The following is a 55,214-nucleotide window of genomic DNA, read 5'->3' as shown; positions in this document are numbered from 1 at the left end:
TGAGCAGCGGAATCATCCGCGCCAGCACGTTGCGGATCGCCTGCGTATAGCTGCCGGTGTAGCGTTCGCGGATGCCCAGCTCGGCCAGCAGCATGCCCAGCGCCTCGGCCTTGCGGTATACGGCGATCAGCATCGGCAACGACAGGAACAGCGCACAGGCCCAGATCAGCGTGTGGCGCAGATCACGATGGATGCCGAACCGCGTGAACCAGCCCCAGCTGTGCGCATTCACATAGGCGCCGATCACGAACAGCGTGACGACCAGCAGCACATTGATCGCGATGTGCCACAGCAGGCGACGCAGCATCGCCGCCAGCACCGCGTTCTCGTCGACTGGCCGGAGGTTTTCCAGCCAGCCGCTGTAGCTGTCGGCCAGCACGTGCAACGACCTCGGCGTGATGCGCGACAAGCCATCGGCAAGGCGGTCGGCCGAACGCCCCAGGTAAGGCGACGCCGCCATGCACAGCACCGACACCGCTACCGCGATCGGATAGATGAAATCGCTGATCGCGCCCAGCGACAGGCCCAGCGTGGCGATCACGAAGGAGAACTCGCCGATCTGCGCCATGCTCAGTCCGGAACGCAAGGCGGTGCGCGCATCGTGGCCCACGGCAAAAATGCCCAGGCCACAGGCCAGCGTCTTGCCCACGATCACCACCGCGGCGATCAGCACAGCCGGCAGCGCGTACTGCCACAGCATGGCCGGGTCGATCTTCAGGCCGATCGCCACGAAGAACAGCGCCGCGAACATGTCGCGCAGCGGCTCGACCAGGTGCAGCACGCGCCCCACGCTGCGTGCCTCCGCCACAACCGCGCCCGCGAGGAAGGCGCCCAGAGCCACGCTGAAGCCCATCCACGCCGCCAGCAAGCTGGCGCCGAAGCAGACGCCGAGCACGCTCACCAGCAACGTCTCGTCGCGGTCGAAGCCGGCCACGTAATCCACCAGTCGCGGCAGCAGCAGCAGGCCCAGGATCATGCCCACCACCACGAACAAGCCGAGGTGGCCGATCAGAGCGAGCGCGGTGCCCGCATGCACGGTGCCACCAATCGCCACCGCGGTGAGCAGGGTCAGCATCACGATGGTGAGCACGTCCTCCGCCACCAGCAGGCCCACCACCAGTTTCGCGAACGGCTGCGCCTGCGCGCCTCCTTCCTTCAGCGTGCGCGTGGCGACCATGGTCGAGGACAGCGCGATGATCGCGCCGAGGAACAACGCGTCGACGCCCTTCCAGCCGAACAGGTTGCCTAGGCCAACGCCGATCCACAGCATCACGCCCACTTCCAGCACCGCCACCGCAAGCACGCCGATGCCGACCTCGCGCAACTTGCGCACGCTGAACTCCAGGCCCAGCGTGAACATCAGCAGGACCACGCCGAGGTTGGAGATGTCGTCGATCGCGCGCGGATCGGCGACCAGAGTGCCCGGCGTATGCGGGCCGATCAGCACGCCGGCCAGGATGTAACCCAGCAACACCGGCTGGCGCAGGCGCTGGAACAGGATCGTGGCGGCGCCGGCCACGAGCATCACGATCGCGAGGTCGCGGATGAAGCCGATCTCGTGCATGTCTTCCTCTCGTTGCGTCCGGGAAGGAAGCTTAAACGATGCCCCGCACCGGTCATGGTCCTCGCCGGCCACGCGCACCGATCCGACGCCAGCGAACGAGTGAAAATTTCTTGAAAAAAAGCTTGACGGAAATCCGACCCCCACCTATTCTTTGCGGCTTCCAGCGGCGGGGCCATAGCTCAGCTGGGAGAGCGCCTGCATGGCATGCAGGAGGTCGGCGGTTCGATCCCGCCTGGCTCCACCAACCTGACACACGTCCCCATCGTCTAGAGGCCTAGGACATCACCCTTTCACGGTGGCGACCGGGGTTCGAATCCCCGTGGGGACGCCAAGGTTGGTCCGCGTAGCACGTTTGCTGGAAACACATGTGGAGCGGTAGTTCAGTCGGTTAGAATGCTGGCCTGTCACGCCGGAGGTCGCGGGTTCGAGTCCCGTCCGCTCCGCCACGATCCGCAAGAAAGCCGCCTCCGGGCGGCTTTCTTGTTGTGGCGGATCGGTGCGCCTGTCTCGCGGCGAGCAGCCATCCACGGTCGCGCCGGCGCACCCCAAGCGCTCGCCCGCTGGCTGCCGGAAGGTGTCGAAGGGGGCCATTTCCTGGCGACGCTCTCAGACAGGGCCGCCGCCTTCGGGCCGTCCGGAGTGCGGCTCCAGCGTGCCGACCGAATGCCCCTGCTCCGCCAGGTATTCAAGCCAGCGTGCGAGAAAGCCGTTCATCTGCAGGCGATGCTGGAAGACCGTGTGCGCCGGCGCGAAGGGCCCCAGCACCTGCCACAGATGCCGCCCGGGATGGCAATGCAGCGCCTCGGCCACATGGGCGTCGGTATACATGCGCAACTGGGCGGAGGGCGCGCGGTGGCCGGTGTGCGCGTCGACGAAGTCGTAGGTGAGTTCCAGCTCCAGCGTATAGGGGTGGCGTTCCTGCACCGCCAGGTGCACGTTGAGACCGTCGTCCACGTCCGACACGTACTGGCCCGGCACCAGCTGCTGTGGCGCGAATAGCCGCGTCAGCCGATGGTAATTCTCAGCATAGAGGCCCATCAGGAACTCGAAGCGTCCCGGCAGCAGGCTGTGGCGGTCGTCGAGTACGGCATTCATGGCAGGCGCTGGTTACTCCGGTGCGGTGTCAGAACATGGTGCGCTCGATGCCGAAGCTCGCGAAGATCTTGCTCGCGATCTCCTCGATCGACACGTGCGTGGTGTTGAGGAACGGAATGCCGGCCTGGCGCATCAGCCGGTCGGCCTGCTCCAGTTCCCAGCGGCACTGCTTGATCGTGGCGTAACGGCTGCCTGCGCGACGCTGCTCGCGGATCTGCGCCAGCCGCTCCGGCTCGATGGTGAGCCCGAACAGACGGTCGCGATACGGTCGCAGGCGCGCCGGCAGTTCCAGCTTTTCCAGATCCTCGTCGGTCAGCGGGTAGTTGGCGGCGCTGACGCCGTAATGCAAGGCCATGTACAGGCAGGTCGGCGTCTTGCCAGAACGGGACACGCCAACCAGGATCAGGTCGGCCTGCGCATAGTCCACGTCGATGCCGTCGTCGTGCGACAGCGCGTAGTTGGTGGCGTTGATGCGCGCCTCGTACTTGTCGAAATCCACGAGGCCGTGCGAGCGGTTCACCGCGCCGGAACGCTTTGCACCGAGCTCCTCCTCCAGCGGGCCGATGAACGGCGCAAACACATCCAGCATCAGCGCACCGCTTGCGGCCACGATGTCGCACAGGGCGCGGTCGGCCATGGTGTTGACCACGATCGGCCGTTCGCCGCTCTTCGCGTAATGAGTCTTGATGCGCAGCGCTGCCGCCTCGGCCTTGTGCGCATCGTCGATGAACGGCAGGCGGTGTTTGTCGAAACGCAGTCCCTCGAACTGGGCGAGGATGCTGTTGCCGATCGTCTCCGCGGTGATGCCCGTGGAGTCGGAGATGAAGAAAATCGTGCGCTGCATGGAAAGCCCGGGAATGGTGGCGCCTGTCTGCTGCGCACCATATCGCAAGGTCCGGGGGCTGTCGCCGCTTGACCGGCGCCTGACTGGTATGCAGTTGGCGCGGCGCCGGACGGCATTGGTCTTCTTGTGCTTCGCACCATCGAAAGCGGACAATACCAATCCTTTGCGACCCGCTTCCTGCCTGCGCTTCGTGACCATTCCACTGTCTGCAGCACTTCCCCCTGAGGAGATTCCCTTGAACCACCTGGTGCTTTGGCTGGACCAACTGCGCATGACCGACCTGGGCAAGGTCGGCGGCAAGAACGCGTCGCTCGGCGAAATGATCGGCAACCTCGCCAAGCTTGGCGTCTCCGTGCCGGGCGGCTTCGCCACCACCGCCGACGCGTTCCAGCAGTATCTGGAAAAGAGCGGTGTGGCCAAGCGAATCCAGGCCCGCCTGGACGGCCTGAACGTCGACGACGTGGATGCCCTGGTCAAGGCCGGCAAGGAAATCCGCGAATGGGTCACCGAGACCCCGCTGCCGGCCGAGCTCGACCAGGCCATCCGCGATGCCTATGCCAAATTGTGCAAGGACGCCGGTGCCGACGACATCGCGGTGGCCGTGCGCTCCTCCGCCACTGCCGAAGACCTGCCCGACGCCAGCTTCGCCGGCCAGCAGGAAACCTTCCTCAACGTGGTCGGCATCGAGGACGTGCTGCACAAGGTCAAGGAGGTCTTCGCCTCGTTGTACAACGACCGTGCCATCGCCTATCGCGTGCACCAGGGCTTCGCGCACGAGAACGTGTTCCTCTCCGCCGGCGTGCAGCTGATGGTGCGCTCGGACGTGGGAGCCTCCGGCGTGCTGTTTACGCTGGACACCGAGTCGGGCTTCCGCGACGTGGTGTTCGTCACCGGCAGCTATGGCCTCGGCGAGATGGTCGTGCAGGGCGCGGTGAATCCCGACGAGTTCTACGTGTTCAAACCGACCCTGAAGGCCGGCAAGCCCGCAGTGCTCCGCCGCAATCTCGGCGCCAAGCAGCTGCGCATGGTGTACTCGAGCCAGCCCGGCGAACGGGTGAAGACCGAGAACACGCCGGACGAGCTGCGCAACAGGTTCTGCATCACCGATGCCGACGTGGAATCCCTGGCGAAGCAGGCGCTGATCATTGAGCAGCACTACGGCCGTCCGATGGACATCGAATGGGCGAAGGACGGCAACACCGGCAAGCTCTACATCGTGCAGGCGCGCCCGGAAACGGTGAAATCGCGCGCCCACGCCACCCAGCTTGAACGCTTTCATCTCGGCGAGAAAGGCAAGGTGCTTGCAGAGGGCCGCGCCATCGGCCAGAAGATCGGCGCCGGCAAGGCGCGCGTGGTGCGCTCGCTGGCCGACATGAGCAAGGTGCAGCCCGGCGACGTACTGGTGGCCGACATGACCGACCCCGACTGGGAGCCGGTGATGAAGCGCGCCAGCGCCATCGTCACCAACCGCGGCGGCCGCACCTGCCATGCGGCGATCATCGCGCGCGAACTGGGCGTGCCGGCCGTGGTCGGCACGCACAACGCGCTGGACACCATCCCCGACGGCACGGAGGTCACCGTGTCCTGCGCCGAAGGCGACACGGGCACGATCTACGCGGGCCTGCTGAAGTTCGATCGCATCACCGCCGACCTCGGTGCGATGCCCGAGGCGCCGCTGAAGATCATGATGAACGTGGCCAACCCCGAGCGTGCGTTCGACTTCGGCATGCTGCCGAACGCCGGCATCGGCCTGGCCCGCCTGGAGATGATCATCGCCAGCCATATCGGCGTGCACCCCAAGGCGCTGCTGGAATACAGCAAGCAGGACGCCGAGACGCGCGCCAAGATCGACGGGCGCATCGCCGGCTACGCCGGCCCGGTCGAGTTCTACGTGGACCGCCTCGCCGAAGGGATCGCCACCATTGCCGCCTCGGTATACCCGAAGCCGGTGATCGTGCGCATGAGCGACTTCAAGTCCAACGAATACGCCAACCTGCTCGGCGGTGCGCGCTACGAGCCGCACGAGGAAAACCCGATGATCGGCTTCCGCGGCGCCAGTCGCTACGTCGACCCCGGCTTCGCCGAGGCGTTCGGCCTGGAGTGCAAGGCGGTCAAGCGCGTGCGCGAGACGATGGGGCTGGACAATGCGTGGGTGATGATCCCGTTCGTGCGCACGCTGGACGAAGGCCGCAAGGTGGTCGAGGTTCTCGCAAAGAACGGCCTCAGGCAGGGCGAGCACGGCCTCAAGGTCATCATGATGTGCGAGGTGCCCTCCAACGCCCTGCTCGCCGAGGAGTTCCTGGATATCTTCGACGGCTTCTCGATCGGCTCCAACGACCTCACCCAGCTCACCCTGGGGCTGGATCGCGATTCCTCCATCGTGGCCGGCCTGTTCGATGAGCGGAATCCCGCCGTGAAGAAGCTGCTGTCGATGGCGATCAAGACTGCGCGCGCCAAGGGCAAGTACGTGGGCATCTGCGGCCAGGGTCCCAGCGACCATCCCGACCTGGCCGAGTGGCTGATGGACCAGGGCATCGAATCCGTGTCACTGAACCCCGACACCGTGGTCGACACCTGGTTGCGGCTGGCGAAGAGGAAGGCCGGCTGACCCTCGCCGTGGCCGCGGCAGGCTAGTCCGCCGCGCTTGCCACGGCCACCGCCACCACGTAAAATTGCCGGCTCGCGCAGACCACGCGACCCCCTTTGGAGAGGTGGCAGAGTGGTCGAATGTACCTGACTCGAAATCAGGCGTACGTGTAAGCGTACCGTGGGTTCGAATCCCACCCTCTCCGCCAGACACAAAAACGCCCCCTCGCGGGGCGTTTTTGTGTCTGGCGGAGAGGGCGGTGTGGAGGAACCCACCCCGAAATCACACGCGGCCTTGTGCTTTTGCACCCTCCCCCAACATCCGCCATGCTTCCCCCATGATCGAATTCGGACACGCCACCCACGTCGGCCTGCGCCGCACGCGCAACGAGGACACCTACTACGCCGACGCCGCCCTGGGCCTGTTCCTGGTGGCCGACGGCATGGGGGGGCACCTGCACGGCGAGGTGGCCTCGGCCTTGGTGCGCGACAGCGTAGTCGAGCTGGTGAGCCGCGGACACAGCCTCGCCGAGGCGATCCGCGGCGCCGACGAACACCTGCTGGCGCAGCTGCACGACTACGCCGACGTGATGCCGATGGGCAGCACGATCGCGGCATTGCGCCTGAACGAGGATGGCTACGAGGCGGCCTGGGTAGGCGACAGCCGCATCTACACCGCCGGGCGCGAACTGCATCAGATCAGCCACGACCATTCGCTGGTGCAGGCGCTGGTCGAGGCGGGGCAACTGGATCCGGCCCATACCGCCAAGCATCCGCAACGCAACGTGCTGACCCAGGCGCTGGGCGTGACCGCCGCCTCGCAGTTGCACATCGGCATGGCGCACGGCCGCGTCACCCCGGGCATGGGCTTCCTGCTCTGCAGCGATGGACTGACCGAGGATCTCGATGCAGCCTCGATCGCGCGCACAGTGGCGCGCACCGATCTGGCCGCACAGGAGTGCGTGGATCAGCTGCTGCTGGGCGCGCTGGATCGGGGCGGCAAGGACAACATCACCGCAATCCTGGTACGTTCAAGCTGAGCCGGCTTCCACCGGCGCCTCGACCGTCTCCAGCCTGCGCCAGATGCTGATGCCGCCGGCACTCTTGTCCAGCGCGTCGAGGCGTTGCTCGTGCAGCGCGGATTCACCGGCGGATGCGCGCAGCACACGGGGCCGTCCACGCAACACCAGCGGCGCGGCTGCCGCCACCGCCGTCGATTCCTGCGGCTGTTCGAAGGCCAGGTCCAGCGCCACCTGGCCCGAAGTCATCGCGAGGTAAACATCGGCCAGCAACTGCGCGTCGATCAGGCCCCCGTGCAGATCGCGGCGCGAGTTGTCCACGCCGAGTCGCTTGCAAAGCGCGTCGAGGCTGTTCCGCTGGCCGGGATAGCGCTCGCGCGCCATCGCCAGTGTGTCGAGCACGCTGCAACGCTCTCCGATGCGGCCATACCCTCCTGCCAACCGCGCCAGTTCGGCGTCGATGAACCCCACGTCGAAGCTGGCGTTGTGGATGATCAGCTCGGCGCCGTCGACGAAGGCCAGAAACTCATCCACCTTGCTGGCGAACAGGGGTTTGTCGACCAGGTCGCCGTCGCGGATGCCGGTAACCTGGCTGGCGCCCTCGTCCATCGCCCGCTCGGGGTTGAGGTAGGTTTGCCAGTAGCGTCCGGTGAGGCGCCGCCCCACCATTTCCACACAGGCGATCTCCACCAGCCGGTGGCCCTGGCGCACCTCCAGACCGGTGGTTTCCGTGTCCAGCACCACCTGCCTCATGCCCGGCTCCCGTGCTGCTCGGCCTGCTCGCGCGCCGCCCGGTCCACGCGCTCGTTTTCCGCGTGGCCGTTGTGGCCCTTCACCCACTTCCAGCGTACGCGGTGATGGTCACTCGCCGCGGAGAGCCGCTCCCACAGATCCTGGTTCTTCACCGGTTTCCTGTCGGCAGTCCGCCAGCCGTTTGCGCGCCATTTCGGCAGCCACTGCTCGATGCCCTGCATCACGTAGCGCGAATCGGTGGTGAGCAGCACGGTGCAGGGGCGCGTCAACGCCTCCAGTGCGCCGATCGCCGCCATCAGTTCCATGCGGTTGTTGGTGGTGTCGGCCTCGCCGCCGGCCAGCAGGCGTTCGCGGCCCTTGACCCGCAGCAAGGCTGCCCAGCCGCCAGGCCCCGGATTGCCGAGGCAGGCGCCGTCGGTGAATGCTTCCACTTCTTCAGTCGTCACGCAGTTTCCCAGTCAAGACACCATCAGGACACGGAATGCCGCCGCGTACCCGGCGACAGGTGCGCATTCACCGGCACGCGCGCCGGCAACGGCCGCAATTTCAGGGGAATGGCCTGGCGCCGCTGCTTGCGCGCCAGCAACAGATAACCGCCGCCCCAGCGACTGTCGTTGCCGGCAGGCCGCGCATCGCCGGGCCAGGCAGCGCCGAGCCGACGCATGCTCTCGATTTCCAGCCCTTGCTGTCGCAACTGCTGACGCAGACGCCATGGCCATTGCAGCGATTGCCGCTGCCCCCGCGCGCGCCAGCAGAACCAGGGCGCCCAGCCACCCAGCGGATGTACCGCGGTTACCGCCAGCAGGCCGCCGGCCGCCAGCACGCGGCAGGTCTCGGCCAACAATGCGGCAGCCTGCGGCGCCGGCTCCAGCGCGTGCTGCAGCCAGACGAGATCGAAGGCTTCATCGATGAAGGGCAGCGGCCTGTCAGCACGGCCCCGGAGGTCGCCGCGGTAGCCGTCACGCGCCAGCCGTAGCCGCGTCCATGCCACGCCGGGCAAGGGTGGCACCGCGTCGTCGTCGGCCACGCCGATGTGCAGCGCGCGCCGTCCCGTCTCGCGCTGCAGCAAGGGCGCCATGCTGCGCCATTGTCCGCTGCGCAACCGCCGCAAGGGGACGCTGGCATGTATGTCCTGATCGCGTTGAAGCGGCATGCATTCGATCCGGTTCCGACCGTGCCGGGCCCCGGTCATCGTCTAAACCCAGCCCGCAGTGTAGCGTTTGGCGACGCCGACTGTGTCGCAAACCGTTGCGGACACACCGCACATCGCTGAATCGCCACCCTTGGCATTAACGACATGCTAACGAGTCGCCGGGACAGGCTGTTTATAGTCGCCCGGTTCGCGCATGCCGGGATGGCTGCGTCTGCACGTTAGTAAACCAACGCAGCGGAGCATGCCATGCACCTCGTACCGCTGTCGGCACTGACCGACAATTACATCTGGTTGATGCATGACGATGCGGGCCACGCGCTCGTCGTCGATCCCGGCGACGACGCTCCGGTGGAGCAGGCCCTCGCCGCCCGCAAGCTGCAGCTGAAGGCTATCCTGCTGACCCACCACCACCACGACCATGTCGGCGGTGCGCTGACGCTGCGCCGGCGGCACGAGGTGCCCGTGTACGCACCCGAGGATACGCGCATCGAGGCAGCCACCGTGCGCGTACGCGATGGCGAGCGCATCAGCCTGTCCCAGCCACGAGCCCGCTTCGAGGTGATCGCGGTACCGGGTCACACGCTGAGCCACGTGGCCTACTACGGCGAAGGCGTGCTGCTGGCCGGCGATACCTTGTTCAGCCTCGGCTGCGGTCGCCTGTTCGAGGGCACGCCTGCGCAGATGCTGGCCTCGCTGGATCGCCTCGCGGCGCTGCCGGCCGACACCCTGCTCTGCTGCGGCCACGAATACACCGCTGCCAACGGCCGTTTCGCGCGTGAGGTCGAGCCGGACAATGCCGATCTGTCGACGCGCCTGCGAGAGGTGGATGCGCTGCGCGCGCGTCAGCGTCCCACGCTGCCGGTATCCATAGCCAGCGAACTGGCGACCAATCCCTTCCTGCGCACCGACGTGCCGAGCGTGGCCGGCTGGTGCCTGCGGCAGCCCGGCCATCCCGCGGATCGCACCGCCCGCTTCGCCGCCATACGCGCGGCCAAGGACGCATTCCGCGCATGAGCAGACGCCCTCATCCGAAACGGCTGTTGCCGCTGGCGCTCTCGGCCCTGCTCGCCGCCTGCGCCACCACGCCACCGCCACGCTCCGGGTCGGGACCAGGTCCTGTTCCATCCGCACCCGCCACCATCGAAACGTCACCACCCGCCATCATGGCGGCGCCGGCGCCCAAGGCAAGCGACATCTGGGATCGGTTGCGCGGCAGTTTCGCGATGGCCGATTGCGATACCGATCCCGCGGTGATGACCTGGGCGCATCGCTACACGCGCAACCCGCAGCTCTTCGAGGAGGAAGCGCGCAAGGCGTTACCCAAGCTCACCTATGTGCAGCAGGTTGCGGCCGAGCATGACGTGGCCGGCGAGTTCGTGCTGCTGCCCTGGATCGAGAGCGGCTTCCGCCCGATTCCCGGCAGGCGCGGGCGCCCTGCCGGCATGTGGCAGATCATGCCGGCTACGGCGGCCGCAATGGGGCTGCGCGTGGATCGCCACTACGATGGCCGCCTCGATGTGCAGGCTGCCGCCGATGCGGTGATGAAGCTCCTGCGCCGCTACTACGAGCAGTTTCACGACTGGCGCGTTACCGACTATGCCTACAACGCCGGCGAATTCCGCGCCCGCAAGCTCCTTGAGCAGCACGGCCTGCCGCCGGAGAGCCCGGTGATCCCGCGCTGGCCGGTGCATGACATCACCCGCGAGCATCTCACCAAGCTGCTGGCGATGGCCTGCGTGGTGCGCGAGCCGGATCGCTTCCACGTCAGCCTCCCCACGCTGACGCCCAGCCAGCACCTCGTTTCGGTACCGTTGCCGCACTCGATGCCGCTGTCGCGCGCCGCCGACCGCGCCGGCATGCCGCTGCACCAGCTGAAGGACCTCAACGCCGCCTTCCGCAACGATGTCGCCGACACCAGTGTCGCGTCCTACCTGATGATGCCGGTCGGCCACGCGCAGCAGTTCCGCGATGCGCTGCTGGAGCAGGTGGCCAGCGCCAGCGCCGACCGCCTGCCCGACGCCGGCTTCGCGACCGGCATCGGCGCCGCCGATGCGAGCGAGGGCGGCACGAAATCCGCGCAGCAGGTCGCGGCACGCGTACAGACACACCGCGTGAAGTCCGGCGAAAACCTGTGGCAGCTGGCCCGTCAATACTCGGTCAACGTGGGCGACCTGCAACGCTGGAACCACCTGCACGGACAGGCGATCAAGCCAGGCCAGGTCCTCAAGGTCTCTGCCTCGCGCTGAACTAGCCGGTGCCTCGCCACCGGTCACCGCGACACGCATGCGAACAAGGCGGCCTTGGCCGCCTTGTTCGCATGCTCCGTATCGACCGGGGACTTTTACATCCGGTCCTTGGCAATCTTGATCTCGGTGCTGTTGCGCAGCGACTTGATCAACTCCTGGGTAGCTACGGCGCCATACGCCTGGACCATCTGCTGGCGCAGCATGTCGCGCTGCTCGGGCGTGACTTTGGACAAGTCCGCGCCCTGCACCTTGTCCACCGCCAGCAGCGCATAGCTGCCGTCGTGCATGTCCACCGCGGCGTACTGCGGCTTGCCGTCGACGGGGTGCGGCAACAGGAAGGCCTCGTCGCGCAGAGCCGCCGGCACGTCCGTCTGGATGCGCACAACGTCCTTCGCGCTCTTGATGCCGGCGTTGGCGGAGGCCGCCACGGCGGCCAGCGTCTCGCCCTTCTGCAGGCGCGCCAGCAGGGAATCGGCCTGCTGCTTCGCGGCTGCCTCGATGCGCTGGTCCAGGATGGTCTTGCCGATCTCGTCATGCACCTGGGCCAACGGCTTGGCGGCGGCGGGTACATGTTTCGCCACGCGGACCACTACCGCGTCGTCGTTGCCGAGCTCGATGAGGTTCGAGTTGTTGCCCTGCGCCAGCACGTCGTTGGCGAACGCCGCCTTGATCACCTTGGGGTTGGCCGCGATGCCCTCGCCGCCCTGGCGCGAGAACAGCGCCGTGGTCTTGATCGAGAGACCCAGCGCCTGCGCGGCCGGTTCGAGAGAGGACGGGTTCTGGTAGGCGTTGTCCGACAACTTGCCGGCCACTTCGTTGTACTTGCGGTCCTTGTCGCCCGCCGTGGCCTCGGCCAGCAACTGGTCGCGCACCTCCGCGAACGATTTGGCCTCGCCGCTGCGGATGTCGCGCAGCCAGATGATGTCGTAGCCGTCCGGGGTCAGCACCGGCTTGGAGATCTCGCCCTTCTTCAGCGCGAACATCGCGGTATCAAAGGCGGCATTGGTCACGCCCTTCTGCAGCCAGCCCAGGTCGCCGCCCTGGCGCTTCGAACCCAGATCGTCCGAGTCCTGCGTGGCCAGCTTGGCGAAGTTGTCCGGCGTGGCTTCGGCGGCGATCTTGTCGGCCTTGGCCAGCGCGGCCTTCTGCTGGTCAGGCGTGGCGTTCGCGGGTACGTTGACCAGGATGTGCGACACCTCGCGCTGTTCGGGCTGCACGAAGCGTTGCTTCTCGCTCTCGTAGCGCTTCATCAGGTCGGCGTCGTTGGGCGCCGCATCCGGCTTCAGGTCGGCGCCATTCACCTCGATATATTGCAGCGACACCTGCTCAGGGGTCATGTAGTCGGCGAGGTGCGCCTTGTAATAGTCCGAGATCTGCGCCTCGGTGACGCTGGGGTCGGCAGGCTGCGGCTTGGGCAGCACGGAGTAGCTGAGGTCGCGGCGCTGCATGCGCAGGTCGAGGTAGCGATCCATCTCGGCGTCGGTGACGATGGTGCTGGCGTCGATCGCGTTCGGCAGCGCCTGCGTGGACAACGAGGCGCGCACTTCGTCCTGGAACATCTCGGGTGTCTTGCGCTGCTCGGCCAGCAGGGTGCGGTACGTGGCGGGATCGAACTGGCCGTTGACCTGGAACGCGGGAATGGCCGCGATGTAGTCCCGCACGGCCTGATCGGGCACGCGAATGCCCCAGTCCTGGTTGGCCTTCAACAACAGCTGCTGGTCGATCATGCCGTCCAGCACCTTCAGCTTCATTTCCGGCTTCTCGAATGCGTCCGGATCGAAGCTGTCGCCCTGTTCGGCACTCAGCTGCTGGCGCAGCTGGTTCATGCGGCCCTGGAAATCCTGCTGGCTGATCTCGTGCTTGCCCACCTTCGCCACATAGGTGTCGGCGCGGGACGCGATATAGCCCTCGATGCCGAAGAACGACATCGCGAAGGTGGCCAGGCCGAGAAGGACCGCGGCGGGCCATCCGTGCATCTTGTTACGCATTGCCTGCAGCATTACCTAACCTTCCTGCCAGTGTTGATCGGCGCCCTCGGCGCACGTTGCATGAACCATTGAGCGCCGGCGTGGCACCAGTTACGGCGGATTCCCCGGGAGCGCCGTCCAAACGACAAGGGCGCCACAGAGGCGCCCTTGCGAACCGTGGCGGAGCGGACGGGACTCGAACCCGCGACCTCCGGCGTGACAGGCCAGCATTCTAACCGACTGAACTACCGCTCCACAGTTTTCTGGTGGGTGCTGTAGGGATCGAACCTACGACCATCGCCTTGTAAGGGCGGCGCTCTACCGCTGAGCTAAGCACCCGAAACCGAGCGTCAGCCGCTCAGTTTAGGGCGTCCTTGAGCGTCTTGCCAGCCTTGAAGGCGGGAACCTTCGAAGCCTTGATCTTGATCGTCTCGTTGGTGCGCGGGTTGCGACCGGTACGGGCGGCACGCTTGCGCACGGTGAAGGTACCGAAACCGACCACCGACACGTCCTCACCCTTCTTCAGCGACTTCTGCACGACCTCGAAGAACGCTTCGAGCGCGCGACCGGCGTCGGCCTTGGTCAGTTCAGCCTTGTCGGCGATGGCATTGATCAGATCGGTTTTATTCATTGAAAGCTCCCTAGTACGTTTTGCGGCAGGCTCGCCCCGTGGCATGGGCGCACGCAGCCGCCGTGGATGGTTGGTACCCGCTTGGCGCCGTAACGCAACCCCGCATCACGGTCACATGCAGCAGGCGCCGGGATTGCGGTCTCGCCTTTATACCAGTGCCTCGCCGAACACCGCAATACAAGCTGCAGCAAGGTTTTCAGGCCACATGCAGCGGTGGTGGCGAATTGCCGGCGACTGCAGCACAAAAGACCCGCAACGCCTGCGGATTCCCCGTAACACACGAAAATGCAAGGCGCCGGGTCCACGTCGGGACCCTGTCGCGCCTTGCCTGCGGACCGCCTCAATGGGGGCGCGCGTGGGACTCCGCCTCGTCGACGTCCGCCTGCTCCTCACGCGCTGCGCGCGATTCCGGCTTCGCCTCGCTCGGCTGCAGCGGACGCTCCAGCGCGATGTCCAGCACTTCGTCGATCCACCGCACCGGGTGGATCTCCAGCGAAGAGGTGATGTTGGCCGGCATATCGGCCAGATCCTTCTTGTTGTCCTCGGGGATGATCACCGTGGTGATGCCGCCGCGGTGCGCGGCCAGCAGCTTTTCCTTCAGGCCGCCGATCGGCAGCACGCGGCCGCGCAGGGTGATCTCGCCGGTCATCGCCACCTCCGAGCGCACCGGCACCTTGGTGAGCGCGGACACCAGCGCGGTGCACATGCCGATGCCGGCGCTGGGGCCATCCTTCGGCGTGGCGCCTTCGGGCACGTGCACGTGGATATCGAATTTCTGGTGGAATTCGGGATCGATGCCCAACCGGTCCACACGCGCGCGCACCACCGACAGCGCGGCCTGGATCGACTCCTTCATCACATCGCCAAGCTGACCGGTATGCACCAGCCGCCCCTTGCCGGGCACCACCGAGGCCTCGATGCTGAGCAGCTCGCCGCCCACCTGGGTCCACGCCAGGCCGGTGACCAGGCCCACCTCGTTCTGCAACTCCTTGCGGCCGAAATCGAAGCGGCGCACCCCGAGATAATGGTCGAGGTTGGCCGATTCCACCATGACGGCTGCCGCGGCTTTCGCCTTGCCTTTCGCCGATCTGGCCACTGGCTTGGCCTTGCCTTTGGCCTTGCGCACCTCACCCAGCGTGAGCTCCTTCACCACCTTGCGGCAGATCTTGGAGATCTCGCGTTCGAGGCTGCGCACGCCGGACTCGCGCGTGTAGTAGCGCACGATGTCGCGCACGGCGTCCCCGGACACGCTCAGCTCCTCGGGCTTCAACCCGTTCGCCTTCAGCTGCTTCGGCAGCAGATACTTCTGCGCGATCGCCAGCTTTTCGTCCTCGGTGTAGCCGGGGATGCGGATGACCTCCATGCGGTCGAGCAGCGGACCCGGGATGTTCAGCGAATTCGCGGTGGCGATCCACATCACCTCGGAAAGGTCGAGGTCGACTTCGAGATAGTGGTCGTTGAACGCATGGTTCTGCTCCGGATCAAGTACTTCCAGCAGCGCCGAGGACGGGTCGCCGCGGAAATCCATCGACATCTTGTCGATCTCGTCCAGCACGAACAGGGGGTTCTTGCTGCCGGCCTTGTTGAGGTTCTGCACGATGCGGCCCGGCATCGAACCGATGTAGGTGCGGCGATGGCCGCGGATCTCGGCCTCGTCGCGCACGCCGCCCAGCGACATGCGGACGAATTTCCGGTTGGTGGCCTTGGCGATCGACTGGCCGAGCGAGGTCTTGCCCACGCCGGGCGGGCCGACCAGGCACAGGATCGGCCCCTTCATCACCGATACGCGGTGCTGCACGGCAAGGTATTCGAGGATGCGGTCCTTGACCTTCTCCAGGCCGAAGTGGTCGGCGTCCAGCACCTGCTGCGCCATCGCCAGGTCCTTGCGCACCTTGCTGCGCTTCTTCCACGGCACGCCTACCAGCCAATCCAGGTAGTTGCGCACCACCGTGGCCTCGGCCGACATCGGCGACATCTGGCGCAGCTTGCCGAATTCCTGCCGCGCCTTGGCCAGTACCGCCTTCGGCATGCCGGCGTTCTCGATTTTTTTCTGCAGCTCCTCGACTTCGTTCGGGCCGTCCTCGCCCTCGCCCAGCTCCTTCTGGATTGCCTTCATCTGTTCGTTGAGGTAGTACTCGCGCTGGCTCTTCTCCATCTGCGACTTCACGCGGCCGCGGATGCGCTTCTCCACCTGCTGCAGGTCCATCTCGCCGTCGACAAGGCCGATCAGCAACTCCAGCCGCTCGCCCACGTCGGCGGTTTCCAGCACCTTCTGCTTGTCGGCCATGCGCACCGACAGATGCGCGGCGATGGAATCGGCCACGCGCGAGGGATCCTCGATGCCGGACAGACTGGCGAGCACCTCCGGCGGCAGCTTGCGGCTCTGCTTCACGAGTTGCTCGAACAACGAGATCAGCGTGCGCGAGACTACGTCAAGCTCGCGCTCTTTCGCGCTGTAGATCGGCGCGATCACGCGCGAGCGCGCCACCAGCATGCCGCCGTCCTCGTGACAGTCCTCGATGGACACGCGCGACTGGCCCTCGACCAGCACCTTCACCGTGCCGTCGGGCAGCTTCAGCAGTTGCAGCACACCGGCCAGCGTGCCGATCTGCTGCAGATCCTCCACCGCGGGATCGTCGATGTCCGGGCTTTTCTGCGCCACCAGCAGGATCTGCCGCTCGCTCTCCATCGCGCGCTCGAGCGCGCGCATGGACTTGTCGCGGCCAACGAACAGCGGGATGACCATGTGCGGATAGACCACCACGTCGCGCAGCGGCAGCACGGGCAGCGTGTCGAGTACGGCAGGCGGGGGGGAATTCTTGGCCATCGAGGAGGTTCTCACGGGAATCCGGCGGGACAAGCCCGACACTGCGCCGGGCACCATGACACGTCAAGTGGAGGCGAACCGGCCGGTACGCAAGCCATGCTGGGGGGCGCCCCCCGTGTCCGGCGGGCGGCACGGGACAAGCGCGCAAAACAAAACGGCCCCGGCGCGGGCGCCGGAGCCGTTCGGCTGGAACCTGCGGCGATCAGGCGGCGTCGCCACCATCGCCCGCCGCGCGCTGCTGCAGGTTGCCACGGTAGATCAGGTAGGGTTCGGCCTGGCCTTCGATCACCGCGTCATCCACCACCACCTTGCTGACATGCTCCAGCGAGGGAAGCTCGTACATGGTGTCCAGCAGTACCTGTTCGAGGATGGTGCGCAGGCCACGGGCACCCGTCTTGCGCTTGAGCGCCTTTTTGGCGATCGCCTGGAGCGCCTCGGGGCGGAACTCCAGCTCCACCTCCTCCATCTCGAACAACTTCCTGAACTGCTTGGTGACCGCGTTCCTGGGCTCGGTGAGGATCTTCACCAGCGCCGCCTCATCCAGCTCGTCCAGCGTCGCGACCACTGGCAGGCGACCGACGAATTCCGGGATCAGCCCGAACTTCACCAGGTCCGCCGGCTCCACGTCAGCCAGCGTCTTGCCCAGGTTCTGGGTGCGCTCCTTGCTGCGCACCTCGGCGCCAAAGCCAATGCCGGTGCTCTCGGAGCGCTGCTGGATCACCTTCTCCAGCCCGGCGAACGCGCCGCCGCAGATGAACAGGATGTTCTTGGTATCCACCTGCAGGAATTCCTGCTGTGGGTGCTTGCGCCCGCCCTGCGGCGGCACCGACGCCAGCGTGCCCTCGATCAGCTTCAGGAGCGCCTGCTGCACGCCCTCTCCCGACACGTCGCGGGTGATCGAGGGGTTCTCGCTCTTGCGCGAGATCTTGTCGATCTCGTCGATGTAGACGATGCCCGACTGCGCCTTCTCGACGTCGTAGTCGCACTTCTGCAGCAGCTTCTGGATGATGTTCTCGACGTCCTCGCCCACGTAACCGGCCTCGGTCAGCGTGGTGGCGTCGGCGATGGTGAACGGCACGTTGAGCAGGCGCGCCAGCGTTTCGGCGAGCAGCGTCTTGCCCGAGCCGGTGGGACCGATCAACAGGATGTTGGACTTGCCCAGTTCGATGTCATCGTTCTTCTGGCGCGATTCCATGCGCTTGTAGTGGTTGTACACCGCCACCGCCAATGCCTTCTTGGCGCGGGTCTGGCCCACCACGTACTGGTCGAGCGACTCGCGTATTTCCTTGGGCTTGGGCAGCTGGGTGCGACCGGAGGCGGCTTTCTCCTCCAACTCCTCGCGGATGATGTCGTTGCACAACTCCACGCATTCGTCGCAGATAAACACGGACGGGCCCGCGATCAGCTTGCGCACCTCATGCTGGCTCTTGCCGCAGAAAGAGCAGTAGAGAATTTTCCCGCCGTCGCTGGAACGCCCCTGCCGATCGTCGCTCATACTTTGATTCCGCTGGTGAAACCGAGGGTGATTCAGGTTGCGGCCCGAGAATAGCACAGGGCTCCGCGCCTGCTTGCAGACGCGAAGCCCGTCAACTCAGGCCGTGGCCGTGATGAGTGCGGCCATGGATGGCCGCCCGTTTGATCTTCGCGATCAGGGATGATCGCAAAAGTTAAGCCGACTTGACCGTGTCGACGGCTCGGCGATCAAGCACCGCGTCGATCAGGCCGTATTCGCGGGCCGCCTCGGCGCTCATGAAGCGGTCGCGCTCCATGTCGCGCTCGATCCGGTCGAGCGGCTGGCCGGTGTGCTGCACGTAGATGTCGTTGAGGCGACGGCGCAGGTACAGGATTTCCTGCGCCTGGATCTCGATGTCGGTGGCCTGGCCGCGCGCGCCGCCCGAGGGCTGGTGGATCATCACGCGCGAGTTCGGCAGCGAATAACGCTTGCCCTTGGCGCCGGCCATCAGCAGCAGCGAGGCCGCACTGCAGGCCTGGCCGATGCACATGGTGCTGACATCGGGCTTGATGTACTGCATGGTGTCGTAAATCGCCAACCCCGCCGTGACCGCACCACCCGGGCTGTTGATGTACAGGTGGATGTCCTTGTCAGGGTTCTCCGACTCCAGGAACAGCATCTGCGCGACCAGCAGGTTGGCCACCTGGTCGTTGACCTCGCCCACCAGGAAGATCACCCGCTCCTTGAGCAGGCGCGAGTAGATATCGTAGGAGCGCTCGCCGCGGGCAGTCTGCTCGACGACCATCGGCACCAGGTTGAGGTTCTGAATCGGTTCCATGGTCTTTGCGCTCTCCGGTTATGTGCCTTGAGTATGCCATCGGGCCCGGCGAGCGCCGGACCCAGTGGACGGCGCTGGATGATCAGGCGCCCGCGGGACGCATCACCTCGTCGAAGCTCAGGTCCAGGTTGGTGGTATTGGCGTGCTCCGCCACCCACTCCGCCACCTGGTCCTCCATCACGCGGTTCTGCAGCCCTGACATCAACTGGGGGTCGCCGTTGTAGAGTTCAATGACCTTTTCCGGCTCCTCGTAGGTCGAGGCGATCGCGGCAAGCTGCTCGGCTACGCGCTTGCGGTCGATCTTCAAATCCTGCTTGCGGGCGATCTCGCCCATCAGCAGGCCGGCGATCACGCGCTTGCGCGCCATTGGCAGCGCGGCCTCGACCATTTGCGGCGGCGGCTGCTGGCCGCGCGGCACGCTGGCCGCTGCCATCGCCTGCGCTTCGGACTGCACCATCAGCTTCGGCACGTCCAGCCCCCCATGCGCCTCGGCCAGCTTCTCGGCCACCTCGGACTTCAGCCGGCCCATCAGGGCCGCCTTCAGCTCGCGCTCGAGGTTCGCGCGAACCTCTTTGCGGAAATGCTCGAGATCGCCGTCGGCGATGCCAAACAGCTTGGCGAACTCGGCGTCGATCTCCGGCAGCTTCGGCTCCTGCACCTTGACGACCTTGAAGCTCACCTTGGCGTGCTTTCCGGCCAGGCTCTCGTTGCGGAAGTCTGTGGGGAATTCGATGTCGGCATCATAGCTGTCGTCGGCCTTGCGACCGGTCAGCGCCTCGTCCAGTGCCTTGAACAGGTTGCCCGAACCCAGCACACTGCCAGCGCGCTCCAGGCCTTCGGCCGGGAAGCGATAGTCGCCGGCCTGTGCGGCGTACTCGAACATCACGAAGTCGCCCTCGGCCGAGGCGCGCTCGACCAGCTCGAAGCTGCGGCGCTGCTGGCGCAAGGTTTCAAGCATCTTCTCCACGTCGGCGTCGGCCACCTCGGCGCGCGGACGCTTGATCTCCAGTGCGGCAACATCGACCGCCGGGAACTCCGGCATCACCTCGAAGGTGGCGGTGTAGGCGATCTCGCCGTTCTCCGGCTTGCCGGTGGTGTCGATCGCGGGATTCGCGACGGGCTGCAGCTTCTCCTGTGTCACCGCCTCGCGCAGCGTGCTGCCGATCAGGTCGGACAGAACTTCACCGCGCACCTGCTCGCCGAAACGCTGCTTGATGACGGCCACCGGCACCTTGCCCGGACGAAAACCCTTCAGGCGTACCGTGCGCCCCAGCTCCGCGATACGCGCGTTCACCTGCGTCTCGTAACGCTCGGCGGGAAACTTCACCGTGAGCTTGCGCTCAAGCGTGCCGATGCTCTCAACCGAAACCTGCATGTCGTCTCCTGGAACCTGATTGTTGTGGCGCCCGTCGGGCGCCCTGGCGGCAACCGTGCGGCGCCGGAAAATCATCGGGAAGTGGTGCGAAAGGCGGGACTCGAACCCGCACGGGGGTTACCCGCCAGAACCTAAATCTGGTGCGTCTACCAGTTCCGCCACTTTCGCCCTGCCGTGCCCGGCCGCCACGACGGAAGCGGCGCTCGCGCCACGCCCGCCCCACCGCAGCCTAAGTCGATGATTACCCAGCGCTAAAGCGGCTCATTGTACGGTCGCGCGAAGGTGCAGCACAAGCAGGCGACGCGCGACGCCCGGGGCTTGCTTCGCCCCAAAACGAAACGCCGACCGCGAGGGTCGGCGTTTGCGAATTGGTGGGCCGTGTAAGATTCGAACTTACGACCAATTGATTAAGAGTCAACTGCTCTACCAACTGAGCTAACGGCCCTGAAACTTGAATTTTGGGGTGAACGATGGGACTCGAACCCACGACAACCGGAATCACAATCCGGGACTCTACCAGCTGAGCTACGTCCACCATAAGCATTTGTCAGTGGTGCGCCCGACAGGACTCGAACCTGCAACCGTCGGCTTAGAAGGCCGATGCTCTATCCGGTTGAGCTACAGGCGCGGACGCCGAGGCAGAACACGCAACTGGTCGGGGCAGAGGGATTCGAACCCCCGACTTTTGCGTCCCAAACGCAACGCTCTACCAGACTGAGCTATACCCCGAACGAGCCCGCGACAGCCTTCATCAACGGAGCCTTGGAATGCTACGGATGACCATGCCGGCCGTCAATCCGCGAACATCGCTCAGGGCACCTTGCCCACCGTCCCCCGGCATCGGCGATGCCGCCTGCTCCGAGGGGGCAGGACGAGACGCGAACGCCTCGCCATGCAGTACAAAATGGCGCGCCCGGAGAGATTCGAACTCCCGACCACCTAGTTCGTAGCCAGGTACTCTATCCAACTGAGCTACGGGCGCGCACTGAACTTGCCACTCCGCCGACCGGTTTCCCGAACCGCCGAAGCGAGGAGCGGAATTATTCAGGGTCGTGCCACGAAGGTCAACACCTTTCGTGAATTTTTTTCACGTGCGTTGCCGACGACCTGCCCTTTCCACACCCCGGCATGCGGAGATTCCGCCGGACGGCAAGCGACGGAACAACGCCGGCATCGCGCAAAGGACGAAGGGAGCGGACGTCGCCGCTCCCTTCGCAAGATCCGCCCACTCCGGGTGTATGGACGTCCAGACGTCCGTATCAGGTATCCAGGCCGGAGCGGTTCTGCGTCGCCGGGTCGCCCACCTTGCCCACCGTGGAGTCCCCGCCCTTGGGGGGCGGCGGTGGTGGCGTCGAACCGCCGCTGGTGTTGCGATTCCAGTCGGCGGGCGGACCCGGCTGGCGACCGGCCATGATGTCGTCGATCTGGTGCGCGTCGATCGTCTCGTACTGCAGCAGTGCTTCGGCCATCGTGTGCAGCTTGTCGATGTTGTCGTTCAACAACTGCGTGCTGCGCGCATAGGCACGATCCAGGATGCCACGCACCACCTCGTCGATCTTGCTGGCGGTCTCGTTGGAGATGCTCTTGTGTTGCGTCACCGAGCGGCCGAGGAACACCTCGTCCTCGTCCTCACCGTAGGTGATCGGGCCAAGTTCGTCGGACAGGCCCCACTTGGTCGCCATGTTGCGCGCCATCTTGGTGGCGCGCTCGATGTCGTTGGAGGCACCGGTCGTGACCTTGTCGGCGCCGAAGATCAGCTCCTCGGCCACGCGGCCACCGTACAGCGAGCAAAGCTGCGACTCGATCGCCACCTTGTTCATGCTGTACTTGTCGCCTTCCGGCAGGTACATGGTGACGCCGAGCGCGCGGCCACGCGGGATGATGGTGACCTTGTACACCGGGTCGTGCTCGGGGACCAGGCGGCCGACGATGGCGTGGCCGGCTTCGTGGTAGGCGGTGAGCTTCTTCTCGTCTTCGCTCATCGCCATCGAGCGGCGCTCGGTGCCCATCAGGATCTTGTCGCGCGCCTTGTCCAGATGAATCATGCGCACTTCGCGCGCATTCTCGCGCGCGGCGAACAGCGCCGCCTCGTTGACGAGATTGGCGAGATCGGCACCAGAGAAGCCCGGGGTGCCGCGCGCGATGGTCATCGCGTCGACGTCGCTGGCGAGCGGCACCTTGCGCAGGTGCACCTTGAGGATCTGTTCGCGCCCCTTGACGTCGGGCAGGCCCACCACCACCTGGCGGTCGAAGCGGCCGGGACGCAGCAGCGCCGGGTCGAGCACGTCGGGGCGGTTGGTGGCAGCGATCACGATGATGCCCTCGCTGCCCTCGAAGCCGTCCATCTCCACCAGCAATTGATTGAGGGTCTGCTCGCGCTCGTCATGGCCGCCGCCCAGGCCGGCGCCGCGATGGCGACCGACCGCGTCGATTTCGTCGATGAAGATGATGCACGGCGCATGCTTCTTGGCCTGCTCGAACATGTCGCGCACGCGGCTGGCGCCCACGCCCACGAACATCTCCACGAAGTCGGAACCGGAGATCGAGAAGAACGGCACCTTGGCCTCGCCCGCGATGGCCTTGGCCAGCAGGGTCTTGCCGGTGCCCGGCGGCCCCACCATCAGCACGCCGCGCGGGATCTTGCCGCCCAGCTTCTGGAACTTGGACGGGTCGCGCAGGAACTCGACCAGTTCGCCGACCTCCTCCTTGGCTTCGTCGCAACCCGCCACGTCACTGAAATTCACCTTGATCTGGTCTTCGCCCTGCAGCTTGGCGCGCGAACGGCCGAAGCTCATCGCGCCGCGGCCGCCGCCGCCGGATTGCATCTGGCGCATGAACCAGATGAACACGCCCACGATCAGCAGCACCGGCAGCCAGCTCACCAGCAGCCCCAGCAGCGAGAACCCTTCGGCCGGGTCCTGGCGCACTTCCACGCCCTTGTCCTGCATCTGCTTCACCACCTGGTTGGTGGAGAAGCCCAGCATGGGCGCCACCGTGCGGTAGCTGGAGCCATCCTTCAGCTTGCCGCTGATGGCGGGAGGCGAATCGGCGCTGATCACGGCACTGGAGACATTGCCGTTGGCCACGCTCTGCACGAAGCTCGAATAGGCCATGTTCGACGATGAACCGCCGTGCGGGTTGAAGCTCTGGAACACGGTGAACAACACCACCGCGATGATGACCCAGAGCAACACGTTTTTCGCTGTTTCATTCATGCGCGGTTCCCGCCCGGTTGCGCCGCGACGGCCTTGCGGCCGGTCGCCAGTGCGTACACCTCGCGCGAACGTGCGCGTGAGGCCTTTGGTTTACGCATCGTCACGCGCGAGAAGTCCGCGCGCAAGCTGCGAATGTAATCGTCGAAGCCGGCGCCCTGGAACAGCTTGATCAGGAACGCGCCGCCCGGTTTCAGCCATTGCCGGGAGAAATCCAGCGCCAAATCGGCCAAGTCCATCGCCCGGATCTGGTCGGCCAAGGCCACTCCGCTCATATTGGGGGCCATGTCGGACAGTACAAGATCCACCCTCTGCCCCTCCAGCCGTGCCTCCAGCGCCCGCAGCACGCCTTCCTCGCGGAAGTCGCCCTCAAGGAAATCCACCCCGGCGATGCCCTGCATCGGCAGGATGTCCAGGGCGAACACCTTGCCATTCTCGCCCAGCCGCTGGCGCACCAGCTGCGACCAGCCACCCGGTGCGGCGCCCAGGTCCACCACGGTCATGCCCGGCTTGAGCAGGCGGTCGCGGTCGATCAGCTCCTCCAGCTTGTAGACGGCCCGCGAGCGCACGCCTTCGGCCTGCGCCTTCTTCACGTAGACGTCGCTGAAATGTTCGCGCAGCCAGCCGGCGCTGCTCTTGCTGCGGCTCATGGGACAGCATCACTGCAGGGGAATCGAGGCGCATGATACCCTTTGCTGCTCACTCCCCGCGAATCGAAGCCGCCGCATGGCCCTCTCCCCCTCGCAGATCCGTTACCTGCGCAGCCTATCCCATGGCCTGAACCCCGTCGTCCTGCTCGGCAACAAGGGCGCCAGCGAGGCCGTGGTCAGGGAGCTCGGCCAGGCGCTGGAGATCCACGAGCTGGTCAAGGTAAAGCTTTCCGGCGGCGACAAGGAAGAACGGCAGGCCCAGCTCGACACCTTGCTGGCCGGCACCGGAGCCGAGGCAGTGCAGCAGATCGGCCATGTCGCCGTGCTGTTCCGCCGCAACGCGGATGAACCGAAGATCGCGCTGCCACGCTGATGGATCTTTCGCTCGAGCGTCCGGAGGGTTACCTGTTCGTGCGTCGGGTCGGCGAGCATGGCATCACCCTGATCGACCGCGAACTCACTGACAGCTTCTTGCTGGCGCCTGACCGCGTGGTGGAGCACTGGCCGGTGCACGCGGCCGGCGCGCTCGATGCCGGGCATGTCGAGACACTGCTCTCGCTGCAGCCGGAACTGGTGTTGCTGGGCACCGGCGCGCGCCAGACGTTCCCCGCCGCCGCCTTCATGGCCGGCTTCTTGGGCAGGGGCATCGGCATCGAGGTGATGGACAACGCCGCCACGGCCCGCACCTACAACCTGCTGGCTGGCGAAGGGCGGCACGTGGTCGCCGCGTTCATGCTACCGGCCTGAACCCTCATCGCCCCGGCAGATAGTTCAGCGGGTCGACCGGGTTGCCGTCCTTGCGGATCTGGAAGCCCAGCTCGACGCGCGAAGCGCCGCTGGACCCCATCTCGGCTATCTCCTGGCCGGCGCTGACGCGCTGCCCTTCCTTTACCAGCCGCTTGCTGTTGTGCCCGTAGGCCGACAGCAGGCTGTCGTTGTGCTTGATGATGACCAGCTCGCCGTAGCCGACCAGGCCGTTGCCGCTGTATACCACCACCCCATCGGCCGCGGCACGCACCGGATCGCCCGCCTTGCCGGCAATCTCGATACCCGGCACCGCGTCTCCGGCCGTGAAGCGCTTGATGACCTGGCCGTCCGCCGGCCAGCGCCAACTCACCCCGCCCTCCGCGCGCGAGCCGCCGCCCGCCGCCGCCGGAGCCGGCGGCGGCACGGCTGCCTTCGGCTCCCCCGCCACCGGCACCTCGGTGCTCACCGCCGCGGCCGGCACGGCTGCGACGGCCGGCGCATGCACGGCATGGGTGGCGGCCGACCCGGTCGCCATCGACACGCGAGGGGCGCCCGGCGGCGCCGAAGCCGTTGCCGGCACGTTTTCAAACGTGGGAGCCGCCGGAGCCGCGGCTGCGGACGCCGGCCTCGTTCTTTCGGTCCTGGCCACGGCGGGATGCGAGGCCGGCGCGCCGCCCGTCGGCGGCGACAGGCGCAAATGCTGGCCGGGCCAGATTGTGTAGGGGGCGGCGATGCCGTTCCATTTCGCCAGGTCGCGGAAATCCACGCCCTTGCGAAAGGCGATCGAGTACAGGGTGTCGCCCCGCACCACCGCGTAGCTGCCACCGGGAACCGGGGTGCGCGCCGCCGCCGGAACGGCATGGCGGCCGCCCTGCCCGGTGGCTGGCTCCACCACAACGGTGCTGCAGGCGGATAACGCCAGCAGGGCGAAGGCAGGCAGCCACGGGGCGAGGTATCGATTCATGCGCGCCAGCATAGCGAGGCCTCCCTGTTTTTTCATGCGCGGCGCGGCGCGGACGCGCGGCTCAATGCCGCCAGGCCCACCACGCAAGCAGCAGGCCCAGCAGTACCAGCACGATCCAGCCGATCCACTCGATGTACTTGTGCAACAAGTGTTCGGCGCGCTCGCCGAACAGCCAGATCAGCAGCGCCAGCAGCCACACGCGCTTGCCGCGCCCCAGCGCCACGCAGCCGAGGAACGGCAGCACCGGCACGCCGACGATGCCCGACGCCCATGTCACGAACTTCATGGGCACCACCGGCTGCAGCGCGGCGAGAATCAGCACGCCGTAGAGTCCCCAGCGATGTTCCGCCATCTGTGTGCGCAGGCTTGCTACGCCCTGGTCGATCGGCGCCAGCAGGTGCAGCGTACCCAGCAGAGGCTTCAGCGCCTCGAACGCCCAGTGCCCCAGCGCGTAGCCGACCAGCGAGCCCAGCAGCGAGAACGCAAGGCTGACGTTGGCGTAGAAGAATGCCCGGTGCCGCTTGCCCAGCATCATCGGCGCCAGCATCACTTCCGGCATGATCGGGAAGATGAAAGCCTCGAAAAAACTGAGCGCGCACAGGTAGCGGATCGCGCGCGGATGACGCGCCCACACCAAGGCGCGGGCGTACAGCATGCCGAACAGGCGCATCTAGCCGGTTTTCCTTACGACGTACATCAGCCGATGCCACCCAAGAGCGGCACGAAGCTCACCGCGCCGAGTTCTTCCTGGGCGAAGTCGCCCTCTCCATCGCCACGCAGGCGGATCAGTACCTGGCTGCTGGGCGAACCCACCGGGGCCACCAGCACGCCGGTGGGGCTGAGCTGCTCGAGGATGCGGCTGGGGATGGTGTCGCCCGCGGCAGTGAGGATGATCGCGTCGAACGGCGCCTCGTCGGCCCAGCCCAGCTTGCCGTCGTCGTGGCGCGAGCGGATGTTGGCAAGGCCCAGCTGGCGGAAGCGCCGGCGCGCCTGGCGCAGCAGTTCCTCGATGCGCTCCACGGTGTAGACCTGTTCCACCAGCGCGGCCAGCACGACTGCCTGGTAGCCGGAGCCGGTGCCGATCTCCAGCACCCGGCCGGGCTTTTCCTTGCGCGCGTCGAAGTGTTCCAGCAGTGCCTCGGTCATCCGCGCCACGACCCAGGGCTGGGAGATGGTCTGGCCATGGCCGATCGGCAGCGCGGTGTTCTCGTAGGCGCGCGAGTGCAGCGCCTGGTCGATGAAATGGTGGCGCGGCACGTTGCGGATCACGTCGATCACCCGCGGGTCGCGGATGCCACCCTCGCGCAGCTGGGTGGCGAGACGGTCGCGCGCGCGCTGCGAGGTCATGCCCTCGCCCTTCAGTGCCGCGGGAGGCAGCGTATGCATGTTCATCCCTCAGGCCGCCTTGGGGCCGGGAGCGGCCATGTCGTCGCTGAGCGTCTGCATCCAGCTGCTGACCTTTTCGAGCGCCTGGAAGCGGGTGAGGTCGACGTGGATCGGCGTCACCGATACGTAGCCGCGCCGCACCGCGTCGAAATCCGTGCCGGGACCGGCATCATCCACCTCGCCGGCGGGGCCGATCCACCACACCGGGCGACCGCGGGGGTCGGTCTGCGCGATGCACGGCGCCGCGCGATGGCGGCGGCCCAGCCGGGTGACCTCGAAACCGCGGATCTCCTCCCAGGGGCGGTCCGGCACGTTGACATTGAGGATGGTGTCGGCAGGCAGCGGATCGACCAGCAACCGGCGCATCAGCAGCAGCACCGCATTCGCCGCCGCATCGTAGTGGATGCCGCGGTGGTCGTCGCTGACCAGCGACACGGCGATCGCCGGCAGCCCGAGGAAACGCCCTTCCATCGCCGCCGACACCGTGCCCGAATAGATGACGTCGTCGCCGAGGTTGGCTGAGTTGTTGATACCCGAAACCACTATGTCTGGCTCGTTCTCGAGCAGGCCGGAGAGCGCCAGGTGCACGCAATCGGTCGGCGTGCCGGCGACGCGGTAGCGGCCGTCCTCCATGTGCAGCACGCGCAATGGCGCGTCCAGGGTCAGCGAATTGCTGGCACCGGAGCGGTCGCGATCGGGCGCCACCACCGTCACCTCGCCCACTTCACCGAGGCGCTCGGCAAGTACGTGAATGCCTTTCGCATCCACGCCATCGTCGTTGCTGACAAGAACTCGCATGCTGATCCGTGTTGAGTCGACCGCAGCGCATCGCCATTCGTGGCCTGCGCACCCTGCAACTGCCCGAGTTTACCGGAGCGCCCTCACCGTTTCACGGCCAAGCACGCCACTTGCTAGCATCACCGCATGAAGCGCCGCCCGCCCGACGTGATCAGCGAAGACGACGCCCGCCTGTTTCGCGAGGCGATCGGCGAAGTGCACCGGATCGAACCGGTGGCCGCGCCGCCGGCAGCGCCCAAGCCCTTGCCGCGGCCACGCATGTTCGAAGCCGACGAGGCCGCAGTGCCGGGCGAGCTGCTGGATATGGCCTTCGATCCGGCCTGGCTGGAGGTAGGCGAGGAGCTGGGCTTCCTGCGCGAGGGCTATCCGCCAAAGCTGCTGCGCCAGCTGAAGCGCGGCCAGTTCAGCGTGCAGGACGAGCTTGACCTGCACCAGATGAACGCCGCTGCCGCGCAAGCCTCCATCGCGACCTTCCTGGCCGAGGCACGCCGGCGCGGGCTGCGCTGCGTACGCATCATCCATGGAAAAGGGTTGCGCTCGAAGGCCGCCGGTCCGGTGCTGAAGGCGCTTACCGACCGCTTGCTGCGCCGGCGCGATGACGTGGTGGCCTTCGCGTCGGCGCGACCGGCGCAGGGCGGCACGGGTGCGGTGGTCGTTCTCCTGAAGTAGGAGCGCACCCTGTGCGCGAACGCTTTTGGCACGATCGGCGCCAGAGCATTCGCGCACAGGGTATGCTCCTACAAGGTGGCCGCCACTTCCCGCGCCACCACCGTCGCATACGCCCCCGCCGGCAGCTCGAACGACAGTTCCAGCACATCGTTGGCCAGCCAGCGCCAGCGCAGATCCTTCGGCAGCAGGCGCAAGGGGCGGCGCTCCTGGTCCATGCGCGCGGCGGCAATTCCCTCGGCGAGATCGGCATGGGCGGCAGCGACGTCGCGCTCCAGCGCACCGGCCTCGCCCGCGGTCGGCGGTTCGCCCTGCCCCCACAACGGCCCGGAAGGGTGGATGTCGCCGCTGGCCAGGCGCTGCGCCAGGATGTCCGTATAAGGCTCCGGCCCGAACCATGACCGCGAACCGGCCAGCGACCAGATCTCGCCGTCCAGCGGCGCATCCCATGTGCCGCGTTCGACGCGGGCGGCGAGCACGCTGTTGAATATCTGCGAGCGGGCGGCGGAGAGCAGGAAACCGCGCTTGTCGCGATCCACCCGACGTCCCTCGAACATCGCCCGCGCCTGCGCCAGATTGCCTCCTTCGCGGCCGAAGCGCTGCTCGCCGAAATAGTTCGGCACGCCGCGGGCGGCGATCGCGGCCAGCACTTGTTCGGCGCGGTCGCGCTCGCCCCGCACCTCGCGCAGCACCAGCACGAAGCGGTTTCCGCGCAGGGCACCGCGCTTGAGCTTGCGGCCGTGGCGGGTGGCGGCCAGCACCTTCACTTCCGCGTGCGGAAACGCAGACCAGTCCGGGCCAGGCTTGCCCGCCAGTTGCACGGAGAAGGCCTGCCGGGTCACCGCATGGCGATCCTTGAGACCTGCGTAACCAACCGCCAGCGGCGGCACGCCGGCGAACCTTGCCAGTTCGCGCGCCACCCAGTCGGTATTCGCGCCGCGCTTTTCCACCCACAGCAGCGCGTGCTCGCCGTTGCCGTCGGCGTCGTAGCCCAAGATTTCCTCAACGAGGAAATCTTCATAAGTAAAGCGAAGACGTGCAGCCAACGGCGGAGCAACGCCATGGGCGAACGGCAGTTCAATGGACATGGTTCAGATTTTTTCCAGCAACACGCAGGCCTGTGCGGCGATACCTTCGCCACGGCCGGTGAAACCCAGCTTCTCGGTGGTGGTGGCCTTGACACTGACGCGGCCGGGATCGCATCCGAGATCGGCGGCCAGGTTCTCGCGCATCGCCTGCGCATGCGGCCCCACCGTGGGCGATTCGCCGATCACGGTGACGTCGGCATTGCCCAGCGCGTAGCCGTGCTGCGCCATCAGCAGCGCTGCGTGGCGCAGGAACCGGCGGCTGTCGGCGTTGCGCCAGCGTTCGTCCGACGGCGGAAAGTGCCTGCCGATGTCGCCCAGCGCCAGCGCGCCGAAGATCGCGTCACACAGCGCGTGGATCACCACGTCGCCGTCCGAGTGCGCGACCAGCCCGTGGCTGTGGGCGATGCGTACGCCGCCCAGGACAATGTGGTCGCCCTCGCCGAACGCGTGCACGTCGAAGCCGTTGCCGATGCGGAAGCTCATGCCGTCCTCGCCAGCAGAAATTCGGCCAGCGCGATATCCGCCGCCGTGGTGACCTTGATGTTGTCCTCGGCGCCCTCGACTAGCAATGGCCGGAAGCCGGCCAGTTCCATCGCCATCGCTTCGTCGCTGACTGGCCGGCCCTCGAGCGCCGCCGCGCGCAATGCCGCGGTGAGCTCGCCGCGGCGGAACATCTGCGGGGTGAAAGCGCGCCAGCGCTGCTCGCGCGGTTCGGTGGCGAGGCTGCGTCCGCCTTCCCCCGCGCGCTTCAGCGTGTCCCGCAGTGGCGCGCCGAGCAGGCCGCCATCCGCCTGCGCCGCCCTTTCGATCAGGTGCGCGATGTCGGCTTCCCGCACGCAGGGGCGCGCGGCGTCGTGCACCAGCACGAAGTCGGCCTCGCCCACCCCGGGCGGCAGCGCATGCAGGCCGGCCAGCACCGAATCGCTGCGCTCGGCGCCGCCGACGGCGGTGCACACCGGCTTGCCGTGCAGGCTGGTGCAGCCGGGCCAGTACCCGTCCTGCGCACCCAGCACCACCATGAGCCCGGCGATGCGCGGGTGCGCAGCCAGCCGCTCCAGCGTGTGCGCGATGAGCGGGCGGCCGGCCAGCGGCAGGTATTGCTTGGGGCAGTCCGCGCCCATCCGCGTGCCGCGACCCGCGGCCGGCACCACGCACCACAAGGCCGTGGTCATTTGACGACGACGCCAGTGGCGCCGCCCGGCCGGGCCGGCGGCGGCAATGGCAGCGTGCTGCTGGCGCCCGCCGGCTGGTTGTCCACCTGGTAGAAGGTCTCGCCTGGCTTGATCAGGCCCAGTTCGGTGCGCGCACGCGCCTCGATCGCCTGGTCGCCATGTTTGAGGTCCGAAACGTCGGCGGCCAGCGCCTGGTTGCGCTGCTGCAGGCGCGTGTTCTCGTCGGTCTGCTTCTTTATGGCCACCCGCAGGGCGTCCACCTCGTGCATGCCGCCATGCGCGGACCACAGCTTCAGCTGCAGCCCGATCAGCAGCAGGAACAGGACCAGGGCGATCCAGCGCAGCATGGGCCGGGACGCGCCGGGTCAACCGGGCAAGTGGTCAAGGCTCACGAACGCCCCGCGCCCGGCGTAGCGCGCCGCCGGGCCCAGCGCTTCCTCGATCCGCAGCAGCTGGTTGTACTTGGCCACGCGATCGGTGCGGCACAACGAGCCGGTCTTGATCTGGGTTGCGGTGGTGGCCACCGCAATGTCGGCGATGGTGGTGTCCTCGGTCTCGCCCGAGCGGTGCGAGACGATCGCCGCGTACTTTGCCGCGTCGGCCATCGCGATGGCCTCCAGCGTCTCGGACAGGGTGCCAATCTGGTTCACCTTGATCAGGATGGCGTTGGCGATGCCCTTGTCGATGCCTTCCTTGAAGATCGCCGGGTTGGTGACGAACAGGTCGTCGCCCACCACCTGGATGTTCTTGCCGATGGTGTCGGTGAGCAGTTTCCAGCCCGCCCAGTCGCCCTCGGCCATGCCGTCCTCGATGGTGACGATCGGGTACTGCCTGGCCCAGCCGGCCAGCACGTCCACCCATTGCTCGGGAGTGTAGGCCTTGCCCTCGCCTGCCAGGTCGTACTTGCCGTCCTTGAAGAATTCCGAGCTGGCCGCGTCGAGACCCAGCAGGATCTCACTGCCGACCTTGTAGCCGGCCTTGTTCACCGCTTCGAGGATGGTGTCCAGCGCCTCGATGTTGGAGCGCAGGTTCGGCGCGAAGCCGCCCTCGTCGCCCACCGCGGTGTTGAGGCCCTTGCCCTTCAGCACGCTCTTCAGCGCGTGGAAGATCTCCGCGCCGGCGCGCAGCGCCTCGGCAAAGCTGGGCACGCCCACCGGCAACACCATGAACTCCTGCACGTCGACGTTGTTGTCGGCATGCGCGCCGCCATTGATGATGTTCATCATCGGCACCGGCAGCGCCCCGGGCTCGCCGGTGGTGCCGTTGATCGTGGCGAGGTACTGCCACAGCGGCAGCTTGCGCTGCGCCGCCACCGCATGCGCGGCGGCCATCGACACGCCGAGCAGCGCGTTGGCACCCAGCTTGCCCTTGTTCGGCGAACCGTCGAGCTGGATCAGCCTGGCGTCGAGTCCGCCCTGGTTGGCCGCATCGAAGCCCTTCAGCGCGCTGGCGATCGCGCCATTGACGTTGCCGACGGCATGCTTCACGCCCTTGCCGAGATAGCGCGCCTTGTCGCCGTCACGCAGCTCCACCGCCTCGCGCGTGCCGGTGCTGGCGCCGCTGGGCACCGCGGCGCGGCCGAAGCCGCCGCCGGCCAGGGTGATCTCGGCTTCCAGCGTCGGATTGCCGCGCGAGTCGAGGATTTCACGGGCGTGGATGCGGGTGATGTCAGTGCTCATGCGGTTCCAGTCCAGAGGTGGCGTGTCGGGTTCGGTCCGGGGCAGGCCCAGGATTACAAGGTGTTTTCGAGGAAGCCGCGGCGCTTGGTCACGGCATCCAGCTCCATCAGGGTCTCCAGCAGGGCTTCCATCTTGTCCAGTGGCCAGGCGTTGGGGCCGTCGGAGAGCGCCTTGCCCGGGTCCGGATGGGTTTCGGCGAACAGGCCTGCCACGCCCGCGGCCACCGCGGCACGCGCCAGCACGGGCACGAACTCGCGCTGGCCGCCGGAGCTGGTGCCCTGGCCGCCCGGCAATTGCACCGAGTGGGTGGCGTCGAACACCACCGGGCAACCGGTCTCGCGCATCGCGCTGAGGCTGCGCATGTCCGACACCAGGTTGTTGTAGCCGAAGCTGGCGCCGCGCTCGCAGACCAGGATGTCGTCGTTGCCCACCGCCTTGGCCTTGTCCACGACGTTCTTCATGTCCCAGGGCGCGAGGAACTGCCCCTTCTTGATGTTCACCGGCTTGCCGGCGCGGGCCACGTTCTGGATGAAGTCGGTCTGCCGGCACAGGAAGGCCGGCGTCTGCAGCACGTCCACCACCGCGGCGACCTCGCCAAACGGGGTGTATTCGTGCACGTCGGTGAGCACCGGCACGCCGATCTGGCGCTTCACCTCGCCCAGGATGCGCAAGCCCTCCTCCATGCCCGGACCGCGGAAGCTGGTGCCGGAAGAGCGGTTGGCCTTGTCGAAGCTGGACTTGAAGATGAAGTTCACGCCGAGCATGGCGGTGATCTCCTTGAGCTTGCCGGCGGTATCCAGTTGCAGCTGCTCGGATTCGACCACGCAGGGGCCGGCAATCAGGAACAACGGCTGCTCAAGGCCGACCTCGAAGCCACAAAGCTTCATGCGACGTGCTCCCTGGCCAGCCTCTCGCCATCACGCACGGCCTTGTACTCGCGCGCGGCACGCACGAAACCGATGAACAGCGGGTGGCCGTCGCGCGGCGTGGAGGTGAATTCCGGATGCGCCTGGCAACCCAGGAACCATGGATGCTCCTGCTGCGGCAGTTCGACGATCTCGACCAGCAGGTCGTCCATCGACTTGCCGGAGATCACCAGGCCGAGATCCTCGAAGCTCTGGCGGTAGCGGTTGTTGAATTCGTAGCGATGTCGATGGCGCTCGCGCACCACGTCCTGGCCGTACATCTCGCGTGCCAGCGTGCCGGCCCTGAGGCGGCACTCCTGCGCACCCAGACGCATGGTGCCGCCCAGGTCCGAGCGATCGCTGCGCTGCTCCACCTCGCCACTGGCGGTGGTCCACTCGGTGATCAGCGCGATCACCGGGTTCGGCGTATTGCGGTCGTTCTCGCTGGAATCGGCGTCGGCGAGCCCGGCCACGTGGCGGGCGAAATCCACCACCGCCGCATGCATGCCGTAGCAGATGCCGAAGTACGGCACGCCGTGCTCGCGGGCGTATTTCGCCGCCAGCACCTTGCCCTCGAAGCCGCGCTTGCCGAAGCCGCCGGGCACCAGGATCGCGTCCGCGCCGCCGAGCACCCTGGCGGCGCCCTCGGCCTCGACCTGCTCGGAGTCGATCCACTGCAGGTTGACGCGCGTCTGCTGCTTGATGCCGCCGTGGCGCAACGCCTCGCCCAGCGACTTGTAGGCGTCCTTGTGCTCCACGTATTTGCCGACGATGGCCACGGTGACCTCGTCCTTCGGGTGCACCACGGCATCCACCGTGCGCTGCCAGCCGGAAAGGTCGGCCGGCTTGGCGTCGAGGCCCAGCTTCCGCACCACGATCTCGTCCAGGCCCTGCTGGTGCAGCCATAGCGGGGTCTTGTAGATCACGTCCACGTCGACCGCGCTGATCACCGCGTTCTCGGCCACGTTGGTGAACAGCGCGATCTTGCGGCGCTCGCCCTCGGGCAGCGGCTGCTCGCTGCGGCACAGCAGGATGTCCGGCTGGATGCCGATCGAGCGCAGCTCCTTCACGGAGTGCTGGGTGGGCTTGGTCTTGATCTCGCCCGCGGCCTTGATGAACGGCACCAGCGTGAGGTGCATGAACAGGCACTTCTCCGGGCCGTGCTCGATGCGCAATTGGCGGATGGCCTCCAGGAACGGCAGCGACTCGATGTCGCCCACCGTGCCGCCGATCTCCACCAGCGCCACGTCGAAGCCGCGGGTGGCCTCATGGATGCAGTGCTTGATCTCGTCGGTGATGTGCGGGATCACCTGCACGGTGGCGCCCAGGTAGTCGCCACGGCGCTCCTTGCGGATCACGCTCTCGTAGATCTTGCCCGTGGTGATCGAGTTCTTGCCGGTCAGGCGGGTATGGACGAAGCGCTCGTAGTGGCCCAGGTCGAGGTCGGTCTCGGCACCGTCGTCGGTGACGTAGACCTCGCCATGCTGGAACGGGCTCATCGTGCCCGGATCCACGTTGATGTAGGGATCGAGCTTCATCATGGTGACCGAGAGGCCACGCGCTTCCAGGATGGAGGCCAGCGACGCCGCGGCGATGCCCTTGCCAAGCGAGGACACCACACCGCCGGTGACGAAAATCAGGGGGGTCATGGGAAGCAGCCGTGCTGGAAATACGCATTCTAGCGGCAGACGGGGCCCGCCGCGAGATGTCGCGGGGGCCGGATTCATGATGAATTGCGGCTGCGTGGCTCGTTTCGCCTTGCGGGAAGCGGCAACTGCTTGTTTTGTTCGCGAGGGACGGAGCGGTTTCGTGCGCCTGCCGGCGCCCGAGTTCCTTTCTCTTTGCGTGGCCAAAGAGAAAGGAACCAAAGAGAAAGGCCACCCCGGTTGGCGCTTGCCGGGCGTCCTGCCCGGCAAGTGCGTGAGTCGGGGCCGGGCTTTTCGAGCGGGCTCCTGCCCGCGCGAAAAGGCGAGACCGTCCGTGGTCTCGCCCGCTGCGCGGCCTGGTCGTCCCCGCCTCACCGCCGCCCAGGGGCCCCCGAAGAGCAGGCGCGCTTCCCGCGCGCCAGAAGCAACAGCGACGGCAACAGCAGAGCGCTGCAAGCTTGCGGCTCATCTCCCTCCCCTGCATGCGGGGGAGGGTCGGAGTGGGGTGCTCCTGCTTCTGCGCGCCGGGAGCGCGCTGCTCTACCCGGGGCCCCTATGGCGCGGCGGGTGGGTGGCGGAAAGTCCGCAGGATGGCCCGCAGGGATGCGGGCCAGATTTTCGCCGGGACAGGAGTCCCGTCGAAAAACCCCGTAGCCCACCCGCGCACCCGCAGGGCAGGAAGCTCGGAGGGCGCGCCATCGGGGTGGCCTCTCTTTGGGTTACTTTTCTCTGGCCAAGCAGAGAAAAGTAACTCGGACGCCCGAAGGGCGTTCGAAACCGCTCTGTCGCTTGCGATGCCCATACAAAACCGGCGGCCCCTCGCGGAGCCGCCGGCGACAAGACGAGCAGGAGTGCGATGCCTCACCCGTGCGACATCCCCGGCATCATGTAGGCGTTCATGTTGTGCAGCACCCACAGGCAGCCGACTACCACGATCGCGATGAACACCAGCGCGCACACCGTCACCATCAGATTCTCACGCTGCTCCGGGGCGATGCCCATGTGCAGGAAGAAGCCGAGCTGCACCAGCACCTGGGCCACGCAGAAGACCATCAGGCCCGGCACGATCAGGTGGTGCGGCACCAGGCCGGTCATCACGCAGCCGAAGGACAGCAGCGTGAGCACCAGCGACAGACCGAAGCCGACCAGGTAGGTCGACAGCGTCCCGTGCTTGCCGCCGTGGGCGGCCGGTTCATGAGCGTGCGACATCACAGTACCCCGTGCAGGTAGACAAAAGTGAACACGCAGATCCAGATCACGTCGAGGAAGTGCCAGAACAGGCTGAGGCAGGACAGACGGCGCTGGACTACACCGTCCAGGCCGTGGCGGCGCACCATGTCGAGCATCACCACGATCCAGACCAGGCCACAGGTGACGTGCAGGCCGTGCGTGCCGACCAGGGTGAAGTAGGCCGACAGGAAGGCGCTGCGGTCCGGGCCCGTGCCTTCATGGATCAGGGCCGCGAACTCGTGGATTTCCATGCCCACGAAGGCCGCGCCGAACAGGAAGGTGACCACTAGCCAGGCCAATACCTTGTTGCGGCGGCCGGCATGCATGTTCAGCATCGCCATACCGAAGGTGAAACTGGAGACCAGCAGCAGCATGGTCTCGCCCAGCACGTACTTGAGATCGAAGATCTCCTTGCCGGTGGGGCCGCCGGCGTAGGAATGCGCCATGACGGCAAAGGTGGCGAACAGGCCCGAGAAGATCAGGCAGTCGCTCATCAGGTAGATCCAGAACCCCAGCAGGGTCTTGGAGCCGTCGTCGTGGTGCTCGTGGTGGCCGGCGACGTCGTGGCCGGCGGTGATGACGGAGGTATTCATTAGGCCACCTTCTGCTCGGCGGGAGCGGCGCCCACCTGGTCAATCAGCTTGTGCAGCGGCACCAGGCGCTCGCGCTCGGTCTTCTCGACCTCGGCGCCGGGCACGTAATAGTCGACGTCGCGGTCGTAGGAGCGCGCGATGAACGAACCGACCATGCCCACCAGGCCCAGGATCGCCAGCCACCAGATGTGCCAGATCAGCCCGAAGCCCAGTACGGTGGCGAAACCGCCCATCACCACGCCCACGCCGGTGTTGCGCGGCATGTGGATGTCGGCGTAGTGGGCATGGCGCGGGTAGGCGCGCTTGTGCTCCTTGTCGACCCAGAACTGGTCCAGCTCGCTCACCTCGGGCAGCACCGCGAAGTTGTAGAACGGCGCCGGCGAGCTGGTCGACCACTCCAGGGTGCGGCCGCCCCACGGGTCGCCGGTGAGGTCGCGGTTGCTGTCGCGGTTGCGGATGCTCACCGCGATCTGCAGCACGGTGAAACCGATGCCGGCCAGGATGATCACCGCGCCGACGAAGGCCACTACGAAGTACGGCTGCCAAGCCAGGTTGTCGTAGTGCTGCATGCGGCGGGTGGCGCCCATGAAGCCCAGCAGGTACAGCGGCGTGAAGGCGACGTAGAAACCCACCAGCCAGCACCAGAACGACCACTTGCCCCAGCGCTCCTCCAGCTTGAAGCCGGTGGCCTTGGGAAACCAGAAGTTCAGCGCGGCGAGGCAGCCGAACACCACGCCGCCGATGATCATGTTGTGGAAGTGCGCGATCAGGAACAGGCTGTTGTGCAGCACGAAGTCCGCGCCCGGCACCGCCAGCAGCACGCCGGTCATGCCGCCGATCACGAAGGTCACCATGAAACCTATCGTCCACAACACCGGCACGGTGAAGCGGACGCGGCCGCGATACATGGTGAACAGCCAGTTGAACACCTTCACGCCGGTGGGGATCGAGATCACCATCGTGGCGATGCCGAAGAACGCGTTGACGTTCGCGCCCGAACCCATGGTGAAGAAGTGGTGCAGCCATACCAAGAAGGACAGGCCGCCGATCGCCACCGTGGCCCACACCATCGACTTGTAGCCGAACAGCGGCTTGCCCGAGAACGTGGAGATGATCTCGGAGAACACGCCGAAGCACGGCAGCACCAGGATGTAGACCTCGGGGTGGCCCCACACCCAGATCAGGTTCACGTACATCATGGCGTTGCCGCCGAGGTCGTTCGTGAAGAAGTGCGTGCCCAGGTAGCGGTCGGCGCCCAGCAGCGCCAGCGTCACGGTGAGGATCGGGAACGCCGCCACGATCAGCACGTTGGTGACCAGCGCGGTCCAGCTGAACACCGGCATCTTCATCAGCGTCATGCCCGGGGTGCGCATGCGCAGGATGGTGACGATGAAGTTGATGCCGCTGAGCGTGGTTCCGAGGCCGGACAGCTGCAGCGACCAGATGTAGTAGTCCACGCCGACGCCCGGACTGAACTGCAGCTCGGACAACGGCGGATAAGCCAGCCAGCCGGTGGTGGAGAACTCGCCCACGAACAGCGACAGCATGATCAGCACCACGCCCGAGGCCGTGAGCCAGAAGCTCAGCGAATTCAGGAACGGATAGGCCACGTCGCGCGCGCCGATCTGCAGCGGCACCACCAGGTTCATCAGGCCCACGATGAACGGCATGGCCATGAAGAAGATCATGATCGTGCCGTGGGCGCTGAAGATCTGGTCGAAGTGGTGCGGCGGCAGGTAGCCCTGGGCGCCGCCCGCGGCCAGCGCCTGCTGGCCGCGCATCATGAGCGCGTCGGCGAAGCCGCGCAGCAGCATCACCAGCGCCAGGATGACGTACATGACGCCGATCTTCTTGTGGTCCACGGTGGTGAACCACTCGTTCCACAGGTAGCCCCACTTGCGGAAGTAGGTGATGCCGCCGAGCAGGGCCGCGCCGCCGATGGCCACCAACAGCAAGGTGCCCATCACGATCGGCTGGTCGAACGGGATCGACGAAAGGGAAAGCTTTCCGAACATGGCTTACTCCGCAGCCTTGGCGTGATCGTGGTGCGAGGCGGCGACGGCTACGCCGTCATCCGGCGACATGCCATGCATCGGCATGCCCTTCATCGGCTGCCTGCTGGCGCGCTTGCCGCCCGCGTCGTTGTGCAGGATGCGGTCGAACAGGCCGGGGGCGACCGTCGCGTAGTACGACACCGGCACCTTCTCGCTGGGCTGCGCCAGCGCCTGGTAGGCTGGCAGGTCGAGCGATGCCGCATCGGCCTTGGCGTTGGCCAGCCAGTCCCGGAAACCCTTTGTGCTGGTGGCGATCGCCTTGAAGCGCATGTCGGAGAAGCCGGCGCCGCTGTAGTTGGAGGACAGGCCGTCGTAGCTGCCCGCCTCGCGCGCGATCAGGTGCAGCTTGGTCTGCATGCCGTTCATTGCGTAGATCTGGCTGCCCAGCTGGGGGATGAAGAACGCGTTCATCACCGAGGCCGAGGTGATCTTGAAGTTCACCGGCGTGTCCACCGGGAAGGCGATCTGGTTGACGCTGGCCACGCCGTAGTCCGGGTAGATGAACAGCCACTTCCAGTCCAGCGCCACCACCTCGATGGTCACCGGCTTCACGTCGGACGCCAGTGGCTTGTACGGATCGAGCTGGTGCGTGCTGCGCCAGGTGATGACGGCAAGGACCGCGATGATGACGCAGGGGATGCCCCACATCACCGCCTCGATCTTGGTCGAGTGCGACCACTTCGGTGCGTAGGTGGCCCGGGTGTTGGAGGCGCGGTAGCGCCATGCGAACCACAGGGTCAGCGCGATCACCGGGACCACCACCACGGACATCAGCCCGAGCGCGATCAGGATCAGGTGCTTTTCATGCATGCCCACGTCGCCCTTGGGCGACAGGACTTCCATGTTGCAGCCGGCAAGGAACACGGCCAGGCCTGCGCACGACCAGCGCAAGGCGGAAACGACGCTACGTTTGCTCACGAACGACTCTTTGGACGGCTATGAAGGGGATGCCGTGGGGATGCGGCGCGCGCATCGTAGTGAGTGACGGCACGAAATGACAGCCCGCCGAGACACAATGCCGCAGCCGAAACTTGCTGCGCGATGATCTTGCTCGTTGCGCGCCACGCGCCGCTGTGGCCGCCGTCGCGCAGGAAGCGCGCCTGTTACCATCCGCGCATGAGCACCCCCGTTCCCGCCCGGATCGCCGCATTGCGCGCGGCCATGCAGCAGCACGGCGTCGCCGCCGTGATCGTCCCCAGCGCCGACCCGCACCTGTCCGAGTACCTGCCCGGGCACTGGCAGGCGCGGGCATGGCTGTCCGGTTTCACCGGCTCGGCCGGCACCCTGATCGTCGGCCGCGAGCAGGCCGGCCTGTGGACCGACTCGCGCTATTTCGCACAGGCCGAGCAGCAGCTCGCCGGCAGCGGCATCGCCCTGATGAAGCTGCGCGTGCCGCATACGCCGGAGCACATGGACTGGGTCGCTGCGCACCTGCATCAGGGCGAAGTGCTCGCTGTCGCCGGCGACAGCGTGTCACTGGCCGGCCTGCGCGCGATGGAAGCCGGCTTGCGCGACCACGGCGTGAGCGTGCGTACCGACCTCGACCTGCCCGGCGCGGCGTGGCCCGATCGCCCCGCCCTGCCCCATACGCGCATCCTCGAGCACCCGATCGCCTGGGCGTGCACGCCGCGCGCGGACAAGTTCACCCGCCTACGCAACGCGCTGCGCAAGCATGGCGCCACGCATCATCTCGTTTCCAGCCTCGACGACATCGCCTGGCTCACCAACCTGCGCGGCAGCGACGTGGAGTGCAATCCGGTCTTCCTCGCCCACCTGCTGGTGGCGGCCGAGGGCAAGGCCACCCTGTTCGCCGAGCGCGGCAAGTTCGACGACGCATTGGTCGCCCAGCTCGCCGCCGATGGCATCGCGATCGCCGGCTATGCCGGCGTCACCGGTGCACTGGCGGAACTCGGCAAGGATGACGCCCTGCTGTTCGACCCCGCCCGCGTGGTTTGCGCGATCAGCAACGCGATCCCAGCCGACGTGCAGCGCATAGAGGCAGCCAATCCCAGCACCGCGTTCAAGGCGGTGAAGAGCCCCGCCGAACTCGACCGCGTGCGTGAGGTGATGCGCCGCGACGGTGCGGCGCTGGCCGGCGCGTTCCGCGAGATCGAGCACCAGCTGGCGCAGGGCAAGCCGCTCACCGAACTGGACGTGCACCGCCTGGTGCATGCCGCGCGCGCCGCGCAACCGGAATTCGTGGGCGAAAGCTTCGCCACCATCGCCGGCTACCAAGCCAACGGCGCGCTGCCGCACTACCGTGCCACGCAGGAATCGCACAGCGCCCTGCAGGCCAAGGGCCTGCTGCTGGTCGACTCCGGCGGCCAGTACCTCGGCGGCACCACCGACATCACCCGGGTGCTGGCGCTGGGCGAAACCACCATCGAACAGCGCCGCGACGCGACGCTGGTGATGAAGGGCATGATCGCGCTCTCCCGCGCGCGCTTCCCCAAAGGCGCCAGCGGCCCGCAACTCGATGCGCTGGCGCGCGCGCCGCTGTGGGCGGCCGGCTGCGACTACGGCCACGGCACCGGCCACGGCGTGGGCTATTTCCTCAATGTGCACGAGGGACCGCAGGCTATCCGGCCTCCGGTTTCCGGCGGTACCCTGGTGGCGCTGGAGCCGGGCATGATCTCGTCCATCGAGCCGGGCCTGTACAAGCCCGGCCGCCATGGCATCCGTCACGAGAATCTCGCGGTGGTGGTCGAGGCCGAGCAGACCGAGTTCGGCGACTTCCTCGCCTTCGAGACGCTCACGCTGTGCCCGTTCGACCGCCGCGCGCTGGAACCCGGCCTGCTCGCCCCCGACGAGCGCGCCTGGCTGGACGACTACCACGCCGCCGTGCGCGCCGCGCTGTCGCCGCTGCTCGAAGGTGCCGACCTTGCCTGGCTGGAACGCCACTGCGCGCCCTTGTGAACACCCGTGCGGCCACCGCGTGGGAGCGCACCCTGTGCGCGACAAGCTCCCGCCCCGATCAGCGCCAAAGCACTTCGCGCACGGGGCGCGCTCCTGCGCCTCAAGCCTTGACCTGCCCGCACGCGCCAACCATCCTCCCCGCCTGATCCCACCAGACGTTCCCGCATGAGCAGCCGCTACAACGCCGCCGACATCGAAGTCCTTTCCGGCCTGGATCCGGTCAAACGCCGCCCCGGCATGTACACCGACACCACGCGCCCGAACCACATGGCGCAGGAGGTGATCGACAATTCGGTGGACGAGGCGCTGGCTGGCCACGCGAAAGCCATCGAGGTGATCCTGCATACGGACGGCTCGGTCGAGGTCACCGACGACGGCCGCGGCATGCCGGTAGACATCCACCCCGAGGAAGGCGTGCCCGGCGTGGAACTGATCCTCACCCGCCTGCACGCGGGCGGCAAGTTCAGCGGCAAGAACTACAACTTTTCCGGCGGCCTGCACGGCGTGGGCGTGTCGGTGGTGAATGCCCTGTCCACCCGCGTCGAGGTGACGATCCGCCGCGACGGCAACGAATACCGCATGGCCTTCGAACACGGCGACCGCGTCAGCGGGCTGGAAGTGATCGGCACGGTGCCGAAGAAGAAGACAGGCACCACCGTGCGCTTCTGGGCCGATCCGAAATACTTCGACTCGCCGAAGATCTCGCTGCCGAAGCTGAAGCACCTGCTGCGCGCGAAGGCCGTGCTGTGCGCCGGCCTGAATGTGAAGCTGGTCGACGAAGCCAGCGGCGAAACCAGCGAGTGGCATTACGAGGACGGCCTGCGCGATTACCTGCGCGGCGAACTGGACGGCGGCGAGGCGCTGCCGGCCGAACTCTTCGTGCACCACGTGGCGCGCGACACCGAGGGCATGGACGTGGCACTGGCGTGGCTGCCGGAAGGCGACCTGGTGCAGGAGAGCTACGTCAACCTGATCCCAACCGCGCAAGGCGGCACCCACGTCAACGGCCTGCGCTCCGGCCTCACCAACGCCATCCGCGAGTTCTGCGACATCCGCAACCTGCTGCCGCGCGGCGTGAAGCTGGCGCCGGAGGACGTGTGGGAGCGGCTTGCCTTCGTGCTCAGCGCCAAGCTGCTGGACCCGCAGTTCGCCGGCCAGACCAAGGAGCGGTTGTCCTCGCGCCAGGCCGCAGGCATGGTGGAGAACGTGATCCACGATGCCTTCAGCCTGTGGCTGAACCAGAACGTGGAGACTGGCGAGCGCATCGCCCAACTCGCCATCGAGCGCGCCAGTGCGAGGCTCAAGGCGGCGAAGCAGGTGGTGCGCAAGAAGATCGTGCAAGGTCCCGCGCTGCCCGGCAAGCTGGCCGACTGCACCTCCACCGACCTCTCGCGCACCGAGCTGTTCCTGGTGGAGGGCGACTCGGCCGGCGGCAGCGCCAAGCAGGCGCGCGATAAGGAGTTCCAGGCGATCCTGCCGTTGCGCGGCAAGATCCTCAACACCTGGGAAGTGGAGTCCACGTCGGTGCTGGCCTCCGAGGAAGTGCACAACCTCGCCGTGGCGATCGGCTGCGACCCGGGCAAGGACGACCTCACGGGCCTGCGCTATGGCAAGGTGATCATCCTCGCCGATGCCGACTCCGACGGCCTGCACATCGCCACCCTGCTCTCGGCGCTGTTCCTCAGGCACTTCCCGCACCTGGTCAGCGAAGGCCATGTTTTCGTGGCGATGCCGCCGCTGTTCCGCGTGGACGTGGGCAAGCAGGTGTTCTACTGTCTCGACGAGAACGAAAAGCAGGCGATGCTGCAGAAGATCGAGCGCGAGAAGATGAAGGGCGCCGTCGCAGTGACCCGCTTCAAGGGCCTGGGCGAGATGAACCCGCCCCAGCTGCGCGAATCCACCATCCATCCCGATACCCGCCGCCTGGTGCAGCTCACCGTGGACGGCGACGACGGCACCGCCATGCTGATGGACTTGCTGCTGGCCAAGAAGCGCGCCGGCGACCGCAAGGCCTGGCTGGAGGAAAAAGGCGACCTCGCCACGCTGGAAGTCTGACCGCTCAGGCTTCCTTTCGATATCGCGCCGCTGCCGGACTGTCCGGCGCATGAATCGCCCACAACCGGCGCAACTGCCTGGCCGATCCCAGCCCGGCCCGCTCGGCGGCAGACTCCATCGTCTCGCCGTTGGCCAAGGCGTGGCGCGCCAACGCCAGCCGCAGGCGTGCGTGATACGCGTTGACCGACATGCCGCTGGCCTCTCGGAAATGCCGCGTCAGACTGCGCACGCTCATGTGACCGAACCCGGCAAGGCGGGCCAGCGGCCAATTCTCGGCGGGAGCGCGAGACAGCGCGTCCTGCACTCGGTGGATGCGCGCATCCATGTGATTGCGGCCTTCCAGCCAGGGCGAAAGCACCGGGTCGCCGGGTGCGCGCCGCAGATAAACGGCCATCTCGCGGGCCACTGCCGCAGCCAGGCGGGGCGATCCGAGCTCACCGATCAGATGCAGGGCCAGGTCGATGCCTGCGGTAATGCCGGCGCTGGTATAGACCCCGTTGTCCTCGACGAAGACCCGGCTGTCCAGCACTTGGGCTTTCGGCGCGACGAGCCGCAACTGCTCGACCAGGCTGTGATGGGTCGTGCATTGGCGCCCGTCGAGCCATCCCGCCACCCCCGCCAGCAATGCGCCCGAGCAGATGCAGGCGACGCGCCGCACGCCCAGACGACGCAACCAGGCCACGATGGCCCGGCCGCCCGCCGAACCGAGCACGCTCTCGCCCGAGCCGGTGGCGCCACAAAGTATCACCAGCGTATTCCCTGGCAGGTCCTGGGGCAGCGGTTCGACTCCGGCCAGGTCCACGCCGAGGGCCGTCGGGGCCGTCTCCCCGGCAGCCAATGGCGCGGCATACCGAAGACGAACCGGAAGGCCCATCGCCGTGGCGATCCGGAACGCGTCGGCCGCGCCGGCGAGATCCAGCAGGATCAACGCCGGCGGGAGCACGAACCAGACCTCAAGCGCCTGCGAGGACGTCGGCGACGGTGCAGATGCGTGCAAAGCGTCCATCGAGAACCAGTTCTGTACGTTGTTTGATGTCCTGGACATCGTAGCGTCGTCCGCTGGCTGCATGGATCATCGGGAAGGTCAGTGTCGCCTCGGTCACATAGTCCACCGAAAAGCCCAGGTCGGAAGCGACGCGCGTGGTCGTTTCGCAACACTGCTCCGAACGTATGCCTGCGATGACGACGCGCCCGATGCCGCGCTGGCGCAACCACGCTTCCAGTCCGGTGTCGGTGAACGCGTTGTGCACATGCTTTTTGAACACGACGTCGTGATGGTCAGGCACCCAGTCCATCGGGCGCACCAGGCCGGAATCGGCGGTGAAATGCGCATCGCCATCCTCGTGGAGGATACGCACGACCGGCCAGCCGCGCGCCTTGGCGCCCTCGATCAGTGCGACCACGCGCTCGCGGAACACAGGCAGGTCGTCTTCGCGCCAGTACGGCGCATGCAGGAACGATTGCTGGACATCGATCACCAGAACGGCGGGACGGTCGGACATGGATAACTCCTTGGTGAGGGAGGCGCCACTCTAGGGTTGGCCGACCCGCCCGACTAGGCCGCAGCGGGACCGCAGGCGGACCAATCCGGCCACGGTTTCGCCCCGATAGACATTTATCTCCCCGTGCGGCGGCGCTAACGTAGTGTGGTCTTCCACGGACAACCCCCATGGCCCTCACCCCGCCCTTCGACCTGCAACGCTGGATAGACGAGCATCGCCACCTGCTGAAGCCGCCGGTGGGCAACAAGTGCATCGTCGATGGCGCCTTCATCGTGATGATCGTGGGCGGCCCCAACGCGCGCACCGACTACCACTGGGAGGAGGGACCGGAGTTCTTCTACCAGCTCGAAGGCGAGATGGTGCTGAAGGTGCAGGACGAGGGAGTGGCGCGCGACCTGCCCATGCGCGCCGGCGAGATGTTCTACCTGCCGCCGCGCGTGCCGCACTCGCCGCAGCGCATGGCCGACTCCATCGGCCTGGTGATCGAGCGCCGCCGCCTGCCGCACGAGAAGGACGGCCTGCTGTGGTTCTGCGAGTGCTGCAACCACAAGCTGTACGAGGAATATTTCACGCTGGACAGCATCGAGCGCGATTTCCCGCCGGTGTTCGAACGCTTCTACCGCTCACGCGAGGCGCGCACCTGCCGGAGCTGCGGCCATCTCAATCCGGCGCCGGAACGTTACGCCTGACGCTGCAGCCACTTTCTCGCCATGCGCCGCAGCGAGGCGTCCGCCTGCGGATCGATGGCGATCTCGCGCACCGGCATCCACGCCAGCGCCAGTGACTCCGCGCTGATCGCGAAATCCTCGTTGCCGGTGGCGCGCACGACGTGGCGCACGTCGTAATGCCAGTGCTCGGCTTCCTCGCCGCGCGCCGGGATGCGGTGGGCGTCGAGGTCGAAGATCGCGGGCTCGACCACCAGGCCGTCCAGGCCGGACTCCTCCTCCGCCTCACGCAGCGCCACGCGCGCGAGGTTGGCGTCGCCGTCGGCATGGCCGCCCAGTTGCAGCCAGCGCCGCAGCTTGCGATGGTGGGTGAGCAGCACGCGCTCGCCGTCCGCGCTCACCAGCCACGCCGAGCCGGTGAAGTGCCCAACGGCATGGTGGCGCTCGAACACGGATGCGTTCGAGGCCAGGAATTGTTCGAAGTCGGCGACGACATCGCCCTCGTCGGGATGGCGCGCGAGGTAGTCGTCCAGGGCAGTGGCGAGGCGTGGGAAATAGGCTGGCATGACTTGTGGCAGGGGACGCGGAAAGCTGCGCGCATTCTAGCTGCATCGCGTCTTGTACCCCTCAGGACGCTCCGCTATGGTTGGCCGTCCGTCGGCTCGTCGCGTCCCTCTTCGTCGCGTTTCCGTTCGAGCGTGACGTCGCTGTTTCCCGGGGAGCACCGCATGCTGTTCAAGCGCATCAAGCCGATCGACCAGATCATCGCCACGGCGGAAAAGAAAAGCCTCACCCGCCAGCTCGGCGCCTTCCAGCTCACCATGCTGGGCATCGGCGCGATCATCGGCACCGGCATCTTCGTGCTCACCGCCGAGGCGGGCCAAAAGGCCGGCCCCGGCATGATGATCGCGTTCGTGATCGCCGCGGTGGTCTGCGCCTTTGCCGCCCTGGCCTACGCCGAACTCGCCGCGATGGTGCCGGTGGCCGGCTCGGCCTACACCTACACGTACGGCGTGCTCGGCGAGGGAGTCGCATGGATCGTCGGCTGGGCCCTGGTGCTGGAGTACACCATCGCCGCCAGTACGGTGTGTGTGGGCTGGGCTGGCTATGTCAACAGCCTGCTCGCGAACCATGGGCTTGGCTTGCCGCACTTCCTGCAAGTAGGCCCGATGGACGGCGGCAGCTTCAACTTGCTGGCCTGCCTGATCGGCCTGGCGATCACCCTCCTGCTGGTGATCGGCACCTCGAAATCGGCCAAGGTCAATACCGTGCTGGTGCTGATCAAGATCGCCGCGCTGATCGCCTTCATCATCGTCGCGCTGCCGGCAGTAAACAACCAGAACTTTACGCCCTTCGTGCCGAACGGCTGGGGCAGCCCGATGGGCGGCATCGGTGTGCTGGGTGCGGCAGCCTCCATCGTGTTCGCCTACATCGGCTTCGACGCCATCTCCACCGCGGCCGAGGAAACCAGGAACCCGAACCGCAATATCCCAATCGCCCTGATCGGCTCGCTGGGCGTGTGTACCATCTTCTACCTGCTGGTGAGCTACGCCGCAGTCGGGTCAGTAGGCGCACAGCCGATGCTGGGGCCGGATGGCCTGGCGCTGGCGCCGGGCACCCCCGCGTTCGCTGCAGCCTGCAGCGGTTCGCAGGCGCTGGTATGCAGCAAGGATGCACTGGCCCATGTAGTGCAGTTGCTACACCATGACAACGTCGCCGCCTTCATCGCCTTCGCCGCCGGCATCGCGCTGCCGTCGGTGATCCTGACGATGACCTACGGCCAGACCCGCATCTTCTTCACCATGTCGCGCGACGGCCTGCTGCCGAGCAAGCTGGCGAAAATCCATCCGCGCTTCCACACGCCGCACATCATCACCCTGATCACCGGCACCTTCGTCTCGCTGTTCGGCGCGCTGTTCCCGGTGGGCATCCTTGCCGACATCACCAACTCGGGCACGCTGTTCGCGTTCATCATGGTGGCCGTGGGTGTGCTGATCCTTCGCCGCACCCAGCCCGACCGGCCGCGCCCGTTCCGCACCCCGCTGCCGTGGCTGGTGTGCCCGCTGGCGGTGATCGGCTGTCTGCTGCTGTTCCTCAACCTGTCGAAGGAAGCGAAGATCACGTTCTTCGTCTGGGGCGCGATCGGCCTGGCGGTGTACTACCTGTACGGTTATCGCAGGAGCCACCTGGCCCGTGGCGTCGAGGCGGACTGACCCCGCACCCGCCTACATCGATTGTCACGCTGCCGGCACGACCCTGTCGTGCCGGTTTCACGTCCGGAATACTCATGCTCAAGCAACTGCTCGCCCGCAAGACCGCCTTCGGCGCCGACGCCGCCCACGGCATCGCCCTGCAACGCACGCTAGGCCCCTGGGGACTGACCGCGCTGGGCATCGGCGCGGTGATCGGTGGCGGCATCTTCGTGATCACCGGCCAGGCGGCGGCCGAGCATGCGGGGCCGGCGATCGTCCTGTCGTTCATCATTGCGGCGGTCTGCTGCAGCTTCACCGCGCTGTGCTACGCCGAGTTCGCCACCCTGATCCCGATGTCGGGCAGTTCGTATTCCTACGCCTACGCCACACTGGGCGAACTGGTGGCCTGGTTCATCGGCTGGAACATGGTGCTGGAATACGGTGTTTCCGCCTCGGCGGTGGCAGTGAGCTGGACCGGCTATTTCACCAGCCTGCTCGACAACATGGGGCTGCACCTGCCCGCGGTGCTGACCAATGCACCGCTGGCCTACCAGGACGGCCACCTCGTCGCCACCGGCGCACTGTTCAACTTCCCGGCGGTCGCGATCACCCTGCTGCTGACCTGGCTGTGCTACGTGGGCATCCGTGAATCCAGCGGCGCGAACCTGGCGATGGTGCTGCTTAAGGTCGGCCTGATCGTGATCGTGATCGTGGCCGGCTGGCAGTACGTGAACCCGGACCTGTGGCATCCGTTCATCCCGCCGCAGCAGGGCCCGGAGAAATACGGCTGGGCAGGCATCATGCGGGCCTCGACCCTGGTGTTCTTCGCCTACATCGGCTTCGAGGCCACCTCCACTGCGGCGCAGGAAGCGAAGAACCCGCAGCGCGACCTGCCGATCAGCACACTCGTCTCGCTGGCGATATGCACCGTGCTGTACATCGGCATGGCGGCCGTCATTACCGGCCTGATGCCGTTCGACCAGCTGGGCACCAGCGAACCGGTAGTCACCGCGGTGAGGGCGCACCCGCAGCTGAACTGGTTGCGCTGGGTGGTGGAGATCGGCGCGCTGATCGGCCTGTCCTCGGTGATCCTGGTGATGGTCATCGCGCAGCCGCGCATCTTCATGATCATGGGCAACGACGGCCTGCTGCCGCCGGTGTTCGCGAAGATCCACCCGCGCTACAAGACGCCACACATCAACACCGTGATCACCGGCATCGGTATCGCGGCGCTGGCAGCGGTGTTCCCGCTGGACGTACTCGGCGACCTCGTCTCGATGGGTACGCTGATCGCCTTTGTCGCGGTCTGCGCCGGCGTGCTGATCCTGCGCTACACCCGCCCCGACCTGCCGCGCACCTTCCGCGTGCCGTGGGCGCAGTTGATCTGCACGCTGGGCGTGCTCAGCTGCCTCGGCTTGCTGTACTGGGAAAACTGGTATCAGTGGCTGCTGATGGGTATCTGGACCGTGATCGGACTGGCGATCTATTTCGGCTACGGCTACCGACACAGCCGGCTGCGCCGCTCGCAGGCCGTCGCGCCCCCGGCCTGAGCATTCAACGTCGCCAAATTTCTCTGAAATTTGCTTATCTTCGGCCTTTTTGCACCAATTCAATGAATGGGTGCAACAGGCTGATATCTCTCCATGGCGGCCGATATAAAAGACGCAACTTGTTGTTTTTTAACGATTTAACGGAATATTTCCGAAAGAATCTCGACTGCCGACCGCCCATTTGGCCCGACGAGGGGTATCATCCCCAGTCCGAGGGTTGATCACTTGGCAGTGGGCCCCGGATCGCCGCCCGGCGCGTCAGGTGGGTAGCTCCTCAACCCGACGCGCCGGGCAGCACTTTTCCCGCAACGCCCCCCCACCGATGCCGCCCGCGCCGTGCGCGCGGTCGACTCGCGCCCGCGCAATGCACATGCGAAAAGGCCGGCAACCCGTGCCGGCCTTTTGTTTGCAGCGGCCGAAACGCGGCTGCGCGATCAGCCCGCCTTCGGCGAATGCGACACGCACCAGCCCTTCGCGTTGACAGATTTGCCGGGGAACAGCGCGCAAGGGCCGTAGCCGGTCGGGCCGCCGGAGTAGAACTGGCAGTTCGTGCAATTGTCCCCGGCCTTGTGCTTGGGGTTGGTGGTCTTGCTGGCGTCCTCCACGTAGCCCAGCGCCTTCGCGGTCGGATCCGCATCGGTCACGTGCGGCAGGTCGGCGGCACGCGCGAAACGCGGCAGGCCGCCCATCACCACCGCGGCAGCCGTGGTGCCGGCAGCCACCTTCAGGAAACGGCGACGCGATTCATTGTTTTCGTCATGCGACATTGGAAACCTCCGTCGTTGGGGAGAACCTCCGCCGCGTGCCGCGACGGAGCCGCCCGCCATGCTACGCCCACCACCGCAGGCGGGGCGCGAATGGCTCGCATTTGGACGGGACACGTTGCCACAGGGCAGCACGCCGCGCGTGGTATGATCGCCGACTCGTTTGGACGTCCATTTGCATGAGCCAGCAATTGCCCGATTCGATTCCGCCCGGACAGTTCGCCGCGTGCGCCGATACCATCGCCGGCGCCGCGCGCGAATTGGCGCTCGCCGGCTGGACGCCTGCCACCAGCAGCAACTTCTCCATGCGCATCGATGGCGGGTACGCCGCTATCACCATCTCCGGCCGCGACAAGGGCAAGCTGGGTCGCGACGACATCATGCTGGTGGATATGCAGGGCGTGGCCGTGGGTACCGATGCCCGCCCCAGTGCGGAGACCGCGCTGCACACCCAGATCTACCGCCACTGGCCCGGGGTGCAGGCCGTGCTGCACACCCATTCGCGCACGCAGAGCGTGGCTTCGCGGCTGTATGCGCGGGCCGGAGTGGTCCGCCTGGAGGGCTGGGAACTGCAGAAGGCGATCACCGGCCACACCACGCACGAAAGCGTGCTGGAGATCCCGGTGTTCCCCAACACCCAGCACATGCCCGAGCTGGTGGCGCACGTCGATGCGTGGCTGCATGCGGGCAAGCCGCTCGCGGCCTACCTGATCGACGGCCATGGCATCTACACCTGGGGCCGCGACATGGCCGAAGCGCGCCGCCACCTGGAAGCGCTGGAATTCCTGCTGGGCTGCGAACTGGATCTGAGAGTCTATTCATGACCTCCAAACGCCCCGCGTTGCCATCGAATGGCCGCGAGGCGGCAGTGCGTGGCGCAGCGCCTGCCTGGATGGCAGGTCAAGCCGCGCGCTGTTGCATGACGGCCATTCGATGGCAATCCGAAGGGCCGGGTCTGTTTGCCTGCATGCTTGCGTCATCACTCGGTCGTGGACGGACGTCCACTCCCTCGTTTTTCCTTGGCCTGCGTGCAAACAGCTCCCGGCGCGGGGCGCTTGAAGGCCATGAACAGACTCTTAGGAGACTCAACGCATGAGCCGTCTGCGCATCTTCGACGAAAACCACCCCGAGGCGCCGCTGTCTGTCCACGCCGAGCATGCGGCCATCGCCCACGAGTTGGGCAAGGTCGGCGTGCGTTTCGAGCAGTGGGCCGCAAGCCAGCCGATCGCGCCCGGCGCCAGCCAGGACGAGGTGATCGCCGCATACCGCGGCGACATCGACCGCCTGATGCGCGAGGAAGGCTACCAGTCGGTGGACGTGATCAGCCTGAGGCCGGATCATCCGGACCGCGCCGCGCTGCGCCAGAAGTTCCTGAACGAGCACACCCACAGCGAGGATGAGGTGCGCTTCTTCGTGGCCGGCGCGGGCCAGTTCACCCTGCACCTCGAGGGCAAGGTCTTCGACGTGCTGTGCGAAGCCGGCGACCTGATCGGCGTCCCGGACGGCACCCGCCACTGGTTCGACATGAGCGAGGCGCCGTATTTCGTGGCGATCCGCCTGTTCACCAACAAGGACGGCTGGGTGGCGAACTTCACCGGCAGCGACATCGCGCAGGCGTTCCCGCGCATGGAGCCGCTCGCCTCCCGCGCCTGACTCCCTCTCTCCGGCTCGCGGGAAGGCGGGTCGCAGCCGGCCACCAGGTCCAACGACCGCGCCCCTCCCGCACCGGTCCCCTTTCCTGCAAGCAACCGATCCCCTTCCCTGCAAGCGGGAGAGGGAGGCAGGCCCAAGGCCGGATAAACTGGCCAACCCGTCACACGTTTCCACGGCCATGTCCGAAATCCGCGCCATCGTCACCGACATCGAAGGCACCACCAGCTCGATCAGCTTCGTCAAGGACGTGCTGTTCCCCCATGCGCGCAAGCGCCTGCCGGCCTTAATCGAGACCCATGCCGATCAGCCGGAGGTGCAGCACTGGCTGCGCGAAGCGGCGAAGGAGGCCGGCTACATCGAGGCCTCGCGGCAGGAAGTGATCGAACTGTTGCTGCGCTGGATCGACGAGGATCGCAAGTCCACCGCGCTGAAGGCGCTGCAGGGCATGATCTGGCGGGAAGGCTACGAGGCCGGCGACTACCGCGCCCACGTCTATCCCGAAGTGGCGGCGCGACTGCGCGCATGGCGCGCCGAAGGGCTTCGGCTGTACATATACTCCTCCGGCTCGGTGCCCGCGCAGCGGCTGTTTTTCCGCCACAGCGAAGCAGGCGACCTCACGCCGCTGTTCGCCGGTTATTTCGATACCGAGACCGGACCCAAGCGCGAACAGGCCTCCTACGAAAAGATCGCCGCAGCGATCGGGGAGCAGCCCAGGCACCTGCTGTTCCTTTCCGACATCGTCGAGGAACTGGACGCCGCCCGGGCCGCAGGCTTCCGCACCGGCTGGCTGTTGCGCCCGCCGCAGTCGCTGCCGGCACGGCCGCGCCACCCTGCCTACGCCGATTTCGACGCCATTACGCCCTGAGCCTCAGCGAGCCGCCGCATGCGCACCACCCTGATCGCCCTGCTTGCCTTCGCCGCCGGCGTACTGCTGATGCTGTGGCTGCCCGGTCGCGCATCGGCACCGGCCAAAGCCGCCACCGGCGCCGTCGCCGCGGCAACCGCCAGCAGCTCCACGGCCAGCCCCCTCGCCGACGGCGGCGACGACAGCGACGGCGGCACCAACTGGCCGGACCAGGGCCCCACGCCCGAACAGGTGCTGTACGACCAGCCGCAACTGCTGCACGACGCCATGGCGAAGCTCGGCCCACGCGTACCGGGCAAGCCCAACCTGTACCTGGTCGCCTTCGCTGGCGACGGCAGCGAGGACGTGTTCCGCAACGAAGCCGAGTACGCGGCCCGGATGTTCCGCCGGCGCTTCGGCGCCAGCGCCCACGCCCTGGTGCTGGAGAACAACCCCGCCTCGCTCGCCACGCACCCGCTAGCCAGCTGGAGCAACCTAGAAGGCACCCTGGACGGCCTTGCCAAGGTGATGCAGCCCGATGACATCCTGATGCTCTACCTGGCCACCCACGGCAGCGAAGACCACGAACTGCTGGTGGACATGGATCCCCTGCCGCTGGACCAGATCGGCGCGCAGGATCTGGCCGGCATTCTCAAGGAACACCCGTTCAGGTGGAAAGTGGTGGTGGTCAACGCCTGCTACTCCGGCGGCTTCATTCCGCCGCTGGCCGGCGACGACACCCTGGTGCTGACCGCAGCGCGCAGCGACCGCAGTTCGTTCGGCTGCGGGAGCGAATCCGAGCTCACCTATTTCGGCCACGCCTGGCTGGTCGACGCGCTGAACCGCACCGACAACTTCGTGGATGCGTTCGCCCAGGCCAGGGCCGAGATCGCGCAATGGGAGCGGCGCGACAAGCTGACGCCCTCGGAACCGCAGAGCTACGTCGGCAAGGGCATCGAGGCGCAACTGGATGCGTGGCGCAAGGGCGTCACGTCGGGACCGGCCCTTTCGTTCGCGCCGGCAGCGCCCGCGCCGGCCACCAGCGCCGCCGCGGCGACGTACTGAGAGCCTGTTCAACGTCTCCGCGTAGCTCGCGTTGCCCTCGAATGGCCGGGTCTGTTTGCCCACATCCCAGTGTGATCACTCGGTCGTGGACGGACGTCCACTCCTCGCTCCTCAAAGCCGAGTCCATCCATGGACTTTCCCCGCGTGCCCTCCTTCTTCCTTGGTCTGCGCGCAAACAGCTCCCGGCGCGGGCCACTCGGAGACACTGAACAGGCTCTAAGGCCCGCGATCACCGTTCGGCGTGCCGCTTCGCCAGCACCGCCACGGCATCGGCCAGCGACAATCCGCGGGCACGCAGCAGCACGGTGAAGTGGAACAGGAGATCCGCCGCCTCACCCAGCAGTTCCTCGTCGCCCTGCGCCAGGGCGGCGAGCGCGCTCTCCACGCCCTCCTCGCCCACCTTCTGCGCGATGCGGCGCGTGCCCGCCTCGAACAGCCTGGTGGTGTAGCTGCCCTGCGGGCGCTCGGCGTGGCGCCGCGCCACCAGCGCATCGAGCTCGGCGAGGAAGCCCAGCGGAGGGCGCACGTCCGTGCCGAAGCAGCTGGACGTGCCCAGGTGGCAAGTCGGCCCCTGCGGCTCGGCCTGCACCAGCAAGGTGTCGGCGTCGCAGTCGACGCGGATGGATTTCAACGCCAGCACGTGGCCTGAGCTCTCGCCTTTCATCCACAGCCGCTGCTTGCCGCGGCTCCAGAACGTGACCTTGCCGGTGGCCTGAGTGGCGGCCAGTGCCTCGGCGTTCATGTAACCCAGCATCAGCACTTCGCCCGTCAACCAGTGCTGCACGACGACCGGCAGCAGGCCGCCACCCTTGGCCCAGTCGAGACGGGAAAGATCGGAAGGATTGCCACCAGTCATCGGAACACCTG

Annotated in this window: 50 protein-coding genes and 12 tRNA genes (1 of these 62 running past the window's edge); 20 read left to right on the top strand and 42 right to left on the bottom strand. The window is 66.8% G+C overall.

Annotated features, from left to right (window positions below; genetic code table 11):
- Positions 1–1,564 carry the 5' portion of a cation:proton antiporter gene (locus AC2EWF_RS04105; RefSeq protein WP_483638063.1) on the bottom strand. 206 nt of this gene lie to the left of the window's left edge, so 1,564 of the gene's 1,770 nt are visible here — the first part of the coding sequence; its start codon is at positions 1,562–1,564; the stop codon falls past the left edge of the window.
- Between the two features lie 168 nt (positions 1,565–1,732).
- Between AC2EWF_RS04105 and AC2EWF_RS04100 the strand changes: the two genes are divergently transcribed.
- From AC2EWF_RS04100 to AC2EWF_RS04090, 3 genes are all read left to right on the top strand, one after another.
- A tRNA-Ala gene (locus AC2EWF_RS04100) sits at positions 1,733–1,808 on the top strand.
- Positions 1,809–1,819: 11 nt separating this feature from the next.
- Positions 1,820–1,895 (top strand) — tRNA-Glu (locus tag AC2EWF_RS04095).
- Between the two features lie 38 nt (positions 1,896–1,933).
- Positions 1,934–2,010, top strand: a tRNA-Asp gene (locus AC2EWF_RS04090).
- A 160-nt stretch (positions 2,011–2,170) separates the two neighbouring features.
- On the opposite strand, the gene AC2EWF_RS04085 is transcribed toward AC2EWF_RS04090, so the two are convergent.
- Positions 2,171–2,659: a DUF1249 domain-containing protein gene (locus AC2EWF_RS04085; RefSeq protein ID WP_483638062.1), complete on the bottom strand. Its 489-nt coding sequence runs from the start codon at positions 2,657–2,659 to the stop codon at positions 2,171–2,173.
- A 28-nt stretch (positions 2,660–2,687) separates the two neighbouring features.
- Positions 2,688–3,503 carry a posphoenolpyruvate synthetase regulatory kinase/phosphorylase PpsR gene (gene ppsR / locus AC2EWF_RS04080; protein ID WP_483638061.1) on the bottom strand — a complete coding sequence of 272 codons (816 nt, stop codon included), beginning with the start codon at positions 3,501–3,503 and terminating at the stop codon, positions 2,688–2,690.
- Between the two features lie 235 nt (positions 3,504–3,738).
- Here ppsR and ppsA point away from each other — a divergent pair, with 235 nt between their 5' ends.
- The 3 genes from ppsA to AC2EWF_RS04065 all read left to right on the top strand — a co-directional run bounded on the left by ppsA (position 3,739) and on the right by AC2EWF_RS04065 (position 7,129).
- On the top strand, positions 3,739–6,111 hold the full coding sequence (gene ppsA / locus AC2EWF_RS04075) for a phosphoenolpyruvate synthase (protein WP_483638060.1): 2,373 nt from the start codon (positions 3,739–3,741) through the stop codon (positions 6,109–6,111).
- 97 nt (positions 6,112–6,208) lie between these two features.
- A tRNA-Ser gene (locus tag AC2EWF_RS04070) sits at positions 6,209–6,298 on the top strand.
- Between the two features lie 129 nt (positions 6,299–6,427).
- The gene (locus AC2EWF_RS04065; RefSeq protein WP_483638059.1) at positions 6,428–7,129 is read left to right on the top strand and encodes a PP2C family protein-serine/threonine phosphatase; all 702 of its coding nucleotides are present in this window, start codon (positions 6,428–6,430) and stop codon (positions 7,127–7,129) included.
- On the opposite strand, the gene dnaQ is transcribed toward AC2EWF_RS04065, so the two are convergent.
- The 3 genes from dnaQ to AC2EWF_RS04050 are packed head-to-tail and all read right to left on the bottom strand — an operon-like array spanning position 7,121 to position 8,939.
- Positions 7,121–7,861 (bottom strand): DNA polymerase III subunit epsilon, encoded by a 741-nt coding sequence (gene dnaQ / locus AC2EWF_RS04060; RefSeq protein WP_483638058.1) that lies wholly within the window; start codon positions 7,859–7,861, stop codon positions 7,121–7,123. The two genes, AC2EWF_RS04065 and dnaQ, sit on opposite strands and share 9 nt — an antisense overlap.
- A complete protein-coding gene (gene rnhA / locus AC2EWF_RS04055) occupies positions 7,858–8,307 on the bottom strand; it encodes a ribonuclease HI (protein WP_483638057.1) in 450 nt (149 codons plus the stop codon). The genes dnaQ and rnhA overlap by 4 nt, the downstream gene beginning before the upstream one ends.
- Positions 8,308–8,330: 23 nt before the next feature.
- Positions 8,331–8,939: a methyltransferase domain-containing protein gene (locus AC2EWF_RS04050; protein WP_483638056.1), complete on the bottom strand. Its 609-nt coding sequence runs from the start codon at positions 8,937–8,939 to the stop codon at positions 8,331–8,333.
- A 321-nt stretch (positions 8,940–9,260) separates the two neighbouring features.
- Here AC2EWF_RS04050 and gloB point away from each other — a divergent pair, with 321 nt between their 5' ends.
- Both gloB and AC2EWF_RS04040 read left to right on the top strand, forming a co-directional pair.
- Positions 9,261–10,028: a hydroxyacylglutathione hydrolase gene (gene gloB / locus AC2EWF_RS04045; protein WP_483638055.1), complete on the top strand. Its 768-nt coding sequence runs from the start codon at positions 9,261–9,263 to the stop codon at positions 10,026–10,028.
- The gene (locus AC2EWF_RS04040; RefSeq protein ID WP_483638054.1) at positions 10,025–11,260 is read left to right on the top strand and encodes a LysM peptidoglycan-binding domain-containing protein; all 1,236 of its coding nucleotides are present in this window, start codon (positions 10,025–10,027) and stop codon (positions 11,258–11,260) included. The genes gloB and AC2EWF_RS04040 overlap by 4 nt, the downstream gene beginning before the upstream one ends.
- Before the next feature lie 95 nt (positions 11,261–11,355).
- Here AC2EWF_RS04040 and AC2EWF_RS04035 read toward each other — a convergent pair whose 3' ends face one another.
- From AC2EWF_RS04035 to rlmE, 16 genes are all read right to left on the bottom strand, one after another.
- Complete coding sequence (locus AC2EWF_RS04035) at positions 11,356–13,260, bottom strand: SurA N-terminal domain-containing protein (RefSeq protein WP_483638053.1); 1,905 nt, start codon at positions 13,258–13,260, stop codon at positions 11,356–11,358.
- A gap of 145 nt (positions 13,261–13,405) precedes the next feature.
- Positions 13,406–13,482 (bottom strand) — tRNA-Asp (locus AC2EWF_RS04030).
- Positions 13,483–13,491: 9 nt separating this feature from the next.
- Positions 13,492–13,566, bottom strand: a tRNA-Val gene (locus AC2EWF_RS04025).
- A 19-nt stretch (positions 13,567–13,585) separates the two neighbouring features.
- Complete coding sequence (locus AC2EWF_RS04020) at positions 13,586–13,858, bottom strand: HU family DNA-binding protein (RefSeq protein WP_077483600.1); 273 nt, start codon at positions 13,856–13,858, stop codon at positions 13,586–13,588.
- A 340-nt stretch (positions 13,859–14,198) separates the two neighbouring features.
- Positions 14,199–16,685, bottom strand: a complete 2,487-nt coding sequence (gene lon / locus AC2EWF_RS04015; RefSeq protein ID WP_483638052.1) for an endopeptidase La — start codon at positions 16,683–16,685, stop codon at positions 14,199–14,201.
- Positions 16,686–16,887: 202 nt separating this feature from the next.
- Positions 16,888–18,180, bottom strand: coding sequence for an ATP-dependent Clp protease ATP-binding subunit ClpX (clpX, locus tag AC2EWF_RS04010; protein ID WP_483638051.1), 1,293 nt, complete (start codon positions 18,178–18,180; stop codon positions 16,888–16,890).
- Between the two features lie 172 nt (positions 18,181–18,352).
- Positions 18,353–18,976 (bottom strand): ATP-dependent Clp endopeptidase proteolytic subunit ClpP, encoded by a 624-nt coding sequence (gene clpP / locus AC2EWF_RS04005; RefSeq protein ID WP_367843495.1) that lies wholly within the window; start codon positions 18,974–18,976, stop codon positions 18,353–18,355.
- 82 nt (positions 18,977–19,058) lie between these two features.
- A complete protein-coding gene (gene tig / locus AC2EWF_RS04000) occupies positions 19,059–20,351 on the bottom strand; it encodes a trigger factor (protein WP_483638050.1) in 1,293 nt (430 codons plus the stop codon).
- 82 nt (positions 20,352–20,433) lie between these two features.
- Positions 20,434–20,519, bottom strand: a tRNA-Leu gene (locus AC2EWF_RS03995).
- A 201-nt stretch (positions 20,520–20,720) separates the two neighbouring features.
- Positions 20,721–20,796: transfer RNA gene (locus AC2EWF_RS03990), tRNA-Lys, on the bottom strand.
- A 14-nt stretch (positions 20,797–20,810) separates the two neighbouring features.
- A tRNA-His gene (locus AC2EWF_RS03985) sits at positions 20,811–20,886 on the bottom strand.
- 16 nt (positions 20,887–20,902) lie between these two features.
- Positions 20,903–20,979 (bottom strand) — tRNA-Arg (locus tag AC2EWF_RS03980).
- Positions 20,980–21,003: 24 nt separating this feature from the next.
- Positions 21,004–21,080 (bottom strand) — tRNA-Pro (locus tag AC2EWF_RS03975).
- A 176-nt stretch (positions 21,081–21,256) separates the two neighbouring features.
- Positions 21,257–21,333: transfer RNA gene (locus tag AC2EWF_RS03970), tRNA-Arg, on the bottom strand.
- Positions 21,334–21,610: 277 nt separating this feature from the next.
- Positions 21,611–23,566 (bottom strand): ATP-dependent zinc metalloprotease FtsH, encoded by a 1,956-nt coding sequence (gene ftsH, locus AC2EWF_RS03965; protein ID WP_483638049.1) that lies wholly within the window; start codon positions 23,564–23,566, stop codon positions 21,611–21,613.
- Positions 23,563–24,213, bottom strand: a complete 651-nt coding sequence (gene rlmE, locus AC2EWF_RS03960; protein WP_483638048.1) for a 23S rRNA (uridine(2552)-2'-O)-methyltransferase RlmE — start codon at positions 24,211–24,213, stop codon at positions 23,563–23,565. The genes ftsH and rlmE overlap by 4 nt, the downstream gene beginning before the upstream one ends.
- Positions 24,214–24,289: 76 nt before the next feature.
- Between rlmE and yhbY the strand changes: the two genes are divergently transcribed.
- Positions 24,290–24,586 (top strand): ribosome assembly RNA-binding protein YhbY, encoded by a 297-nt coding sequence (gene yhbY / locus AC2EWF_RS03955; protein WP_483638047.1) that lies wholly within the window; start codon positions 24,290–24,292, stop codon positions 24,584–24,586.
- Positions 24,586–24,960, top strand: coding sequence for an Mth938-like domain-containing protein (locus tag AC2EWF_RS03950; protein WP_483638046.1), 375 nt, complete (start codon positions 24,586–24,588; stop codon positions 24,958–24,960). The genes yhbY and AC2EWF_RS03950 overlap by 1 nt, the downstream gene beginning before the upstream one ends.
- 4 nt (positions 24,961–24,964) lie before the next feature.
- Here AC2EWF_RS03950 and AC2EWF_RS03945 read toward each other — a convergent pair whose 3' ends face one another.
- Genes AC2EWF_RS03945 through surE form a run of 4 tightly spaced genes read right to left on the bottom strand, consistent with a single transcriptional unit; the run spans position 24,965 to position 28,108 of the window.
- Positions 24,965–25,936, bottom strand: a complete 972-nt coding sequence (locus AC2EWF_RS03945) for a peptidoglycan DD-metalloendopeptidase family protein (RefSeq protein ID WP_483638045.1) — start codon at positions 25,934–25,936, stop codon at positions 24,965–24,967.
- 49 nt (positions 25,937–25,985) lie between these two features.
- Complete coding sequence (locus tag AC2EWF_RS03940; RefSeq protein ID WP_483638044.1) at positions 25,986–26,594, bottom strand: YqaA family protein; 609 nt, start codon at positions 26,592–26,594, stop codon at positions 25,986–25,988.
- 26 nt (positions 26,595–26,620) lie between these two features.
- Positions 26,621–27,316: a protein-L-isoaspartate(D-aspartate) O-methyltransferase gene (locus AC2EWF_RS03935; protein WP_483638043.1), complete on the bottom strand. Its 696-nt coding sequence runs from the start codon at positions 27,314–27,316 to the stop codon at positions 26,621–26,623.
- Between the two features lie 3 nt (positions 27,317–27,319).
- Positions 27,320–28,108, bottom strand: a complete 789-nt coding sequence (surE, locus tag AC2EWF_RS03930) for a 5'/3'-nucleotidase SurE (RefSeq protein WP_483638042.1) — start codon at positions 28,106–28,108, stop codon at positions 27,320–27,322.
- 126 nt (positions 28,109–28,234) lie between these two features.
- On the opposite strand from surE, the gene AC2EWF_RS03925 reads away from it, so the two are divergent.
- Positions 28,235–28,777 (top strand): Smr/MutS family protein, encoded by a 543-nt coding sequence (locus AC2EWF_RS03925; RefSeq protein ID WP_483638041.1) that lies wholly within the window; start codon positions 28,235–28,237, stop codon positions 28,775–28,777.
- Positions 28,778–28,845: 68 nt separating this feature from the next.
- Here AC2EWF_RS03925 and truD read toward each other — a convergent pair whose 3' ends face one another.
- The 11 genes from truD to cyoA form a co-directional block, all read right to left on the bottom strand.
- Positions 28,846–29,862, bottom strand: a complete 1,017-nt coding sequence (gene truD / locus AC2EWF_RS03920; RefSeq protein ID WP_483638040.1) for a tRNA pseudouridine(13) synthase TruD — start codon at positions 29,860–29,862, stop codon at positions 28,846–28,848.
- A gap of 3 nt (positions 29,863–29,865) precedes the next feature.
- A complete protein-coding gene (ispF, locus tag AC2EWF_RS03915; RefSeq protein WP_483638039.1) occupies positions 29,866–30,345 on the bottom strand; it encodes a 2-C-methyl-D-erythritol 2,4-cyclodiphosphate synthase in 480 nt (159 codons plus the stop codon).
- A complete protein-coding gene (gene ispD, locus AC2EWF_RS03910) occupies positions 30,342–31,034 on the bottom strand; it encodes a 2-C-methyl-D-erythritol 4-phosphate cytidylyltransferase (RefSeq protein ID WP_483638038.1) in 693 nt (230 codons plus the stop codon). Before ispD ends, ispF begins: the two co-directional genes overlap by 4 nt.
- Positions 31,031–31,381 (bottom strand): cell division protein FtsB, encoded by a 351-nt coding sequence (ftsB, locus tag AC2EWF_RS03905; RefSeq protein ID WP_483638037.1) that lies wholly within the window; start codon positions 31,379–31,381, stop codon positions 31,031–31,033. Before ftsB ends, ispD begins: the two co-directional genes overlap by 4 nt.
- 18 nt (positions 31,382–31,399) lie before the next feature.
- A complete protein-coding gene (eno, locus tag AC2EWF_RS03900; protein WP_483638036.1) occupies positions 31,400–32,713 on the bottom strand; it encodes a phosphopyruvate hydratase in 1,314 nt (437 codons plus the stop codon).
- Positions 32,714–32,766: 53 nt separating this feature from the next.
- Complete coding sequence (gene kdsA, locus AC2EWF_RS03895; protein ID WP_483638035.1) at positions 32,767–33,600, bottom strand: 3-deoxy-8-phosphooctulonate synthase; 834 nt, start codon at positions 33,598–33,600, stop codon at positions 32,767–32,769.
- A complete protein-coding gene (locus AC2EWF_RS03890; protein ID WP_483638034.1) occupies positions 33,597–35,267 on the bottom strand; it encodes a CTP synthase in 1,671 nt (556 codons plus the stop codon). The genes kdsA and AC2EWF_RS03890 overlap by 4 nt, the downstream gene beginning before the upstream one ends.
- A gap of 858 nt (positions 35,268–36,125) precedes the next feature.
- Positions 36,126–36,473, bottom strand: coding sequence for a cytochrome o ubiquinol oxidase subunit IV (gene cyoD / locus AC2EWF_RS03885; protein WP_483638033.1), 348 nt, complete (start codon positions 36,471–36,473; stop codon positions 36,126–36,128).
- Positions 36,473–37,087 (bottom strand): cytochrome o ubiquinol oxidase subunit III, encoded by a 615-nt coding sequence (gene cyoC / locus AC2EWF_RS03880; RefSeq protein ID WP_483638032.1) that lies wholly within the window; start codon positions 37,085–37,087, stop codon positions 36,473–36,475. The genes cyoD and cyoC overlap by 1 nt, the downstream gene beginning before the upstream one ends.
- Positions 37,087–39,102, bottom strand: coding sequence for a cytochrome o ubiquinol oxidase subunit I (cyoB, locus tag AC2EWF_RS03875; protein WP_483638031.1), 2,016 nt, complete (start codon positions 39,100–39,102; stop codon positions 37,087–37,089). Before cyoB ends, cyoC begins: the two co-directional genes overlap by 1 nt.
- A gap of 3 nt (positions 39,103–39,105) precedes the next feature.
- Positions 39,106–40,059 carry a ubiquinol oxidase subunit II gene (gene cyoA, locus AC2EWF_RS03870; RefSeq protein ID WP_483638030.1) on the bottom strand — a complete coding sequence of 318 codons (954 nt, stop codon included), beginning with the start codon at positions 40,057–40,059 and terminating at the stop codon, positions 39,106–39,108.
- A gap of 198 nt (positions 40,060–40,257) precedes the next feature.
- On the opposite strand from cyoA, the gene AC2EWF_RS03865 reads away from it, so the two are divergent.
- A complete protein-coding gene (locus AC2EWF_RS03865) occupies positions 40,258–42,057 on the top strand; it encodes an aminopeptidase P family protein (protein WP_483638029.1) in 1,800 nt (599 codons plus the stop codon).
- Positions 42,058–42,222: 165 nt separating this feature from the next.
- Complete coding sequence (gene parE / locus AC2EWF_RS03860) at positions 42,223–44,112, top strand: DNA topoisomerase IV subunit B (protein ID WP_483638028.1); 1,890 nt, start codon at positions 42,223–42,225, stop codon at positions 44,110–44,112.
- Between the two features lie 4 nt (positions 44,113–44,116).
- Here the strand turns inward: parE and AC2EWF_RS03855 are convergent, their stop codons facing one another.
- Both AC2EWF_RS03855 and AC2EWF_RS03850 read right to left on the bottom strand, forming a co-directional pair.
- Entirely contained in the window at positions 44,117–45,118 is a 1,002-nt protein-coding gene (locus tag AC2EWF_RS03855) for a GlxA family transcriptional regulator (RefSeq protein WP_483638027.1), read from the bottom strand.
- A complete protein-coding gene (locus tag AC2EWF_RS03850) occupies positions 45,066–45,614 on the bottom strand; it encodes a cysteine hydrolase family protein (protein ID WP_483638026.1) in 549 nt (182 codons plus the stop codon). Before AC2EWF_RS03850 ends, AC2EWF_RS03855 begins: the two co-directional genes overlap by 53 nt.
- A 167-nt stretch (positions 45,615–45,781) precedes the next feature.
- Here AC2EWF_RS03850 and AC2EWF_RS03845 point away from each other — a divergent pair, with 167 nt between their 5' ends.
- Positions 45,782–46,303, top strand: a complete 522-nt coding sequence (locus AC2EWF_RS03845) for a 3-hydroxyanthranilate 3,4-dioxygenase (RefSeq protein WP_483638025.1) — start codon at positions 45,782–45,784, stop codon at positions 46,301–46,303.
- Here AC2EWF_RS03845 and AC2EWF_RS03840 read toward each other — a convergent pair.
- On the bottom strand, positions 46,294–46,845 hold the full coding sequence (locus AC2EWF_RS03840; RefSeq protein WP_483638024.1) for an NUDIX hydrolase: 552 nt from the start codon (positions 46,843–46,845) through the stop codon (positions 46,294–46,296). The genes AC2EWF_RS03845 and AC2EWF_RS03840 overlap by 10 nt on opposite strands.
- Positions 46,846–47,007: 162 nt before the next feature.
- Between AC2EWF_RS03840 and AC2EWF_RS03835 the strand changes: the two genes are divergently transcribed.
- Positions 47,008–48,492, top strand: a complete 1,485-nt coding sequence (locus tag AC2EWF_RS03835) for an amino acid permease (protein WP_483638023.1) — start codon at positions 47,008–47,010, stop codon at positions 48,490–48,492.
- A gap of 74 nt (positions 48,493–48,566) precedes the next feature.
- Positions 48,567–50,021 carry an amino acid permease gene (locus AC2EWF_RS03830; protein ID WP_483638022.1) on the top strand — a complete coding sequence of 485 codons (1,455 nt, stop codon included), beginning with the start codon at positions 48,567–48,569 and terminating at the stop codon, positions 50,019–50,021.
- Between the two features lie 434 nt (positions 50,022–50,455).
- On the opposite strand, the gene AC2EWF_RS03825 is transcribed toward AC2EWF_RS03830, so the two are convergent.
- Positions 50,456–50,788 (bottom strand): high-potential iron-sulfur protein, encoded by a 333-nt coding sequence (locus tag AC2EWF_RS03825; protein WP_483638021.1) that lies wholly within the window; start codon positions 50,786–50,788, stop codon positions 50,456–50,458.
- A 176-nt stretch (positions 50,789–50,964) separates the two neighbouring features.
- On the opposite strand from AC2EWF_RS03825, the gene AC2EWF_RS03820 reads away from it, so the two are divergent.
- The 4 genes from AC2EWF_RS03820 to AC2EWF_RS03805 all read left to right on the top strand — a co-directional run bounded on the left by AC2EWF_RS03820 (position 50,965) and on the right by AC2EWF_RS03805 (position 54,347).
- Positions 50,965–51,609 (top strand): methylthioribulose 1-phosphate dehydratase, encoded by a 645-nt coding sequence (locus AC2EWF_RS03820; RefSeq protein ID WP_483638020.1) that lies wholly within the window; start codon positions 50,965–50,967, stop codon positions 51,607–51,609.
- Between the two features lie 268 nt (positions 51,610–51,877).
- Positions 51,878–52,438 (top strand): 1,2-dihydroxy-3-keto-5-methylthiopentene dioxygenase, encoded by a 561-nt coding sequence (locus AC2EWF_RS03815; RefSeq protein ID WP_483638019.1) that lies wholly within the window; start codon positions 51,878–51,880, stop codon positions 52,436–52,438.
- Between the two features lie 178 nt (positions 52,439–52,616).
- Complete coding sequence (gene mtnC / locus AC2EWF_RS03810; protein ID WP_483638018.1) at positions 52,617–53,303, top strand: acireductone synthase; 687 nt, start codon at positions 52,617–52,619, stop codon at positions 53,301–53,303.
- An 18-nt stretch (positions 53,304–53,321) separates the two neighbouring features.
- Entirely contained in the window at positions 53,322–54,347 is a 1,026-nt protein-coding gene (locus tag AC2EWF_RS03805; RefSeq protein WP_483638017.1) for a C13 family peptidase, read from the top strand.
- 229 nt (positions 54,348–54,576) lie between these two features.
- Here AC2EWF_RS03805 and hisIE read toward each other — a convergent pair whose 3' ends face one another.
- Positions 54,577–55,203 (bottom strand): bifunctional phosphoribosyl-AMP cyclohydrolase/phosphoribosyl-ATP diphosphatase HisIE, encoded by a 627-nt coding sequence (hisIE, locus tag AC2EWF_RS03800; RefSeq protein ID WP_483638016.1) that lies wholly within the window; start codon positions 55,201–55,203, stop codon positions 54,577–54,579.
- Positions 55,204–55,214: the final 11 nt, after the last annotated feature.

The sequence above is a fragment of the Rhodanobacter sp. sgz306013 genome (genome assembly GCF_057031145.1).
Note: the sequence above shows the minus strand (reverse complement) of the source record. Positions and strands in the feature narration are given on the sequence as shown.

Bases quoted from the DNA above. Each gene is read 5' to 3' on its own strand.
- eno (WP_483638036.1), bottom strand. From the start codon at position 32,713: ATGAGCACTGACATCACCCGCATCCACGCCCGTGAAATCCTCGACTCG.
- cyoC (WP_483638032.1), bottom strand. From the start codon at position 37,087: ATGAATACCTCCGTCATCACCGCCGGCCACGACGTCGCCGGCCACCAC.
- tig (WP_483638050.1), bottom strand. From the start codon at position 20,351: ATGCAGGTTTCGGTTGAGAGCATCGGCACGCTTGAGCGCAAGCTCACG.
- AC2EWF_RS04035 (WP_483638053.1), bottom strand. From the start codon at position 13,260: ATGCTGCAGGCAATGCGTAACAAGATGCACGGATGGCCCGCCGCGGTC.
- AC2EWF_RS03835 (WP_483638023.1), top strand. From the start codon at position 47,008: ATGCTGTTCAAGCGCATCAAGCCGATCGACCAGATCATCGCCACGGCG.
- rlmE (WP_483638048.1), bottom strand. From the start codon at position 24,213: ATGAGCCGCAGCAAGAGCAGCGCCGGCTGGCTGCGCGAACATTTCAGC.
- AC2EWF_RS03925 (WP_483638041.1), top strand. From the start codon at position 28,235: ATGAAGCGCCGCCCGCCCGACGTGATCAGCGAAGACGACGCCCGCCTG.
- AC2EWF_RS03815 (WP_483638019.1), top strand. From the start codon at position 51,878: ATGAGCCGTCTGCGCATCTTCGACGAAAACCACCCCGAGGCGCCGCTG.
- AC2EWF_RS03940 (WP_483638044.1), bottom strand. From the start codon at position 26,594: ATGCGCCTGTTCGGCATGCTGTACGCCCGCGCCTTGGTGTGGGCGCGT.
- AC2EWF_RS03820 (WP_483638020.1), top strand. From the start codon at position 50,965: ATGAGCCAGCAATTGCCCGATTCGATTCCGCCCGGACAGTTCGCCGCG.
- AC2EWF_RS03865 (WP_483638029.1), top strand. From the start codon at position 40,258: ATGAGCACCCCCGTTCCCGCCCGGATCGCCGCATTGCGCGCGGCCATG.
- AC2EWF_RS03935 (WP_483638043.1), bottom strand. From the start codon at position 27,316: ATGAACATGCATACGCTGCCTCCCGCGGCACTGAAGGGCGAGGGCATG.
- AC2EWF_RS03845 (WP_483638025.1), top strand. From the start codon at position 45,782: ATGGCCCTCACCCCGCCCTTCGACCTGCAACGCTGGATAGACGAGCAT.
- mtnC (WP_483638018.1), top strand. From the start codon at position 52,617: ATGTCCGAAATCCGCGCCATCGTCACCGACATCGAAGGCACCACCAGC.
- clpX (WP_483638051.1), bottom strand. From the start codon at position 18,180: ATGAGCGACGATCGGCAGGGGCGTTCCAGCGACGGCGGGAAAATTCTC.
- surE (WP_483638042.1), bottom strand. From the start codon at position 28,108: ATGCGAGTTCTTGTCAGCAACGACGATGGCGTGGATGCGAAAGGCATT.
- cyoD (WP_483638033.1), bottom strand. From the start codon at position 36,473: ATGTCGCACGCTCATGAACCGGCCGCCCACGGCGGCAAGCACGGGACG.
- cyoB (WP_483638031.1), bottom strand. From the start codon at position 39,102: ATGTTCGGAAAGCTTTCCCTTTCGTCGATCCCGTTCGACCAGCCGATC.
- truD (WP_483638040.1), bottom strand. From the start codon at position 29,862: ATGTCCATTGAACTGCCGTTCGCCCATGGCGTTGCTCCGCCGTTGGCT.
- AC2EWF_RS03890 (WP_483638034.1), bottom strand. From the start codon at position 35,267: ATGACCCCCCTGATTTTCGTCACCGGCGGTGTGGTGTCCTCGCTTGGC.
- yhbY (WP_483638047.1), top strand. From the start codon at position 24,290: ATGGCCCTCTCCCCCTCGCAGATCCGTTACCTGCGCAGCCTATCCCAT.
- dnaQ (WP_483638058.1), bottom strand. From the start codon at position 7,861: ATGAGGCAGGTGGTGCTGGACACGGAAACCACCGGTCTGGAGGTGCGC.
- kdsA (WP_483638035.1), bottom strand. From the start codon at position 33,600: ATGAAGCTTTGTGGCTTCGAGGTCGGCCTTGAGCAGCCGTTGTTCCTG.
- AC2EWF_RS03825 (WP_483638021.1), bottom strand. From the start codon at position 50,788: ATGTCGCATGACGAAAACAATGAATCGCGTCGCCGTTTCCTGAAGGTG.
- AC2EWF_RS03950 (WP_483638046.1), top strand. From the start codon at position 24,586: ATGGATCTTTCGCTCGAGCGTCCGGAGGGTTACCTGTTCGTGCGTCGG.
- AC2EWF_RS03850 (WP_483638026.1), bottom strand. From the start codon at position 45,614: ATGTCCGACCGTCCCGCCGTTCTGGTGATCGATGTCCAGCAATCGTTC.
- AC2EWF_RS04065 (WP_483638059.1), top strand. From the start codon at position 6,428: ATGATCGAATTCGGACACGCCACCCACGTCGGCCTGCGCCGCACGCGC.
- parE (WP_483638028.1), top strand. From the start codon at position 42,223: ATGAGCAGCCGCTACAACGCCGCCGACATCGAAGTCCTTTCCGGCCTG.
- AC2EWF_RS03945 (WP_483638045.1), bottom strand. From the start codon at position 25,936: ATGCTGGCGCGCATGAATCGATACCTCGCCCCGTGGCTGCCTGCCTTC.
- lon (WP_483638052.1), bottom strand. From the start codon at position 16,685: ATGGCCAAGAATTCCCCCCCGCCTGCCGTACTCGACACGCTGCCCGTG.
- AC2EWF_RS04040 (WP_483638054.1), top strand. From the start codon at position 10,025: ATGAGCAGACGCCCTCATCCGAAACGGCTGTTGCCGCTGGCGCTCTCG.
- AC2EWF_RS04085 (WP_483638062.1), bottom strand. From the start codon at position 2,659: ATGAATGCCGTACTCGACGACCGCCACAGCCTGCTGCCGGGACGCTTC.
- AC2EWF_RS04020 (WP_077483600.1), bottom strand. From the start codon at position 13,858: ATGAATAAAACCGATCTGATCAATGCCATCGCCGACAAGGCTGAACTG.
- AC2EWF_RS03840 (WP_483638024.1), bottom strand. From the start codon at position 46,845: ATGCCAGCCTATTTCCCACGCCTCGCCACTGCCCTGGACGACTACCTC.
- ppsR (WP_483638061.1), bottom strand. From the start codon at position 3,503: ATGCAGCGCACGATTTTCTTCATCTCCGACTCCACGGGCATCACCGCG.
- ftsB (WP_483638037.1), bottom strand. From the start codon at position 31,381: ATGCTGCGCTGGATCGCCCTGGTCCTGTTCCTGCTGCTGATCGGGCTG.
- ispF (WP_483638039.1), bottom strand. From the start codon at position 30,345: ATGAGCTTCCGCATCGGCAACGGCTTCGACGTGCACGCGTTCGGCGAG.
- AC2EWF_RS04050 (WP_483638056.1), bottom strand. From the start codon at position 8,939: ATGGCGCCCTTGCTGCAGCGCGAGACGGGACGGCGCGCGCTGCACATC.
- gloB (WP_483638055.1), top strand. From the start codon at position 9,261: ATGCACCTCGTACCGCTGTCGGCACTGACCGACAATTACATCTGGTTG.
- hisIE (WP_483638016.1), bottom strand. From the start codon at position 55,203: ATGACTGGTGGCAATCCTTCCGATCTTTCCCGTCTCGACTGGGCCAAG.
- AC2EWF_RS03830 (WP_483638022.1), top strand. From the start codon at position 48,567: ATGCTCAAGCAACTGCTCGCCCGCAAGACCGCCTTCGGCGCCGACGCC.
- clpP (WP_367843495.1), bottom strand. From the start codon at position 18,976: ATGGAACCGATTCAGAACCTCAACCTGGTGCCGATGGTCGTCGAGCAG.
- AC2EWF_RS03855 (WP_483638027.1), bottom strand. From the start codon at position 45,118: ATGGACGCTTTGCACGCATCTGCACCGTCGCCGACGTCCTCGCAGGCG.
- AC2EWF_RS03805 (WP_483638017.1), top strand. From the start codon at position 53,322: ATGCGCACCACCCTGATCGCCCTGCTTGCCTTCGCCGCCGGCGTACTG.
- ftsH (WP_483638049.1), bottom strand. From the start codon at position 23,566: ATGAATGAAACAGCGAAAAACGTGTTGCTCTGGGTCATCATCGCGGTG.
- ispD (WP_483638038.1), bottom strand. From the start codon at position 31,034: ATGACCACGGCCTTGTGGTGCGTGGTGCCGGCCGCGGGTCGCGGCACG.